This window comes from Nocardioides sp. Leaf374 (assembly GCF_916862475.1).
GTDB classification, from domain to species: domain Bacteria; phylum Actinomycetota; class Actinomycetes; order Propionibacteriales; family Nocardioidaceae; genus Nocardioides; species Nocardioides kribbensis.
On the sequence record NZ_CAKASO010000022.1, the window covers coordinates 1 to 54,917 of the forward strand.

Sequence of the window (54,917 nt, forward strand, 5' to 3'; positions counted from 1 at the left end):
GGCGTCGCGCACCCGCGCCCCGCGGCGCTCGACGTGGCGCAGCTCGCGGGTGGTGCCGCCGGCGGCGACGATGCCCGGCGCCGCGGCGACCGTGTCGGCGACGTGGGCGGCCAGCACCCCGCGGTGACGGCGCAGCTCGGAGGCACGCGCCAGCACCCGTGGAGCGACCACCACGACGCTGAGCGCGAAGCCGACCAGGGGCACGGCCACGGCCAGGCCGAGGAGCGGGTGCACCACGACCAGGGCGGTGAGCACACCGAGCACGACCGGACCGGCGACCGCGAGCGGCGCGACGCCGAGGGCGACCCAGGTGCGCACCGAGGTGAGGTCGTTGGTGGTGCGGGCGACGGTGACGCCCAGGCTCGGCCCCGACCCCGTCAGCGCCGAGGCCACCAGGCCGGTGCGGATCTCCTGCACGTAGTCCTGGCCGAGCCGCTCGGCCAGCACCCGCTCGCGGGCCCGCACGAGGCCGAGCACCGCCGCGCCGGCGACCAGCGCCAGCACCCCGAGCACCCGCACCAGCGTGGTGGGGGCGTCGAGCACCATCGGCACGACCAGCACCGTCTGCACCGCGAGCGCCGCCTGGGCCGCCCCGGTGCCGAGCAGGCGGAGCAGGGTGGTGCGGCGGGGGCCGGCGAGCAGCGGGGGGAGCCGGTCGTCGGCGGGTGGTCCCGGGACGCTCGCCGGCGCTCGCTCCTCGACGACCGGGGCCTCGCCGGGTGCGTGGGGGGCGGGCGTCACGCGAGCAGCTCCCGGGCGACGGCCGGGTCGCAGAGGTCGTAGGTCGCGACGACGGGCAGGTCGAGGGCGCGGGCGGCCTCGCGGTGCGCCAGCGGCGAGGCGGTCAGCACGCCGCTGACCGCGCGCACCCGGGCGCTGGTCGCGGCGAGGGCCTGCCGCCCGGCCACCGCTCCGAGCGCGTCGCCCGCGGCGAAGACGACGTCGTCGACCAGGGTCGCGAAGAGCGGGTCGGCGAGCAGGCGGGCGGTCTCCTCCTGGTAGACGCCGTCGGCGATCTCGACCACCACGACGTCGGGGGAGTCGGCGGCGAGCTCCTCGACCAGGGTGGAGAGCAGGGTGCGCACCCGGGCGTGGGAGAGCAGGTACGTCGACGGGTGGCCCATGTCGGTGAAGTCCAGGACCCGTCGGGCGCCCGCGTCGGCGAAGAGCCGCGGGTCGCCGCCGGCCCCGGTGCCGGTGACCTTGCCCGCGTTGACGTGCAGGCCGTCGGCGCTGAGCCCGCGCACGAGGCAGGCCAGGGCGGTGGACTTGCCGGAGTTCATCGACGTGCCCAGCACGGCCACGACCCGCGGTCCCACGCCGCGCTCGCGCACGGGGCGGGCGGCGACCGGCGCGTGGTCGGCCAGGGTCACCCGCTCGCCGTCGCGGGCGAGCAGGCCGAGGGGGCGCAGTCGCGTGGCGTCGTCGAGCGCGGCGTGCTGGGCCACGACCCGGCCGGCGACACCGCCGGCCGCGACGAGGTCGGTGGGGCCCAGGTCGTCGGGCACGACGGCCTCGAACTGGTCGGGGGCGTAGCGGTTGCCGTAGGCCACCAGCACCTCGTCGCCGACGAAGAGGGTCTGGCGCCGGCTGCCCGGGCCCTCGAGCCTGGTGTGCTTGCCGATCTCCTCGACCCGGGCGAGCACGACGTCGCCGCTGCGCGGGGCGACCTCGGGGCCGTGGAGCAGCTGGTGCCCGGAGCCGTCGGCCTCGAGGGCGTCCGCGAGGAAGCGGGTGGTGTAGGCCTTCTTGGCCCGGGCCAGGCGCTCGGCGGGCAGCGGCTCGAGGGTGCTGGTCGTCGCGGCGGTGCCGGCGGCAGTGCCGGCGGGGGTGAGGTCGGCGGGGGCGGGGAGGACGGGGTTCGTGGTCATGACGAGGACGCTAGGAACGCCGCATGAGGCTTTCTTGTGACGCCGATGAGCGTCCTCTCATGGGGGTCGTGCGGGGTCCCGCGCCGGACGCGGCGAGGGGGCCCGACGCGATGCGTCGGGCCCCCTCGGGAGGCGTCACGGGCGGCTCAGCAGCAGCGCTCAGCAGCAGCGGCCCTGGGTGGAGCTCTCGCGGTGGTCGTCGCGGTGCCGCTCGAAGGCACGGCGGCTCATCGGCTCGGTGCCCTCGCGCTCGCAGCGGGCGAGGTAGGCGTCCCACCGGCCCTCGCCGCTGAGCTCGCGGGCGTACCACCGCACCCCCGCCAGCGCCCGACGTACGGCGCCGGGGCGCTGGTCGGCGGTGGGCCGGCCCGTGGCGCTCACCGCCCGCTCCCGACCGTCTCCGCGCGCCGGGCCTCCCACTCCGCGACGGCCCGCTTCTCCTCGGCGGTGGCGACGAAGTCGGCGGGGGCGACCAGCTGCGAGGGCACGGCCGGCACCTCCGTGGTCGGCAGCGAGCCGGCCCGCAGCGCCCGCACCCAGATCAGGGCGGCGTTGGCCACGATGACGATGACGAGCAGCGCGAAGCTGGCCTGCAGCACGCCGTTGACGGTGGAGTTGAAGACCACGGTGTCCATCTGCGAGGGATCGGCCGCCGGGGCCAGGACCTCGCCGGCGTCGCGCGCGGTGCGGTAGCGGTCGGCCTGGGCGAAGTAGCCGATGGCGGGGTTGTCGGAGAACACCTTCTGGTAGCTCGCCGTCATCGTGGTGACCAGGTCCCAGGCCAGCGGCACGGCCGGCACCCACACCCACCTCGTCCAGCCGTGCTTGAGGAAGAGCGTCACGCACAGCGTGAGCGCGATCGCGGCCAGCAGCTGGTTGGCGATGCCGAAGAGCGGGAAGAGCTGGTTGATGCCGCCCAGGGGGTCGGTCACGCCGACGTAGAGCATGTAGCCCCAGCAGGCCACGACCGCGGCCGAGGAGAGCCAGGCCGCGGGCTTCCACGAGGTGTCGCCGAAGCGCGGCCACACGTTGCCCACGGTGTCCTGGAGCATGAAGCGGCCCACCCGGGTGCCGGCGTCGACGGCGGTGAGGATGAAGAGCGCCTCGAACATGATCGCGAAGTGGTACCAGAAGGCCGCCAGCCCGCCGCCGAAGGCGTCGCTGAAGATCGTCGAGATGCCGAAGGCCAGGGTCGGCGCGCCGCCGGTGCGCGAGACCAGCTCCTCCTCGACCGAGTCGGTCGCGGCCTGGAGCTGGTCGGGGGTGAGGGTCATGCCCAGCCCGTTGACGAACTGCACGGCGCCGTCGATCGTGCCGCCGGTGACGCCCGCGGGGGCGTTGATGGCGAAGTAGAGCCCCTGGTCGATGACCGAGGCGGCGATGAGGGCGGAGATGGCGACGAAGGACTCCATCAGCATGCCGCCGTAGCCGATCATCCTGACCTGGCTCTCCTTGGCGACCATCTTCGGCGTCGTGCCCGAGGCGATGAGCGCGTGGAAGCCCGAGAGGGCGCCGCAGGCGATGGTGATGAAGAGGAACGGGAAGAGCTGGCCCGCGAAGACCGGCCCGTCGCCCTCGGTGGCGAAGGAGGTGACGGCGTCGTTCTGCAGCACCGGGCGGGCCAGCACGAGACCGACCGCCAGCAGCAGGATGACGCCGATCTTCATGAAGGTCGACAGGTAGTCGCGCGGGGTGAGCAGCATCCACACCGGCAGGATCGAGGCGACGAAGCCGTAGCCGACCAGCGCGACGGTCAGCGTCTCCTTCGACAGCGTCAGCGACTCGCCCAGGCCCCAGGTCTCGACGTAGCCGCCGCCCACGATGGCCAGCAGCAGGAGGACGACGCCGATGGCGGTGGTCTCGAGCACGCGGCCCGGGCGCAGGAAGCGCAGGTAGACGCCCATGAAGAGGGCGATCGGGATGGTCAGCCCGATCGAGAACACGCCCCACGGCGACTCGGCCAGCGCGTTGACCACGACCAGCGCGAGCACGGCCAGGATGATGATCATGATCGCGAAGACCGCGATCAGCGCGGCGGTGCCTCCGACGACGCCGATCTCCTCGCGCACCATCTGGCCCAGGCTCTTGCCGTCGCGGCGCATGGACAGGAAGAGCACCACCATGTCCTGCACGGCGCCGGCGAAGATGACGCCGACGATGATCCAGACCGTGCCGGGCAGGTAGCCCATCTGCGCGGCGAGCACGGGGCCGACCAGCGGCCCGGCGCCGGCGATGGCCGCGAAGTGGTGCCCGAACAGCACCCGGCGGTCGGTGACCTCGAAGTCGCTGCCGTTCTCCAGCCGCTCCGCGGGCGTGGCCCTCGTGTCGTCGAGGCGCAGCACGCGGCGGGCGATGAAGCGGGAGTAGAAGCGGTAGGCGATGAGGTAGGACGACAGCGCCGCGAAGAGGATCCACAGGGCCGAGACCGACTCGCCGCGGCTGAGCGCGAGCACGGTCCAGCAGACGGCGCCGACGAGGGCGACCGCCACCCAGACGGCGATCGAGCGTGGCGTCATCCGGCCCGTGTCGCGGCTCGGCTGGGGGGCCGGGCCCGACGGGCGGGACGTGGTGGACGTGGACATGGGGGACCTCCGAGACCGAGGGGGGTGAGCGCCGTCACCGTACTGCGTCCCGGGCCCCTCAGCGTGCGGCGATGCGTGCGGCGGTACGCCACGCGCGGGTCGTGCCCGCCGAGGAGGTCAGCCGCCAGTCGCGCTCCTTGCGCTCGTCGAACCACACCACGGTGGTCAGCGCCGGCATCCCGCGGTGCGCCAGCATGCTGCGCACCCAGGCGGCCTTGCTGTGCTCGGGGTCCACGGGCGCCCCGTCGTCGACGCGCGGCTCCTTGGAGGCCACCTCGCAGATCCACACCGGCAGGCGCGGGGCGAGGGCCACGAGGTGGTCGTACTGCGCGCGGAAGATCCGCCCGAAGGAGCGCCACCGGCCCCAGCCGGCGTCGCGGCCCCAGTTGAAGCCGTCGAGCCCCAGCACGTCGACGTACGCCGCCCCGGGCCAGATCCGCCGCACGGGCGTGGTCTCGGCGTAGGTGTCGGCGGTCGGGTTGAAGACCCAGCGCAGGTTGTCGGCCCCGGCCTCGCGCAGGTGGGTCACGACGTGGCGCCAGGCGAGCCGGAACTCGCGGAAGGTGCCGCCGAAGCGGCGCTCGCCGGCCGCGGTGGGCTGGAAGTCCTGCCAGTCGCCGTTCATCTCCGGCCAGGGCCTCACGTAGACGTCGTGGGGGTAGGCGCGGGCGGCCGCGGCGATCTGGTCGAGGTAGGCGTCGTGCTCGCCCGCGGTCCACTCCGCGAAGCGGGTCGGGCCCATGTCCCACGACAGCAGCAGGTCGCGCGCGCCGTCGTCGGCGAGCCGCTCCTCGGTGGCGGCGGGGAAGACGTCGCCGTAGCCGTAGTAGTAGGAGGCGACCGCGGCGTCGGTGCCGGCGCTGCGCTCCCAGGCGGCGAGCCGCTCGGGGTCGGTGGTCATGCCGGGCACGAAGGCGCCGAAGTCGACCCGCTCGACGAGCGGCGCGGTCCGGGCCGTGCGCGCGGTGCCGGGGGCAGGGCTCGCTGCCGTGCTTGCTGCGGGGCTTGCTGCGGGGTCCGCTGCGGGGGCGGGGGCGGTGGCGCGGGTCGGGGGGAGGGCGGTCGTCCCGGCGGGGTGCTCGACACCCGATGCGACCGCCGGGGTCAGCGCCAGGGGGAGCGCCAGCGACACCAGGGCCAGACCGAGTGAGCGCGACAGCCGGGGGGACCTGTCACGGTCGCTCACACCGCGACCATCGGCCGGACCGCGCCCGACCACACCCCTCGCGGGCCACTTCCACCCCGGTGGGGGCCGGAAATGCCCGACCGGCTGCTCCCGGGGGCCGGGGGTGACCACAGCCGGTCTAGTCACTTCGGGTCATCGTCTGGGGTCGAACGAGGGGCTCGGCTATTTTGGGGATCGCACGGGGCTCGGGCCCGCGCGTGCCGGTCGTCGGGGGGACGGCCGGATGTTCTGGGGGGAACACACGTGACGACCACCGTCGTGGCGCGGCCTGACGCTGCGCCCGCACCACAGGCTCCACCGCTGCACCAGCAGCCCGACCAGCAGCCCGACCAGCAGCCCGAGCGACGATCCGAGCAGCGGTCCGACCAGCAGGCGGAGCGCCGCCGGCGGGGCCGGCACCGTCGCCGCCGTGTCGAGATCCAGCCGCCGCGCCCGGCGCGCCCGCACGCGACCGGGCGGCTCGTGGCGCTGCTGCCGGCCCACGACGAGGAGGTCGGCCTGCCGCCGGCGCTGCGGTCGCTGGCCGGGCAGACCCGCCCGCCCGACCGGGTCGTGGTGATCGCCGACAACTGCACCGACCGCACCGAGGACGTGGCCCGCGAGCTGGGCGCCGAGGTGCTCACCACGGTCGGCAACCGCCACAAGAAGGCCGGCGGGCTCAACCAGGCCCTCGACCTGCTCCTGCCGACCCTCGACGACACCGACCTGGTGCTGGTCATGGACGCCGACTCGCTGCTGGAGAGCCGCTTCCTCGAGGTGGCGCGAGCCACCCTCGACGGCTCGCGCCCCCTGTCGCGCCGGCACCGCAAGGAGCTCGGCGGCGTCGGCGGCACCTTCCAGGGCGGGCCGGGCGGCGGGCTCGTCGGCCTCTTCCAGCGCAACGAGTACGCCCGCTACGCCCGCGACGTGCGCCGCCTCCAGGGCAAGGCGCTCGTGCTCACCGGCACGGCCTCGGTCTTCCCGGTGCGGGTGCTGCGCGAGGTCCGCGCGGCCCGGCTCGCCGGCGTCCTGCCCGACCGCTCGGGGGCGGGCGGCGTCTACGACACCCACGTGCTCACCGAGGACAACGAGCTGTCGCTGGCCCTGATGCACCTGGGCTACGGCATCGCCGCGCCGGCCGGCTGCACGCTGGAGACCGAGGTGATGACGACCTGGCGCGCCCTGGCCCAGCAGCGGGCCCGCTGGAAGCGCGGCGCCCTGGAGAACATCGTCGACTACGGCCTGACCCGCATCACCGCGCCCTACTGGGGCCGGCAGGCGATGAGCGCCCTCGGCGTCCTGGCCACGGTGCTCTACCTCGCCACCCTGGTGTGGGGGGTGGTCGCCGGGATCACGCTCCACCCGTTCTGGCTGGCCGCCTCGCTGGTCTTCGCCCTCGAGCGCGTGGTCACCGTGCGCGCCCGCGGCTGGCGGCAGCAGCTGCTCGCCGCGCCGCTGGTGGTCGAGATGGTCTACGACGTCTTCCTGCAGCTCGTGCAGGCCCAGGCGATGGCCCAGTCGGCCCTGCGTCGCGAGAGGAGGTGGTGAAGGAGATGTACAACAACCCTGCAGTCGTCAGCGGCGGCGGCGTGCTGGCCGCGACCGGCCTCGGCGCCGGCATGCTGTGGATGTTCCTCGCGGCGTTCGCGCTGCTCGCGCTCGGCCTGGCCGTGCTGCGCACCGTCCCGCGGGCCGAGCGGTGACCCCGCGCCGGCCCCGTCGCCCCCACCCCCGGCGTCTCCTCGCGTGGCTGCTGCTGGTCGCGGGCTGTGCCGTGCTGGTGGCCGCGGGCACGACGTACGTCGGGGCGGGGCGGGAGACGGCCGCGGCCCAGCAGCGGCTCGCGGGCCAGCTGCCCGCGGGGCCGCGGGTGGTGGTCGACGGCGACCACGGCCCGGTGCCGGTGGCCCGCCCGGTCGCCACCGGTCGGGCGCTGGCCGAGATCCGCGTGCCCCGGCTCGGGGCCGACTGGTCCTGGGTCGCGGTGGAGGGCACCGACGACGCGCAGCTGGCCACCGGGCCGGGCCACTACATCGGCACCCCGCTGCCCGGTGCGCGCGGCAACAGCGCCTTCGCGGGCCACCGCGCTGGGCACGGCGACCCGTTCCTGGACTTCGACACCCTGCGGAGGGGTGACGAGGTCGTGATCACCCAGGGGAGCGTGCGGTGGACCTACCGGCTCACCCGCGACCCCGAGGTCGTGCCCGTCGACGCCACCTGGGTGCTCGACCCCACCCCCGGGCGGCAGCTGACGCTGACCACCTGCTGGCCCCGCTACGGGTCCAGCAAGCGGATGTGGGTGCGCGGCACGCTCGAGCGCGTCGAGCGGAGCGCCCCCGGTGCGACCCCGGCCGCGGGAGCCTGGCGTGAGGTCGCGGTGGGCTGAGCGCCACCGCGCGCCACCGAGCGCCACCGGACTGTCGCCTTGGCGGTGGCCCGGGTGGTTTGCGTGGTTCGTGCGGGTCCTGGGGTGGCCGGTTTGCGGAAGCGGCGCAATTGCGCTGGCTGGGGTGGGGCGCTCGGGCGGTTTGCGTGGTCCGTGCGGCTCCTGGGGTGGCCCGTCTGCGCGAGGGGCGCAATTGCGTGGGCTCAGGTGGGGCGCTCGGGCGGTTTGCGTGATTGGTGCGGCCCGTGTCGTGGCTGGGCTGCACGAGCGGCGCCACTGCGCTGGCGGGAGCGTGCGACCCGACCCGGGCCACGCGGGCCGGCGCGGACCACCCGGACCACCCGGACCGTGGAGCCCACGTACCTCAGCGGCGCGCGGTGGCCAGCAGGTCCTCGAGGGTGGCCAGCTTGACCCGGGGCCGCCCCTGGGCCTCGCCGCGCTCGCGCTCGCCGCGGTCGATGGCCAGGTGCTCCCGACGTCCGATCGCCTCCGGTCGCCGGGCGCGCACCAGGCGGCGGAAGGAGCGCCGCGAGCCGCGTCCGACCCGGCCCCCGGCGGGGCCGCGGTGGTCGAGCCGCCCCGCGTTGGCGTCCTCGACCAGCGCGGCGACCGTCTCGGCGGCGTCGGCGCGGTTGGTGCCGATGCCGCCACGTGGGCCGCGCTTGATCCACCCGACGACGTAGGTCGCGGGCACCACGTCGCCGGTCACCGGGTCGACGACCCGGCCCCGGTCGTGGGGCACCGTGTGGGCCACCTCGTCGAAGGGCAGGCCCGCGACGGGCTCGCTGCGGTAGCCCACCGAGCGCAGCAGCAGCCCGGTGGGCACCGTGCTCGCGGCCACGCCCGGCTCCTTCGCGTCGGCCGCGGAGCCCGGGTCGGTGCCGGGGAGCGGGGTCGGCGCGAGGCGCACCTGCTCCACGCGGTCGGCGCCCTCGACGCGCTCGACGACGCTGCCGAAGCGCAGCACGAGCCGGCGGCGGGCGCCGGGGCCGGACGCAGGAGCCACGGAGTAGTCGACCGGGCCGACCGGCACGCCCTGGAGGGCGGCGGCGTGGCTGCCGGGGGCGGCCTCGGCGATGGCGGTGGCGATCTCGGGTCCGGCGTCGACGACCACGTCGAGGTCCTCGCGCAGCAGCAGGGGCCGCAGCTCCGAGAGGGAGTACGCCGCCTCCGCGGGGCCGCGCCGGGCCACCAGCACGACCTCGGTGACGTGGCTCCCGCGCAGGGCGGCGAGCGCGTGATCGGCGATGTCGGTGCGGGCGAGGTCGCCGCCGCGGCGGGCGTCGCCGAGCAGCACGCGGGCCATGTCGAGGGCGACGTTGCCGTTGCCGACCACCACGGCGCGGCCGCGGCTGGCGGGACCCAGGTCGACGACGTCGGCGGGCACCTCAGGCTGGGCGTTGTACCAGCCGACGAAGGTGCGGGCGGCGAGGCTGCCGGGCAGGTCCTCGCCCGGCACGCCGAGGGTGCGGTCGGAGGTCGCGCCGACGGCGTAGACGACCGCGTCGTGGTGGGCCATCAGGTCGGCGTGGGAGAGGTGGGTGCCGACCTCCACGTTGAGCACGAGGTCGAGGCGGGGGTTGCGCAGCACGGTCGCGAACCGGTCGGCGATGGCCTTGGTGCTCTGGTGGTCGGGCGCCACGCCGTAGCGGATCAGGCCGCCGGGCGTCGGGAGCCGGTCGAGCATGGTGACCTCGGCGCTGGTGGTGAGCAGCGCCATGGCGGTGTAGCTGGCGGCCGGCCCGGTGCCGACCACGGCCACCCGCAGCCCGGCGGCGTGGGCGGTGAGGCTGGCCGGGAAGTGGGGCTCGGTCCAGCCCGGGTCGGGTCGCTCCGCGGCCGAGGCGACCCGCGCCGCGGCCGGCGCCGGCTCCTCACCCCGCTCCTCGTCAGGCTCCGCCCCGGGCCCGGCCGGGGCGGCGCCCGGGCCGGTGAAGTGGGCCCGGTTGATCTCGGCGTACGCCGCGAGCGGCCCGGTGAGCGACTCGACCGGGAAGATCGCGTCGACGGGGCAGGCGTCGGCGCACGCCCCGCAGTCGATGCAGCTGCGCGGGTCGACGTAGAGCATCTCGGTGGTGCCGAAGTCGGGCTCGTCCGGCGTCGGGTGGATGCAGTTGACCGGGCAGACCGAGACGCACGAGGCGTCGCTGCAGCACGACTGCGTGATCGCGAAGGCCATGGGTCAGACCATGCTCACGCGCTTGTAGAAGGCCAGCGCCGGGCGGGTCAGCAGACCGAGCTCGTCGAGGAACTCCATGAGGTGGGCGCAGCTGGAGCGCATCAGGGTCTTGTGGTGCTCGTTGGCCTTCGCCTCGGCCAGGGCGCGCACGGGGTCGAGCCCGGCGGCGGCGTAGACCTTCTCGTTGACCATGTTGGAGACGATCACGTGGGCGGCCACCGCGATGACCAGCGCGGAGGTCTGGCGGCGGCGGGGGCCGGCGCCCTCGATGCGCTCGCGCATCTCCTGGCGGGCGAACTTCATGTGGCGCGACTCCTCGACCACGTGGATCTTGCTGGTGGTGCGCACGATCGGGAGCACCTGCTCGCCGCGCATCCAGTCGCGCTGCATCACGTCGAGCACCTCCTCGGCGACGAGGATGCCGCCGTAGGCGACCTCGGCGGTGGCCAGCGACTTGAAGCCGCGGCCGAGCTGGATGCTGCTCTGGGTGGGGAAGTAGGCCGAGATGCCCATCTTCTGGCAGGCCCGGGCGAACATGATCGAGTGCCGGCACTCGTCGGCGATCTCGGTCAGGGCGAACTGGAAGTCGGGCCGGGAGTAGTCGGCGCAGTACTGGTCGCGCAGCACCATCTGCTGGAGGATCATCTCGAACCAGATGCCGGTGCTCATGATCGACGCGACCTCGTGGCGGGTCAGCGTGACGCGCTGCTGCTCGGTCATCTCCGACCACAGGCGCGTGCCGTAGAGGGTGCTCCACTCGGGGTTCAGCCCGTAGTGCGACGGGTCGAGGGGGGCGTCCCAGTCGACCTCGGTCATCGGGTCGTAGGACAGCGCCGCCGAGGAGTCGAGCAGACGCTGCGAGGCGTCGTGGGTGGTGCGCCGAGCCGGGTCCAGGGTCGCGCCGAGGGTCGTGTCCATGCCGGGCCTCCGTAGAAGGGTGGGGTGACGCCGCAGCGGGTGGGTTAAGTGATACGCGGTGTCACGGTTAGATAGAAGGTACAGCGTGTACCCCCACGTGCCCAGCCCCCTTCGGGTGTGAGCCCGGTAACCTCGGGACGGTGTCCGACCCCGCCGACGAGCCCGCCGACGCGGAAGGGCGGGCGGACCAGGTCGACGGTCGCGCGACCCGGTGGACCGGCCAGCAGGAGCGGCGCCGCGAGGAGTTCGTGGAGGCCGCGCTGGCTGCCATCGAGGAGCACGGCGCCGACGTGTCCACCGAGCAGATCGCCGCGCGGGCGGGAGTCGCGCGCACGCGTCTCTACCGTCACTTCGCCGGCGCCCAGGACCTCAACCGCTCGATCGCGGCCCGCGCCGAGCAGATGATCCTCGAGGGCCTCGCCCCGGCCTGGGACGCCTCGCACAGCCCCGACCGCATCATCCGCACCGCCGTGACCACCCACCTGCGGTGGCTGACCGACCATCACGAGCTCTACCGCTACCTCGTGCGCCACTCCGTGACGACCGCCGACGGCGAGAACGTCGTCAACGACGTCAAGCGCCTCATCTCCGACCTGCTGATCCGCCTGCTCGACGAGTACGTCGAGCTGCTCGGGCTCGACCCCGGGCTCACCCAGCCGCTCTCCTTCGGCCTGGTCGGCTTCGTCGACGCCGCGGCCGGTCGCTGGGTCGACGACCCCCTCGGGGTGTCGCTGGAGGACATGGTCGACCTGCTGGCCCGGTGGATCTGGGCGGTGCTCGACGGTGTGCTGCGCGACATGGGCCTCGAGGTGGACCCCGCCGAGCCGCTCGTCTCGCTCGGTGGGGCCTGAGGCCCGCCCCTCCCGCCGGGCGGCCCCTGTCCTCAGGCGCTCGTCAGGCGCTGGTCAGGCGGCCGTCACTGGGCGGCGTAGCCGCCGTCCACGAGGTGGAAGCTGCCGGTGACGAAGGTCGCGGCGTCGGAGACCAGGAAGGCGACGAGGGCGGCGACCTCCTCGGAGGTGCCGAGGCGACCGGTCGCGTGCTTGTCGGCGAGCGCCTGCTGGGTCGCGGCGTCGAGGTTGGCCTCGAGCAGCGGGGTGGAGATGAAGCCGGGGCCGACGGCGCTCACGCGCACGCCTTGCGCGCCGTACTCCAGGGCGGCGGTCTTGGTCAGCCCGACCAGCGCGTGCTTGGCGGTGACGTAGGCCGAGGAGTGGGCGATGCCGACCGAGCCGAGCACCGAGGCCATGGTGACGATCGCCCCGCCGCCGTGGGCCGCCATCGCGGGCACCTGGGCGCGCAGGGCGTAGAAGACGGCGTTGAGGTCGACCTCGATGACCCTGCGCCAGGCGTCGAGCGGGTAGTCGCCGACGGGCACGGCGGGGCCGCCGATGCCGGCGTTGTTGACCGCGATGCGCAGCGGGGCGAGCTCCTCCGCGGCGGCGACGAGCCGGTCGACGACCTCGGGGTCGGACACGTCGCCCACGAGGGCGGTGGCGCGTCCGCCGGCGGCGGTGATCTCGGCGGTGACCGCGTCGGCGGCGGTGGCGTCGAGGTCGGAGACGACGACGGCGGCGCCGTTGGCGGCGAGCAGCGTGGCGACGGCGCGGCCGATGCCGGAGCCGGCTCCGGTGACGATGGCGGAGCGGTCGGAGACGTCGTAGGTGGCCATGGGTGGGTCCCTCCAGGGTGCGGGGGCGTCGCTCCTGGCGGCGCCGGATCTATCCGACATATGTCGGTTACCTGGCTAACCTACGATCGTCGGAAATCGTTCCCGCCGCCGCCCCAGGAGGACCCCGTGGACCCCCGCCAGCAGCGCAGCCGCGCCCGGCTCCACGCCGCGGTGCTCGCGCTCGCCGCCGACCGGCACGTCGGCGACCTCACCGCGACCGCGGTGGCCGCGGAGGCCGGGGTGCACCGCTCGACCCTCTACGAGCACGCCTCCTCGCCGGTCGACCTGCTGCAGGCGGCGCTGCTGGCCGAGCTCGACCTGCTGCGCGCCCGGCTGCGCGACGACCTGGCCGACGCCGGCCCGGCGCCCGTCGCGACCGACGTGGTCGCCCGGGTCGTGGGGGAGGTGACCGAGGGGGTGCTCGAGCACGTCGCCCGCCACGCGGCGCTCTACCGCCGCGGACTCGGGCCCGACAGCGGCGCCGCCAGCCTGCACGGCCTGCTCAGCGCCCACTTCCAGGAGTCGAGCCGGCTGCTCCAGCGGCTGGTGGGCGCCGGGGTCGACGTGAGCGTGCCCGGGGTCGCCGACCCGGTGGTGGCTGACGTCGCCACCCGTTTCATCGCCGACGGCACGGTCGGCGCGATCGAGGGGTGGCTGCGCGAGCCGTCGCTCGACGTACGCCGCTTCCTCGAGGTGTACCGGCGGCTGCTGCCGCCGTGGTGGCCGTTGACGGTCAGCACGCCGGACGTGGATGGTCCGGAGGCGGTGGCTGAGGACTGAGTCGGGCAGCCCCAGCACCGGGCCGGGCTAGAGCTCGATGCCGCCCACCCAGCGCTCGCCCTCGTCGCCGCCCCAGGCGTCCCAGGCCACGCGACCGGGGGAGGGGAAGCCGTCGGTGCCGTGCGTGAAGCCGTCGGCATCCTTGTCGACGCTGTGGCGCTTGAAGTAGGCCTGCATCTTCTTGACCTGCTCGTCGGTGAGCTTCTCACCGGCGGCCAGCTGGTGGGCGCGGTGGTCGCCCACGTCGGTGAAATTGCGCCCGGCCTTGCCCTCCTCGATCCAGCGCACCGCGCGCTCGCCGTTCTCCTGCACACCCTTCGGCGGCTGGTGCCTGCCCTCTGCCATGGTCTGCTCCTCCTGTGCGTGGGGGACCGCGACGACGCGGTCTAGGCCTGCCGTCAGGCCTTCGACAGCGACGACTCCTTGTGGGCCGCCGTGGAGCCCGACTTCTCCGACTCCACGATCCAGTAGGGCTCGTCGTCGCTGGCGTCGAACGTCTGCTTGTCGTGCTGGAAGGGCGAGGTCCTCTTCTCCTTCGCCGTGCCCTTCGTCTTTCCCTGGGGGGTGTTCCAGGTGACCGCGTCACCCTTGCTGATAGCCATGGGTCGACGATAGGAAGACGCTCGGACGGCCACCGCACCCGCCGGGGTGGGCTCGCGTCATGGTCTGCCCGGGGGCTCCTGGCCCCGACGGCCTAGGCGTCCTCGGGTCGCGGCGGCGCGATCTCGCCCCGGGCGACCCGGCGGTCGTAGCGCTGCTGCATCCGAGCCGTACGACGACGGGCGCGGGCCTGGCCGCGGCGCCCGGCGCGGGTCTCGGAGTAGCGGCGCCGCCGGTCGGGCCACCACGACTCCTGGGCCCGGATCACCCACCGCATGGTCAGGCGCACCACGGCGCCCGCGACCCGACCGGGCTCACCGGTGCGGTGCACCTCGCGCACGCGCGGCGGCATCAGCAGCAGCGCCTGGGTGCGGGCGAACCACCGCATCGGCGGCGGGAAGAAGCGCTCGGCGTACTGACGCACCATGCCCTCGGCCAGCTCGTGGCCCTCGGGGGTCGAGGGCCAGTCGCGCGCCTCGAAGCGCGCCGCGAAGGCCCGCACCCCGGCCATGTCGTCGGGGAAGCCGGTCACGTCACCGTGCTCGCCGCGGAAGAGCCCGGCCAGGTCGCGCAGGAAGTGGTGCCAGGCGACGTCGAGCGTCGGGCTCTGTGGCGGCAGGCCGAGGGTCTCGCGCATGCGTGGCAGGAAGTCACCGACGGCGCAGAGGGTGTAGACGTACTCGTCGTTGTCGCCGAAGGCGCCGGGGAAGCGCCGGGCCAGCCCCAGGTGGTAGCGGTTGAGCCGCTCCACCGAGGCCCGCGTCGCCTCGCTGCGGGCGCCCTGGGTGAACCACGTCATCAGGTAGCCGCTGCCGTCGTGGAAGCGCTCCTCCCCGCGGTGCAGCATCTTGCCCGTGCCCACCAGCGTGGCCGACGCCGTCGGGGGCAGGGCGGTCTGCGCGGTGGTGACCAGGAGCGTGAGGTTGACGATCGGGTCGTTGAGCTGGTGCTCGGCGACCAGACGCATGATCTCGTCGCTGTCGGTCTCCGGGTCGAGGGACTCGATCCGGTCGGCCAGCCACTTCCACGGGGCGCGGGTCACGCCTGCGAGTCTGCCCGGTGCCCGGAGGGTCCGACCCGCACCGCGTGCCGGCGGGCGCTCGTCACCTCGCGCGGACGACCCGGGTGGAGGCGGCCATGTCGCCGAGGCGCTGGTTCCTCGGGCTGGCCAGCACGGCCACGAAGGCGACGAGGTAGAAGGCGAAGCCGTCGACCACGCGGAGCGCGGTGCGCACGAGCGCCTGCACGGCCGTCACGTCGCCGCCCTTGTCGGAGACGACGCGGATGCCGACGATCTTCTTGCCGAGGGTCTGTCCCGTCGTCAGCTCGAGGACGAGGAAGTACCCGGCCGCCACGAGCAGCGTGAGCAGGAACGGCACACCGGTCAGCGAGACGCTCGCGCCGCCGTCGCCGGCCTGGCTGTCGCCGAAGAGGATCCCCGCGACCACGAAGAGCGGCGCCATGACGAGCAGGGTGTCGAGCAGGAGGGCGCCGACGCGCTGGCCCGCGCTCGCATCGGTGCGAGCGGTCGGGGGCAGGGAGGTCTGGGCGTGGGGGAGGCTCATGGGGGTGGTTCTACCGCGAGCGGCGCCACGGCCGCAGGCGTTCGGGGAGGACGCCCGTGAGGGGCGGGGAACGGCGAAGGCCCCCGTCGGATACCGACGGGGGCCTTCTCGCAGGTCTGAGCCCTGCGGTGCTCGTGGGCAGGGGCGGGGTCGAACCGCCGACCTTCCACTTTTCAGGCGGACGCTCGTACCAACTGAGCTACCTGCCCGAGCGACACGAAGGTTACACGGGAGGGGGCGGCCCCACGAATCGACCCTGCCCGACACCGGACGGGCGCCGGGCGCCGATGGGCCGGGCGCGTGCGGGTTCCCCTAGACTGCTCCGCGCCTGGCCCCCATCGTCTAGCGGCCTAGGACGTCGCCCTTTCACGGCGGTAGCACGGGTTCGAATCCCGTTGGGGGTGCTGCGGTCCCGCTCCGGCGGGGCCCGATCCACTCCGATTCGGTGCTCCCGCGAGGAGTGGGTTATGGTTCCATCGCTCCGGTGACGGAGCACCTGGCCCCGTAGCGCAGTTGGTTAGCGCGCCGCCCTGTCACGGCGGAGGCCGCGGGTTCGAGTCCCGTCGGGGTCGCCATCGCGAACAGCCCCGGACCACCTTGGTCCGGGGCTGTCGTCGTTCTCGGCCCGTGGCGGTAGGCCTGGGCCGACGTCACCGCCGGCCGTGCGCAGGTCAGCCCGCGAGCTCCCCGGCCAGCGCGAGGAGCGCGTTCTCGACGACCTCGGTCAGCGCGGGGTGGATCCAGTACTGGCCCCGGGCGAGGTCGGCCACGGGCTGGTCGAAGCTCATGGCCTGGATGAGCGGCTGCACCAGCACCGAGGCCTGCGGACCGAGCAGGTGGGCTCCCACGAGACGACCGGTCGCGCGGTCGGCGAGCAGCTTGACGACGTAGCCGGCCGCCTCGCCGTGGCGGTCGTCGGCTTCCAGGGCCCAGCCGAACGCCGTGTCGCCGTACTCGTGGCGGGCGATGGCGAGGTCGAGACCCTGCTCGCGGGCCTGGGCCTCGGTGAGGCCGACCGCGGCGACCTGGGGGGAGGCGAAGACGGCGTTGGGCACGAAGCGGTGGTCGGAGACCCGCAGGTCGTCGGGGTGCAGGAGGTTGTGCTTCACCACCCGGGCGTCCTGGTTGGCGACGTGCTTGAGCGGCTCGGGGCTGGAGGCGTCGCCGAGCGCCCACACGCCCTCGGCGCTGGTGCGCTGGTGCTCGTCGACCAGGATCCGGCCCGTGTCGTCGGTCTCGACGCCCGCGCGGTCGAGGTCGAGCAGGTCGCCGTTGGGGCGGCGGCCGATGGCCAGCAGGAGGGCGTCGACCTCCACCTCGCTGCCGTCGTCGAGGTGCATCACCGTGCCCCCGGCGGCGCGAGAGACCCGCTCCAGCGACGTGCCGAGCCGCACGTCCCAGCGCTGCGACACGATCCGGGTGAAGGTCTGGGAGATGTCGTGGTCCTGGTTGGAGATCAGGGCCTCGCCCGACTCGACCTGGGTCACGGTGGCGCCGTAGGCGGCGAAGACGTGGGCCAGCTCGGCGCCGATGTAGCCGCCGCCGACCACGCCGATGCGCCGCGGGAAGGTCTCCAGGCGCATGACGTCGTCGCTGGTGTGGTGCTCGACCTCGTGGAGGCCCTCGATGTCGGGCACGACCGGCCGACTGCCGGTGGCGAGCACCACCTGGTCGGCGGTGAGCTCGACCGTGGCGCCGTCGTCGAGCTCGACGCGGAGGGCGCGCGAGCCGGTGAACCGGGCGGTGCCGGAGAGGAGGTCGACGCCCGGCAGGCCCTCGCGGTAGGCACGGCCGTCGGCGGAGACCTCGTCGAGGCGCCCGAAGACCCGGTCGCGGATCGCGGCCCAGTCGGCGCCGTCGGCGCTGGTGCGCGCGCCCAGGCGGGGGCCGTCGGCGGCGGCGTCGACGACGTCGGCGGGGCGGATGAGCATCTTGGAGGGGATGCAGCCGCGGTTGAGGCAGGTGCCGCCGAAGGGGCCCCGCTCGACGATGGCCACCGAGAGCCCCGCGAAGGACTTGTCGATGACGGTGTTGCCGGAGCCTGCTCCGAGGACGACGACGTCGTAGTGGGTCACACCGGCGAACCTAGGCGCCGCACCCTGGGGCGCGGTCCACCCGCGTGGGTCGGTTGTCGCGCGGTGGCACGATGCGGGTGTGCCCGTCGCGATGGACCCCGACCGCTTCGACGCCCTCGTCGACGCCGCGCTCGACGAGATCCCCGACGAGCTGGCGCAGCTGGTGACCAACGTGGTCGTGCTGGTCGAGGAGGAGCCGCCGGAGGGCGAGCCGCGCGACCTGCTCGGGCTCTACGACGGTGTCGCGTTGACCGAGCGGGACTTCTCCACGATCCTCGAGCTGCCCGACCGGATCTTCGTCTTCCGCGGCCCGCTGCTGCGGATGTGCGCGAGCGAGGAGGAGCTGGTCGAGGAGGTCCGGATCACCGTGGTCCACGAGGTGGCCCACCACTTCGGCATCGACGACGACCGCCTCCACGAGCTGGGCTACGCCTGAGGGCCTCAGGTGGCCAGCAGGAAGCCCACGGCGCACAGGCCCAGGCCGCCGAGCAGCGACACGGCGGCGTAGAGGGCCCCGGTGCGCGGGCCCAGGCCCCGGGTCTGCACGACGAAGGAGGAGTACGTCGTGAAGCCGCCGCAGAAGCCCGTGCCGAGGAGCGCGACCCACTCCTGCGAGAGGTGGCCCGAGAGCGCCAGCGCGCTGACCACGCCGAGCACGAGGGAGCCCAGCAGGTTGACCGCGAGCGTCCCGGTCGGCCAGCGGGCGTCCAGCCGCTGGGCGACGGCGTAGCGCAGCGGCGCGCCGACCCCCGCCCCGAGCGCCACCAGCAGGCCGCGGACCACGGTGTCGACGGTGTCGGTCGTCGTCACGGCCCCTCCCCGCGAGGCGTGCGGTCGTCCCCGCGGTCCGCCGCCCAGGCGTGCACCGCGGTGACGGCGAGCAGCGCGGCGGCCAGGCTGCCCACGACGTAGGCGGCGGCCGGCCCGGGGCGGCCGGCGTCGAGCAGGGCCCGGGTCTGCTCGGAGGCCGCCGACAGCGTCGTGAAGCCGCCCATGACCCCCGGCCCGAGGAACGACGCGAGGCCGCGGCTGCGGCGTACGGCGGCGAGGAGACCCGCGGTCGCGAGCAGCGCCGAGCCGACCACGTTGATGGCCAGGGTGGTCCAGGGGAAGGCGCCGGCCGGGTCGGGGGAGACCTCGAGCAGGGCCCAGCGCACGACGGCGCCGAGGGCTCCGCCGAGCGCCACCAGCGCGAGCAGCCGGGGAGCGGGGCTCACCGCGGCGTGGGGGCGTCGGTCACGAGACGACGGTACGCCGCACCTCGGGCGTCTGCTCGCCGTCGTCGGGCCCGGGGGCCGGGTCGCGCCACGGGAGCGGCTCCTCGCCGGCGACCTGGCGCACGAACTCGCCGAGGTACCACTGCTGGAAGCGGCGCTGCTCCGGGGTGCGGGCCAGCGACAGCAGCCGCTGCTCGCGGCAGAAGACGTCGGCCATGTCGAGCAGGTCGATGAACTGCTGCATGCTGCCCGAGGCCGCGCGGGAGACGAGCAGGTCGAGGTCGAGGTGGGTGCGGCCCTCCGCGACCGCGCGGTCGACGTCGGGGCCGACCGAGCCACCGCGCAGCTGGCGCTCGAGGTCGCCGAAGAGGTCGGAGAGGTCCTTGGCCAGGGGGTACTCCGACTCGTGGGCCAGCGCGAGCAGCCGGACCTCGCGGCGCAGCTCGCGGAAGTGGCGCTGGAAGGCGACGTAGCGGTCCAGCGGCACACCGTGCACCGACACCGCGACCGGGTCGGACGGCACGGCGGGTGGCTGCTCGAGCCCGGTGACGACGCCCTCGGCGCCGTTGTCCTCGGCGAACTCCGCGGCCGGCTCGAACCACACCGTCTTGCCGTCGGCCTCGATCTCGGCTCCCCACGCCCGGGAGCACCGCGCCACGATGCTCAGCCCCCGGCCGAAGGTGAGCAGCAGCGACTCGACGTCGTCGTCGTCGGTCTCGCCGGTCTCGGTCGGGAGCACGGGGCGCTCGGGGGAGCCGTCGCGGACCTCGACGCGGGGGTGCTCCACGGTGCCGCGCACACGCACCTCGATGGGGGGCGAGCCGTGCAGCAGGGCGTTGGTGACCAGCTCGGAGACCGCCAGCTCGGTGCACTCGACGAGCTCGTCGCGGCCGATGTCGCGGCACGTCTCGACCACCCAGCGGCGTGCATTCTGCACGCCCCGGGGACCGGAGCCCAGGGAGAGGGCGGGCCGGTTCAGCGGCACGGACGGCTCCAACGGTGCGAAGAGATCGGGTGGCGGGTCCGGACCACGAGGTCCGGCGGACGACCGGCGGCCGGGGCCCCGCGGCGGCGGGTGCCGCACGAGGACAGCGGCAGGTGGGTGCCAGTCCCGTGCCGACTACCCGCGGGCCTGCGCGGGCAAACCTGCGTCGTTGAAAGTTTTCCCACCCGAGTGCCGCGTCGTCGGGGGCGTGTGGCGAGGGCCACGGGAGCGGCCGCGACGACCACCCGGGAGGGTGCTGTGAGCGACCAGACGGTGGCCCAGATTAGAGATGCGACGCCCTGCGCGGGAGAATGGGGCAGACGCCCCGACCGAGAGACGTCGCCTCCGTCCCGGCAGCCACCAGAGAGGTCCCGACATGGCAGCCAGCCCAGTCCCCGCACCGACCGCGACCAACCCCTCGACGGGCAAGCACCGCGTGGTCGTGATCGGCTCCGGCTTCGGCGGACTCTTCGGCACCAAGGCGCTCCGCCGCTCGGACGTCGAGGTGACGATGATCGCCAAGACGACCCACCACCTCTTCCAGCCGCTGCTCTACCAGGTGGCGACCGGCATCCTCTCCGAGGGCGAGATCGCCCCGCCGACCCGCGAGATCCTGCGCAGCCAGTCCAACGCGCAGGTGCTTCTGGGAGAGGTCACCGACATCGACCTCGAGGCCCGCACGGTCACCTCCCACGTCCTGGGCCGCCCGACGGTGACCGCCTACGACTCGCTGCTGATCGCGGCGGGCGCGGGGCAGTCGTACTTCGGCAACGACCACTTCAGCGAGTTCGCCCCCGGCATGAAGAGCATCGACGACGCCCTCGAGCTGCGCGGTCGCATCTTCGGCGCCTTCGAGATGGCCGAGCTGGGCGCCCAGCGCGGCGAGAACGTCGACCACCTGCTCACCTTCGTGGTCGTCGGCGCCGGACCGACCGGTGTCGAGATGGCCGGCCAGATCGCCGAGCTGGCCCACCGCACCCTGCGCCGCGACTTCCGGGCCATCGAGACCCGCTCGGCCCGCGTGATCCTCGCCGACGCCGCGCCCCAGGTGCTGCCGCCCTTCGGCGCCAAGCTGGGCGAGAAGACCAAGACCGAGCTGGAGAAGCTCGGCGTCGAGGTCATGCTCGGCGCGATGGTCACCGACGTCGACGAGCGCGGCCTCGAGGTGAAGTACAAGGACGGTCGCACCGAGCGGATCCAGTCCGTCACCAAGATCTGGGCCGCCGGCGTGCAGGCCAGCCCGCTGGGCAAGACGCTCTCGGAGCAGACCGGCGCCCCGCTCGACCGCGCCGGGCGCATCGGGGTCAACCCCGACCTCACCCTGCCCGGCCACCCCGAGGTGTTCGTGGTCGGCGACATGATCGCCCTCGACAACCTCCCGGGCGTCGCCCAGGTCGCGATCCAGGGCGCCAAGTACGCCGCCAAGGAGATCGACGGCCGGGTCAAGGGCAAGCCCGCCCAGGAGCCGTTCAAGTACTTCGACAAGGGCTCGATGGCCACCATCAGCCGCTTCCGGGCCGTGGCGATGATCGGCAAGATCCGCCTCACCGGCTTCATCGCCTGGCTGATGTGGCTGGCCGTCCACCTCGTCTACATCACCGGCTTCAAGAACCGCGTCACCGCGGTGCTGCACTGGTTCGTGTCGTTCCTCGGCCGCGGTCGCTCCGAGCGCACCTCCACCGAGCAGCAGATCTTCGGGCGCAACGCGCTCTCGCGACTGCGAGGGGGCGCGACCGACCTGGTGTCCGCGCCGGGCTCCTACGAGGCCTCGCGCGAGCTGCTCGAGACCACGCGGCGCGCCGAGCTCGAGGCCCAGGCCGTCGAGGAGGCCCGCCTCACCGACGCCGGTCAGCGCGGCGTCAAGACCGGCGAGCGGGTCTGAGGCAGACCGCCACCGCGGGGGCGTCACCGGAGCAATCCGGTGGCGCCCCCGTCGGCGTCTGCGGTCCACTGGCCCCGTGACCGAGCTGCGCCGCCCCGACGCCCGCCTCGCGACGAGCTGGGCGCGGGCCCTCGCCGACTTCGGCGACGAGCACCCCGCCGGCAGCGGTGTCTGGCTCCTGCCGCCGGCCCTGCGGCGCCACCTGACCCCGGCCGGCTGCCACGCGTGGGTCGAGGCGCTCACGCCGTACGCCGACCGGTCGGTGGCGCTGGGCGAGGGCCCGCACGGGCCGCTGGTGCACTCCACCTTCTGGTGGATCGTCGACACGGCGGGCGGGGGCGAGGAGGTCGTGGGCTTCCTCGACCTGCGCCACGAGCTGACGCCGTACCTGCTCGAGACCGGGGGGCACGTCGGCTACTCGGTGCGGCCGGCCCGGCGTCGTGAGGGTCACGCCTCGCGTGCGCTCGCGCTCGCGGTGGGTGAGGCGGGGGAGCTGGGGCTCGACCGCGTGCTGGTGACCTGCGACGTCGACAACGTGGCCTCGGCGCGCACGATCGAGCGCTGCGGCGGGGTGTGCGAGGACGTGCGGGGCGACAAGCGCCGCTACTGGGTCGCCGTGCCCGGAGCGCCCGGCGGGCGAGCGCCCGACGCTCGGTCGGACGTCGGACGTCGGACGTCGGACGTCGGACGTCGGACCGGGGGCCGGGTCAGAGGTCGGGTCGGTAGTAGCGCAGCACCTCGGTGAAGCCTCGGGGGTCGACCATGGAGGAGTCGATCTCCACGGGGGACATCCCGCGCCGGTGGATCAGCACCCGCCAGCCGCGGCGTCCGGGGGTACCGAGCAGCTCGATGTCGGTGTAGCGGTTGGCCAGGTCGAAGACCTGACGACCTCCGCCGCGCCGGATCTCGAGCTGGCCGCCGCGCACCGAGAGCCGGGGCGGGCTGGAGCCGGCCCACACCGCCCACACCACCGCGGTGGACAGCAGGGCGATCCCGGCGAGGCCCAGGCGCTCCTCGGTGCGGACCTGCCAGGCCTGCCAGGCGAGGTAGCCGCTCGTCACGACCCCGGCCAGCACCAGCAGGCCCACCAGTCGCCGCAGCGCTGCGCGCGGCGCGAAGTCGACCTGGGGTGGGGGGCCGCTCGGGGCCGGCCGCGGCGGCGTCTCGCCGCGGGTCTGGTGGGCGAAGTCGCTGAACACCGACCGGGCCGCCGCAGGCGTACGCCGGGGTGCCGCGCCTGCCTCCGGGGTGGCGGCGGGTGCGTGCGTGGGGGCGGGACCGGAGGGGACGGGTGCGGGCCCGGTGGGCGCCGCCGCCGGTGCCGGCGCGGCCGGCTGCCGGAGCCGGGCGAGCCTCGGAGGCTTCTCCTGCTTGGCGGGTCTGGCGGGTTTGGCGGGCTTGGCCGGCTTGGCGGGGCGGGGGGCCGCCGAGGCACTGGTGGCAGGCGCCGTCCGACGTCGGTCGGAGGCCGGGTCGGTCTCGCGCTCGGTCGGCGAACTCGGCGAACTCGGTGAACTCGGCGAGACCGGCGAGACCGGCGAGACCGGCGAGACCGGCGAGACCGGCGAGACGGGCGGGGTCGGCGTGGCGGCGCGTGGCGGGGTGGTGGGTGGAGCGGCCGTCGCGGCGAGGAAGTCGAAGACGGCGCGGCCGGCGCTCACCGCGTCGGCGCGCGTCGTCGTGGGCGGGGGGTCGGTCGGGACGGCGGTGGTGACGGCGGTGGTGACGGCGGCGGGAGTGGGGTGGTTTCGAGACGCTCGCTGCGCTCGCTCCTCGACCACCGCGGTGGGGGCTGGTGCCCGTTCCTCGGGCCTCGGGGTGGGGGCTGGTGCTCGTTCCTCGACCGTCGGGGTGGGGGCTGGTGCCCGTTCCTCGGGCCTCGGGGTGGGGGCCGGTGCTCGCTCCTCGGCCGCCGGGAGCGGGGCGGGGCGGTCGAGGAGGTCGACGATGGCGCGACCCGCGGCCACGGCGTCACCGGGCTCCGCGGGGGGGCTCGGCTCCGGCTCCGGCTCCGGTGCAGCGTCGACGACGGGGGCGGGCTCGGGGAGAGCGTCAGCGGGGGCGCCCGCCGTCGAGTCGGCCATGGTGTCGGGGACCGTGTCGGGGGCCGTGTCGCCCGTGTCGCCCGTGTCGCCCGGGTCGCCCGGGTCGCCCGGGTCGACCGCGACGGCGTCGCTGGCCTCGGTGGCGCGGCGGCGGGCGAGGAGGCCGCGGCGGGGCTCGGGCTTCGGTCGGCGCGCCGAGGGGATGATGACCGGCTCGAAGTCGGCGAGTCCGAGACCGGGGCGGATGCCACCCGAGGGGGGCAGCGGGCGGGCGGGGGCGGCGTCGTACGCGTCGAGCTCGCGGCTGGCGGCCGGGACCGGGGCCGGGGGCAAGGTGGTGCTGTCGCACCGCTCGGAGGCCGGGGCGTCGGCGCCCTCGGGCGGTGCCGGCCGACCCGTGCGCTCCCGCAGCGCCGCGCCTTGGCGGCGCAGCTCCGCAGCGCGCGCGTCGGCGCCGCCGTCGCGGTGCGTGAGCCACCGGTCGACGAGGTCGGCGCCGGCCTCGTCGGGTGTCGCGTCTGCCATGGACGGCAAAATACGCGGATCCGGGCCGCGGCGAGGCTGAACGCAGCAGACCGCGCCGCCACGGCGCACCCGCCGACGGGCACGTGCCGCCACGGTGCGGCGCACCTCCGTAGAGTGCGAGCCGACGCCGGGGCCGCCCGGCAGGAGAGGCCCCGGTGACCGCGACCGACCAGGACACCCCCGGCGACGCCGGGCTCAGCGCCGACGAGCTCGTGGCCGTCGCCGCGGTCATGACCGAGGCCGGCGAGCCGCCGGCGGCGCCCCTGCGGGCGCGCCTCGTCTCCGGCGGCCGCTCCAACCTCACCGTCCGCCTCGACGACGGCGAGGCCGCGTGGGTGCTCCGTACGCCGCCGCGGGCGGGCCGGACGCCGTCGGCGCACGACGTGGCCCGCGAGTTCCGGGTGACCAGGGCCCTGGGCCGCGCGGGGGTCCCCGTGCCGCCGGCGGTGGCGCTGAGCGAGGACGAGTCGCTCATCGGCGGTCCCTTCGCCGTGGCCCGCTTCGTCGAGGGCCGCTCACTGCAGTCGGCCGACGACCTCGCCGGTCTGCCCGACGACCGGGTCGAGGCGGCTGTGGCGGCCCTGGCCGACGCCCTCGCCCGGCTGCACGAGGTCGACCACGTCGCCGTCGGCCTCGAGCGCTTCGGACGCCCCGACGGCTATGCCGCCCGCCAGCTCAAGCGGTGGTCGGGCCAGTGGGAGATCGTGGGCGAGGCCCAGCCCGAGCCCGTGCGCCGCGCGGCCGCGGCGCTCGCCGCCCGCCTGGGGGAGCGCCTGCCCGAGCAGCGCTCCACCGGCATCGTGCACGGCGACTACCGCATCGACAACACGCTGCTGCGCGTGCCCGCCACCGGCCCGGTCGAGGTCGCGGCGATCGTCGACTGGGAGCTGTCGACGATCGGCGACCCGGTCGCCGACGTGGCGATGATGTGCGTCTACCGCCACCCGGCCTTCGACCAGGTGCTCGGCTTCCCGTCGGCCTGGACCGAGCCGCGCGTGCCCGACGTGGCCGGCTTGGCCGCGGCCTACGAGCGCGCCGGGGGCGTGCCGCTGGTCGACCTCGAGCGCCACCTCGCCCTCGGCTACTACAAGCTCGCCGTCATCGCCGCCGGCATCGACCACCGCCACCGCGCCGCCGGGGGCGAGGGGCTCTCCTCGGCCGGCGAGTCCGTCGGCCCCCTGCTGGACGCCGGACTGGCCGTCGACCCCGACCCGGCCTGACCCGGCCGGCCTGACCCGGCCCCGGGGCCCGGCCGATGTTCTGCGGAGGCCGCGCGGTGACGTCGTGTGCGCACTCTGCGCGGCTGCGGCAGCCGGACAGCATTCAGAGCCACGTGGATCGCGCAATGCCCGGCCCGGGGCGTGCGTGGATCACGCAATTGCGCGATCCGCGAGGCCCCAGGCCCCGGGCCCCGGGCCCCGGGCCCCGGCGCGTGATGATTACGTTGCGCGGCGCCGAACCGGCGGAGGAGCCCGGCCGATGCTCTGCCGAGGAGCCCGGCCGACGCTCTGCGGAGGCCGGGCGATGACGTCGTGGCCGGACTTTGCGCGGCTGCGGCAGCCGGTCAGCGTCCAGAGCCGCCTGGATCGCGCAATGCCCGGCCCGGGGCGTGCGTGGATCACGGGACGGCGTGATCCACGCGGCCATCCGACGTCGGCCGTGGACGTCGGGCCCCGACACCGGCCCCGACACCGGCCCCCGACACCGGCCCGCGACACCGGCCCGCGACACCGGCCCCCGACACCGGCCCGCGACCCCGGCCCCCGACACCGGCACCCGACCTCGGCACCCGGACCTCGGCCCCCGGACCTCGGCCCCCGGACCTCGGCACCTGGACGCCGGGCGAGGGCGGCCGGGGCCGGTGGCAGAGTGACGGCCATGGCGCCCCACGACACCTCAGCCGCCGTCGACCCCTCCCACGACACCGACCCCGGCGCGTCCCACGTCGGCTACGCGTTCGCCGACGGCGTCGCCCGGATCACCCTGGTCGACGCCGACCGCGGCAACCCGGTGCACCTCGACTCCGTCGACCAGCTCTTCACCGCCGTACGCCGCGCCGCGGCCGACGACGCCCGGGTGGTCGTGCTCGCCAGCACGGGGCGCTTCTTCTGCGTCGGCGGCGACGTCGCGGCCTTCGCGGGGGCCGAGGACCTGCCGGGCTACGTCGACGAGCTCGCCGACCGCCTGCACCGCGTGGTCTCCGAGCTGGTGCGCAGCGAGGCCGTCGTGGTCTCGGTGGTGCAGGGCGCGGCGGCCGGGGCCGGCTTCCCGCTCGCGGCCGCCGCCGACCTCGTGCTGGCGGCCGACACCGCGACCTTCAGCCTCGGCTACACCCGCCTCGGACTGTCGGTCGACGGCGGCACGAGCATGCTCACCCACACCCTCGGCCTGCACCGGGTGCTGCGCCTGGCGCTGCTCAACGACCGGCTCACCGCGGCCGAGCTGCTCGACGCCGGTCTCGTGGCCCGCGTCGTGCCGGCGGCGGAGCTCGACGCGTGCGCCGAGGGGGTCGTGGCCACGCTGGTGGCGGGCTCGGCCCCGGCGTACGCCGCGAGCAAGCGGCTCCTGCGCGGCGCGGTCGAGGAGCACCCCGAGGCCCGGCTGCGCGCGGAGGCGCTGGCCATCCGGGAGCTGGCCGGCGGCGCCGACGGCCGCGAGGGCGTCGCGGCCTTCGTGGCCAAGCGCACCCCCACCTTCGGGGCCTGAGCCCGGCCCGCTGCCGGGTCAGCCCCGGTGGGCCTCCGCGGCCAGGGCGAGCGCCTCGTCGAGGTGGTCGACCAGGTCGCGCGGGTCGTCGTAGACCGCGACGGCCCCCGCCTCGAGCAGCTCGGCGGTGCCGATCCCGCCGCAGCGCAGCCCCAGGCAGGGCACCCCGGCGGCGCGGGAGGCCTCGACGTCCCAGACGGCGTCGCCGACCGTGACCGCGCGGGTGGCCTCGACGCTCTCCAGGGCGATCTCGAGCAGGTCGGGGGCGGGCTTGCTGGCCTCGGCGTCGGCGCCGGCGACCTTCTCGTGCAGCAGGTGGTGTGAGCCCTCGACCAGGTCGAGCAGCTGCTCGGTGTGCTCCTTGGCCCCCGAGCTGGCGAGCACGACCTGCAGGCCGCGCCCGCGCAGCGCCTCGAGCAGGGCGGCGGCGCCGTCGGTGGCGCCGATCTCGCCCGTGCGGCGCTCGACGTCCTCGTCGTGCAGCGCGCGCACCCGGTCGCCGACGGCCCGCTCGGCGGCGTCGCCGGCGACGTGGGCTACCAGCCGGTCGCCGCCCAGTCCGATCGCGCGGTGGAGGCGGTGCGAGGCGACGTCGAGCCCGACGGCGGCGAAGGCGGCGCGCCAGGCGAGCACGTGCACGTAGACGGAGTCGACGAGGGTGCCGTCGAGGTCGAGCACCACCGTGTCGACGGTGGTGGCGGGGGCGTCGGGCCAGGCGGGTGTCGTGGGGGTCATCCCACCCACCGTGGCACGGGTGCGCGGGGTCGCCGTTCACCCCGAGGGGCGTGGGTCGTGGTCGGTGCCGCTCCTACCGTCGGAGGGGAGCCGGGAGGACCCGGTGGCCGACCAGGAGGAGACGACCATGCCCGCCGCGAAGAAGCCCGGCCCCAGCGTCAAGGACGACGAGCTCTACGAGAAGCTGCGCGAGGAGGGCAACAGCAAGGAGAAGTCGGCGCGCATCGCCAACGCCGCCGCCGCGAGGGGCCGCTCCGCCGTCGGGCGCAAGGGTGGCTCCTCGCCGGCCTACGAGGAGTGGACGGTCGAGGAGCTGCGCGAGCGCGCGGCCGAGCTCGACGTCGAGGGCCGCTCGTCGATGAGGAAGGACGAGCTGGTCGAGGCGCTGCGCGAGCACTGACCGGCCGGCGGAGGGACCCCACGGCCGCGTCGTGCGGGCCCGCGCGGGACGGCGCCGTCGCCGGGCAGGTCTAACCTGGGTCCAGGCCCCCTCGACGGCGTGACGCCAGGTCGCGCTCGGCGGAGGGCCGGGAGGGCTCCCGCGCCCATGAGCACGACCAGATCCACGGGCCACGGTCCGGCCTCCGGCCCCGGCGGCGACCCGCGCCGGCGCATCCCCGCCCTGCTCACCGCGATCGACACGGCTCGCGAGCGGCTCCAGGTCGAGCTCGAGCAGCGCGCGGCCGGGTCCCGCGAGGCCGAGCAGGCCCGCCACGCCCTCGTCTCGGCGCTCGAGGCGTACGCCGCGGCGCTGGCGGCCGCCCACCTGCCGATGCCCTACCGCCTCCACGCCGAGCTGCGGCTCCAGCGGGGTCTGGGCGGCAACTGACCGACCGGGACGCCCGGCCCGGCGCGCGGGGGCGCGCCGGGGTCGTCCCGGGCGGCTCAGGGGGCCGCGGCGCGCAGCTTCTCCAGCAGGGGCTCGGCCGCCTCGGCCAGGAAACGGTCCTGGTGCACGTCGCCGACCTGCACGAGGGCGACGTCGGTGAAGCCGGCCTCCCAGAAGGCGCCCACGGCCTCGACGATCTTGTCGAGGTCGGGCCCGCAGGGGATCGAGTCGGCGACGTCGTCGGGCGTGACGAACTGCGTGGCCCCGGCGAAGCCGGCCGTGGTCGGCAGGTCGCTGTTGACCTTCCAGCCGCCGGCGAACCAGCGGAACTGCTCGTGGGCCCGGGCCACCGCCTGCTTCTCGTCGGGGTCCCAGCAGATCGGGATCTGGCCGATGGCGCGGGCGCCGTCACCGATCCGGGTGGCGCCCTCGACACCGTTCCAGGTCTGGACGAGGTCGCCGAGCGGCTCGGTGGCGACCAGGTCGTCGGCGATCGGCGCGAAGTGCTCGATGCCCTTGTCGCCGGCCACCGCCAGCGCCAGGCGCACCCGCTCGTCGTCGCCGGGCAGGTCCCACAGGCGCGAGCCGTCGACGGAGAAGTGCTCGCCGTGGAAGGTGAGCAGCTCCCCGGCCAGCAGGCGGCGGATGATCTCCACCGCCTCCACCAGCATCTCCTGGCGTCGCGCCACGGGCGGCCAGCCGCGTCCGACGGTGTGCTCGTTGAGGTTCTCCCCGCTGCCCAGGCCGAGGGTGAAGCGGCCCTGCGACAGCAGCGCCATGGTCGCGGCCTTCTGGGCCACGACGGCGGGGTGGTAGCGCATGGTCGGGCACGTCACGTAGGTCATCAGCTCCACGCGCGAGGTGACCTGGCTGATCGCGCCGAGCACGCTCCACGCGTAGGGGGCGTGGCCCTGCTCGGTCAGCCACGGGGAGAAGTGGTCGCTGGAGACCTCGAAGTCGAAGCCGGCCCGCTCCGCGGCCGCGGCGTACTCGACCAGCTGGCGCGGGCCGCTCTGCTCGGTCATGAGGGTGTAGCCGATGCGGGACACGTGTCCTCCTGGCCCGTCGGGTGTGCCGGGGGCGTCGTCGTGGTCGGGCCCTGCCACGCTAGGTCGGCGCGCCACCGGTGACGTCCACCCGCGGGGGTGACCGCGGCGGCCGGCCCCCTCGCGTCCACCGCCCGCCCGCCCGCCCGCCCGGCCGCCCGCCTGCCGCCCACCTCTGAGGGTGATCGGGGGGCCCGGCCGCCGCCGTACGGTCGAAGGACGGGCCCGCGCGACCGCGCCGACCCGCCTGCTCGCATCGGAGGATCATGGATCTCGGAATCACCGGACGCACCGCCCTCGTCACCGGGGGCGACTCCGGCATCGGCTGGGAGACCGCGCGCATCCTGCTCGACGAGGGCGCCACGGTCGTGCTCACCGACCAGGACGCCGACTCCCTCGCCGAGGCCGCGGCCCGGCTCGACGCCCCCGAGGGGCGCCTGCACCACGTGGCCGCCGACCTGTCCACCGACGAGGCCGTCAAGGAGCTCGCCGGGTCGGTCACCGACCTGGTCGGCGACCTCGACATCCTCGTGCAGTCGGCCGGCATCACCGGGGCCCAGGGCCTCTTCCACGAGATCGACGACGAGGGCTGGACCACCACGCTCACCGTCGACCTGCTCGCGCCGATCCGTCTCACCCGCGCCTTCCTGCCCGGCCTGCGCCGCGGCGGCTGGGGCCGCATCGTCTACCTCGCCTCCGAGGACGCCGTGCAGCCCTACGACGACGAGCTGCCCTACTGCGCCGCGAAGGCCGGCGTGCTGGCCTTCGCCAAGGGTCTCTCGCGCAGCTACGCCGAGGAGGGGCTGCTGGTCAACTGCGTCTCGCCCGCCTTCATCAAGACGCCGATGACCGACGCCATGATGGAGAAGCGCTCGAAGGAGATCGGCTCCAGCGTCGACGAGGCCATCGAGAGCTTCCTCGACGAGGAGCGGCCCTACATGGAGCTGGGCCGGCGCGGCCTGCCCGAGGAGGTCGCCTCCGTGGTGGCGTTCCTGTGCTCCGACCGCGCCAGCTTCGTCAACGGCTCCAACTACCGGGTCGACTCCGGCTCGGTCGCCACCATCTGACGACCCACCGACCGACCCACCCCAGGAGGGCACCGACGTGCACCACGACTACGACTTCCTCATCGTCGGCGGCGGCATGGTCGCCGACGCTGCGGCCAAGGGCATCCGCGAGCAGGGGAGCGAGGGCACCATCGGCATCCTCGGCGAGGAGCCCACACCCCCCTTCCCGCGCCCGGCGCTGTCGAAGAAGCTCTGGACCGATCCCGACTTCACCTTCGACGACGCCGCCATGCACACCTCGGAGGAGACCGGCGCGACCTTCCACCTGGGCAGCCCGGTGACCGGCGTCGACACCGAGGCCCGTACGGCGACCACCGCGGCCGGCGACACCTTCGGCTACGGCACCCTGCTGGTGGCCACGGGCGGGCGCCCCCGCCGCATCGAGGGGCTGGAGCCCGGCGACCGGGTGCTCTACTTCCGCGACCTCGCCGACTACAACCGCCTGCGCGAGCTGGCCCAGGGCCGCCCGCGGGTCGTGGTCGTCGGCGGCGGCTACATCGGCAGCGAGATCGCGGCCGCGCTGTCGCAGCACGACTGCGAGGTCACCGTCGTGCACCCCGGCGAGGTGCTGGGCGACCACGTCTTCCCCGACGCGCTGGCGCGGCGCTTCGAGTCGCTCTTCACCGACGCCGGGGTGCGCGTCCACGGCGGTCTGAAGGCCGTCGGCGGGCGCGAGGACGGCGACACGGTCGTGGTCGAGCTCTCCGACGGGTCCTCGCTGGAGGCCGACGTCGTGGTGGTCGGCCTGGGCATCAGCCCCGACACCGACTTCCTGCCCGCCGACGTGGCCCGTGCCGACGACGGCGGCGTACGCGTCGACGAGCGGCTCACCACCTCCGTGCCGGGCGTGCTCGCCGCCGGCGACGTCGCCGAGTACCCCGACCGGATCCTGGGGCGCCGTCGCGTCGAGCACGTCGACAACGCCGGTGAGATGGGCTCCGCGGTGGGGCGGATCATGGCCGGCTCCACCGAGACCTACGACCACACGCCGATGTTCTACTCCGACGTGCTCGGTGTGGGCTACGAGGCGGTCGGCACCCTCGACGCCTCGCTGGAGACCGTCGTCGACGAGCGCGACGGGGGAGCGGTCGTCTACTACCTCGACGACGAGGAGGTGCGCGGCGTCCTGCTGTGGGACGTCGAGGTCGACGGCGGACTCGACCAGGCCCGCGCCCTCCTCGCCGAGCACGCCCGCCCCACCGACGCCGAGGCGCTCGTGGGCCGGATCGGCTGACGCCCGGGGGTCTCACCCGGGCCCCCTGACGACGACACCGCCCCGACACCCGGATCTCCAGGTGTCGGGGCGGTGCTGTGCGGGTAGGCTGCACAGCGAGGCCCGCCCGGGTCCGGTCGTCCCCCCCACGTCCGGCCCGGGCGGGCCTCTCTGCACGCAGGACAGCGGGCGTCCCGGTCGTGGCCGGGACGCCCGCTGCCGCTCGCTGCTCGGCCGCTGCTGCTCAGTCCTCGCTGACCTGGGTGCGGAAGCCCGAGCGCTCGGCGTGCATCGTCCAGAGCTTCTCGGCCAGCACGTCGGGGTCCTTCTCGGGGTCGCCCTCGACGATCGCGCCGCCGATGATGAGCTGGGCCACGTGGATGCCCTCCTCGGCGAGCACCTCGTGCAGCAGCTCGGCGTAGGCGGCCTGACCGGCGAAGGCGATCGAGGTGCCGGTGACGTTGCGTCCGGGCTTGACGGCGGAGCCGCCGTTGACGAAGAGGATCGTGCCGCGGCCCTCACCGTCCTCCTTGGGCAGGAACCGCATGCCGGGCACGACCTGGTGCACGGCGGCGACGGGGCCGTAGATGGAGAACTCGACCGGTCCGACGAGGTCGGCGGGAGTGGTCTCCAGCACCGGTCGCATGAAGTCCTTCTGCGGCAACGGGCTGTACTGGAGCACCTCGATGGGCCCGAGGGTCTCGGTCACCTGCTCGAGGGCGGCGGCGATCGAGGCGGGGTCGCGCACGTCGGCGGCGAAGCCCTGGGCCTGCACGCCGTCACCGGCGAGGTCCTCGGCCAGCAGGTCGAGACGGGCCTGGTTGCGCGAGATCAGACCGACGCTGAAGCCCTCGCGCCCGAAGCGCCGGGCGACGGCGGCGCCGAGGCCGCGCCCGGCCCCGATGATGGCGATCGTGGTCATGCGGTGGCCTCCTGCGGGTGGATGTCATGGGTCATGACATCCACGGTGCCCCGGGGCCGGGGGGTGCAGGAGACCCAAGCGGGTGACCGGGCCCGGCGGGCCCGGCGGTCCGGTCAGGAGGCGGAGACGTCCACCAGACCGCCGCGGGCCGGCTCCATGCCCAGGCCGTGGCGCAGGCCCCAGGCCACGGCCTGGGTGCGGCGCTCGACACCGATCTTGCGGTAGGCGCCACGGATGTAGGTCTTCACCGAGTTGATCGAGAGGTAGAGCTGCTTGCCGATCTCGACGTTGGTGTGACCCTGGGTCACCAGCGAGAGGATCTCGGCCTCGCGGGGGGTGAGCCCGGCGCGGGCGCCGTTGGCGGTGGCGCCGACCACGGCGTGCGGGGTGCGGTCGAGCGGGCGGCTGGGGCGGGCCGCCGTCGGGGTCGTGCGCAGCGCACGCTCGATGGCGTCGACGAGCTCGTCGGCACCGAGCGTCTTCGACAGGCGCACCTGGGCGCGGCTGCTGCCGGGCGCCTGCGGGTCGCGCCAGGTGTAGACCACGGGGCGGGCCTGGCCGGAGGTGGCGAGGCGACGCACGAGGTTCTGCCCGGTCTGCGAGAGCTTGACGGGCTCGTAGAGCACCACGTCGACCGCGGTCGGGTCGTCGAGGGCGGTCTCGGTGTCGACGAGCTGGACCCGGTCGGCGTGGGGGGCGAGCAGGGAGGCCACGCCGGCGGCGACGAAGGGGTGGTCGTCGACCAGCGCCACGACGAGCGGCCGCTTCTGCGGGACGGCGTGGATGCCGCTCGTGCGGGGCTTGTGCGAGGTGGTGGTGAGGTTCATGGTTCTGCCGCTCCTGGGTTCTCGGGCCGACACCCGGGCTGAAACTTAGACAAGGTGTTGGGACTTATATTCCAAACTTAGACAGACTGTGTCAAGATCATCCACAGTTCGACACGAAAGTTCGACAGCGAGTCGAAGCCCCCGCTCGACGAGAGGCCCCAGATGACCGAGCAGCGACACGACCACGGTGCGTGCTCCACCTCCATCGACTCCCTGCTGCGCGCCACGGCCCGTGGCGACGAGGCCGCCTTCGGCCGGCTCTACGACCGCAGCGTGCGACTCGTGCTCGGCGAGACCGTCCGACGCTGCTCGGCCCGCGGCGTCACCATCGACGACTGCGCCGGTCGCGCGCTGGCCGAGGACCTCGTCGTCTCGGTCTACCTCGACGTGTGGGCCCGCGCCGGCCAGTACGCCGGCGGCGACCACGGCTGGCGCGGCGGACTGCGCAGCGCCGAGCGGCCGGTGGCCCCGGCGCGTCCCGACCCCTGGCGCTGGCTCTTCGACCTGGTCGCGGCGCGGGTCGAGGCCGACCTGGCCTCGGGCTCCACCGTCGGTGCGCGGCTGCGGGACGCGTCGTGAGCGGCCAGGCCGGTGGCGCCCCTGCGTCGTCGCTGCCCCCGGGGAGCGCCCACGGCGCCGGACTGAGCGTCAGTGACCTGGCCGAGCGCACGGGCGTGGCCGCCGCCACCCTGCGCGCCTGGGAGAGCCGGTACGGCTTCCCGGTGCCCGAGCGGCGCCCCAGTGGCCACCGTCGCTACGCCGAGGCCGACGTGCGCGCGGTCGAGGGGGTCCTGGCCCGGCGCGAGTCGGGGCTGACCCTGTCGGCAGCGATCGAGGAGGTCCGCCGCGAGCGGGAGGCCGAGGAGGAGCCGCGCGGCACGTCGGCGCGGCCGCAGTCGGTCTTCGCGACCGTGCGTGCGGGACACCCCCACATCCCGGTGCAGCGGCTGGGCAAGTCCACGCTGCTCGCCCTGTCCTGGGCCATCGAGGACGAGTTCTGCGCCGTCGCCGACCGCCCGCACCTCTTCGCCGCCTTCCAGCAGGCCCAGCACTACCGCGCGGCCGAGCGTCGCTGGGGCGAGCTGGCCCGGCTCTCGCGCTCGGCGTGGGTCTACGCCGACTTCCCCGACCACGGCGAGGAGCCGGACGGTCCCGACGTACGCCTGCTCGACGGGCCGACGCGGGTCACGCTCGACCAGCGCTCGCCGCTGCTGCGGGAGTGGGCGCTGGTGTGCGACTCCCAGGAGCTGCCCGCGCTGCTCAGCGCCTGGGAGCTGCCCGGCCAGGACCGTGTGCCCGACCGGCAGCGGATGTTCGAGTGCGTGCTGTCCTTCGAGCCCTCCGCGGTGCGCGCGGCGTCGCGCTGCTTCCTCGACGCCGCCGGCGAGGCCGGTGTCGGGTCGGCCGCCCCCGTGCTCCGCGAGCTCGACTCGACGGCGCTGGCCGACCCGACCGACCTGGCCTCGGTCAGCACCCTGGTGGCCCGGCTCCTCGGCTACGTCGACCGTCTCTCCTCCCGCTGATAGCCGCCTGACCCGCCCGGTCTCGTCGCGCCCCGTTCACGACGGGGTCGCGGCGGGGTCGGCGCCACGTCCTCGGGCGCTCCTAGCGTCGCGGGATGACCCGCCTGGAGCCCACCCCCGCCACCCGGGACCACCTGCTCACGCCCGGGGTCGTGCTCGCCGCCACCGGCGGCCTGGTGCTGGTGGTCGTCTCGGCAGCGCTCCTGCAGGTGCACCGGGGCTTCCTCGACCTCGAGGTCTACGCCTTCGGCGCGCGGACCCTGCTCGACGGGGGCCACCTCTACGACGGGGACGACCCGGCCACCGGTCTGCCGTTCACCTACCCGCCCTTCGCGGCGTTGCTGATGGCCGGGCTCGCGCTCCTGCCCCTGCCGGTCTCGGCCGCGCTGTGGGCGGCGACCGGCGTGCTCGCGCTGGCCCTGGTGGTGCACGTCGTGCGACCCGCTCTCGAGCCGTGGGCCGTCCTCGGCGTGTGCGTCGCGGCGCTGGCCCTCGAGCCGGTGCGCGAGACGCTGACCTTCGGGCAGGTCAACCTCCTCCTCATGGCGCTGGTCGTCGTCGACCTGCTCGGTCCGCGCCACCGGTGGAGCGGCGCACTCGTTGGGCTGGCCGCCGCGGTCAAGCTGACCCCGCTCGTCTTCGTGGTCCTGCTGCTCGGCACCGGGAGGCGGGGAGACGCCGCCCGCGCCGTGGCGGCGGTGGTGGGAGCGGGGGTGGTCGGGGCGCTCGTGGCCCCGCGGTCCTCGTGGGACTACTGGACTTCGGTGCTCGCCGATCCCGAGCGGCCGGGCAGCCCGGCCTTCGCCACCAACCAGTCGGTGAGCGGTGTGCTGGCCCGCGCGCTCGGCGGGCCGGCGCCGACCCTGCTGTGGCTGGTCGTCGCCGGCGCGGTCTCCCTCGGCGTGCTCGCGCTCGGCTGCGTCTGGTGGCGTCGTGGCGACCCCGCGCTCGGGGTCGGCCTGGCCGCCGTGGCCATGCTGCTCGCCTCACCGATCTCGTGGTCGCACCACTGGGTGTGGGCGCTGCCGGTGGCGCTGGTGCTGCTGGAGCGCGGGCCGCGGTGGGCCGCCGCGGGCTGGGCGGCGGTGTTCGTGCTCGCCCCCTTCTGGCTGCTGCCCCACCGCGACGACGCGGAGTACGCCTGGGGCCCGGCCCAGCAGGTGGTCGGCAGCGCCTACGTCGTGGCCGGTCTGCTGCTCGCGGCGGGGGCGGCGCTCGCGCTGGGCCTCGCGCGTCCCGCGCGCCCACCCTCTCCGTCCGACGACGACTGAGGCGGCACGGTCGCGGTAGGCCCCGTGGGACTCGAACCCACAACCAAGAGATTAAAAGTCTCCTGCTCTGCCCATTGAGCTAGGGGCCCGCCGTCGCCGAGCGACGGAGCGGCCAGTATCACCCATGCGCTCCCAGACCCCGCTGGTGCGGTGCGGTGCACCCGTCCGTCACGCTCCTGACGCCGAACCTTCACGGGGTCGATCCACAAAGTCTCGTCCGGATCGTTCGGTTCCGGCTCCGGCGGGGTAGGGTCGGTGCTAGCAACAGATGCAAGTTCCAGCTGGTCTGACGCCTGCGGAGTTTGTGATCCAACGGCGTTTCTGCTTTGTGGTGTTCCACTAGGTCGGAGCGACGTGTCACCGCATCAGTTGTGGGGTCGTCGAAGTGACGGCCTCTCGTTCCGATAACAGGAGTAACGAGCACATGGCTCAAGGCACCGTGAAGTGGTTCAACGCTGAGAAGGGCTTCGGCTTCATTGCGCAGGAGGACGGCGGCGACGACGTCTTCGTGCACTACTCGGCGATCCAGACCCAGGGCTACAAGTCCCTCGACGAGAACCAGAAGGTCGAGTTCGACGTCACCCAGGGCCCCAAGGGCCCCCAGGCGGAGAACGTTCGCCCCGTCTGATCCAGACGTGCACCGGTCGGCCCGCTGACCGGTGAAGCACCACCCGAGGCCCCACCCCCGTTCCCGGGGGTGGGGCCTCGTGCGTGCGTCGGGTCCCGTCCGCGGGGCCCTGCGGCGCACGTGTGGGCCATGTCGCACCACCCGATATGACCAGATCGGCCCCCGCCGGGTTTGATCCTGGGGGTCGTCGGGCACGCTTGGTCCTGATGAACAGGTACGAGGTGAGCGGGGGAGCGGTGCACGATCAGTTCGATGTGTCGCTCGAGGACGCCGACCTGCTCGGCGAGGTCGAGCTGACCACCAACCTCATCATCGCTGCGAGCGAGTCCGACGAGCACCTGTCGCAGACGACGATCGACGAGATCCTCGGGATCGACGCCGCCGACGCCGAGCCCGGCACCCAGGCCGGCTGACCCGTCCCCCTGCGTCTCCCGCACCCGCGCTCGTGCGGGTGCTCCGGTGCGCCCGCGCGCCCCGAGACGCCGACGCCTTGAGGTCGATACCCTAGGGGGGTATCGTCGAGGGTATGGACGAGGCGACCGGCCACCAGCACGGCTACATCCAGCGCAAGGACGACTACCTCAAGCGGCTGCGCCGCATCGAGGGCCAGGCCCGCGGCCTGCAGCGGATGGTCGAGGAGGAGAAGTACTGCATCGACATCCTCACGCAGGTCTCCGCGATGACCAAGGCGCTGCACGCCGTCTCGATCGGGCTGCTGGAGGAGCACATGAACCACTGCGTCGTCGACGCCGCGCGCGCCGGCGACGACGAGGCCCGCGAGAAGGTCGCCGAGGCCGTCGAGGCGATCGCCCGACTGGTCCGCTCGTGACCGCCCACCACCGGCAGCAGCACCACGACAGCGAGGAGCACGAGATGAGCACCACCAGCACCTGGACCGTGACCGGCATGACCTGCGGCCACTGCGTCGCCTCGGTCACCGAGGAGCTCGAGGAGATCGACGGGGTCGAGCAGGTCGAGGTGACCCTCGAGGGCGGCCGCGTGGAGGTCACCAGTGGGCGCGAGCTGACCCGTGACGAGGTCGAGGCCGCCGTCGCCGAGGCGGGCTACGCCCTGGCCTGAGCCGCACCCCCACCCACTGCAGCACCCACCCCGGCCCCACCTCCGACCCACCTCACCCCACCCACCACGTCGCCCCACGCAGGGAGGAGCCCGCGATGAGCACGCCCGACCTGGAGCACCCGGCCAGCCGCCCGGCCGACCACGAGGTCGACCTGGAGATCTCCGGGATGACCTGCGCGTCGTGCGCGAACCGGATCGAGCGCAAGCTCAACAAGCTCGAGGGCGTGAGTGCGAGCGTCAACTACGCCACCGAGAAGGCCCACGTCGTCGCGCCCCCCGAGGTCAGCGTCGAGGACCTGCTGGCCACCGTCGCCGCCGCGGGCTACGCCGCCACCCCTCCACCGTCACCTGCTGACCGCAGGACCGACGGGGGCGAGGGTGCCGACGGCCCCGGCAGCCACGAGGAGCGTGCCGACGCCGAGCTCGGGGCGCTGCGCCTGCGGCTGCTGGTCTCCGTGGCGCTGAGCCTGCCGGTGGTGGCGATGGCGATGGTGCCGCCGCTGCAGGTCGACGGCTGGCAGTGGGTCTCGCTGGTCCTGGCCACGCCGGTCGTGCTGTGGGGTGCCTGGCCCTTCCACCGTGCCGCGCTCGTCAACCTGCGCCACGGCGCCACGACCATGGACACCCTGGTCTCGGTCGGGGTCACCGCGGCCTACGCCTGGTCGGTGGTGGCGCTGGTCTTCGGCAGTGCCGGGGAGAGGGGCATGACCCACGGCTTCGAGCTCGGGGTCGGGCGCAGCGACGGTCTGGGCAACATCTACCTCGAGGCCGCCACCGGGGTCACGACCTTCCTGCTGGCCGGGCGCTGGTTCGAGAAGCGCTCCAAGCGGCGCGCCGGCGACGCCCTGCGGGCCCTGCTTGAGCTCGGGGCCAAGGACGTCACCGTGCTGCGCGGCGACGTCGAGACCACCGTGCCGGCGGCGAGCCTCGCGGTCGGGGACGTCTTCGTCGTCCGCCCGGGTGAGAAGGTCGCCACCGACGGCGTCGTCGAGCGCGGCACCTCCGCCGTCGACGCCTCGCTGCTCACCGGCGAGCCGGTGCCGGTGGAGGTCGGTCCGGGCGACGAGGTCACCGGGGCCACGGTCAACGCCGGCGGCCGCCTGGTCGTGCGGGCCACGCGGGTCGGCGCCGACACCCAGCTGGCCCAGATGGCGCGTCTGGTGGAGGAGGCGCAGAGCGGCAAGGCCGAGGTGCAGCGCCTGGCCGACCGGGTCTCGGCGGTCTTCGTGCCGCTGGTGATCGCGCTCAGCCTCGCCACGCTCGCCGCCTGGCTGCTGCTCGGCTTCCCGGCCGCGTCGGCGTTCACGGCGGCGGTCGCGGTGCTGATCATCGCCTGTCCGTGCGCGCTGGGCCTGGCCACGCCGACCGCGCTGCTGGTCGGCACCGGCCGCGGCGCCCAGCTGGGCATCGTCATCCGCGGCCCCGAGATGCTCGAGTCGACGCGCCGGGTGCAGACGGTGCTGCTCGACAAGACCGGCACGGTGACGACCGGCCGCATGACCCTGGTCGACGTCGTCGCCGCCCCCGGCACCCCCGAGCACCTCGTACGACGCACCGCCGCGGCCCTCGAGGCCGGCTCCGAGCACCCGATCGCCCGCGCGGTCGTGGCCGGTGCGCAGCAGGGTCACGCCGCGGAGGGGCCGCTCCCGCGGGTCGAGGGCTTCGCCAACCGCGAGGGTCTCGGAGTCGTCGGCACGGTCGTCGAGGCCGGCGCCCCCGCGGCCCCCGCGGTCATCGGGCGCCTCACGCTGCTGGAGCAGGAGGGTCTCGGCGTGCCCGGGGCCGTCCGCGCCGCGGTCGAGACGGCGGAGGCCTCCGGGCGCACCCCGGTGGTCGTCGGGTGGGACGGCGAGGCGCGCGGCGTCCTGGTCGTCTCCGACACCGTCAAGCCGGGGGCGGCCCAGGCCGTGGCCGAGCTGCGGGCGCTGGGCCTGGATCCCGTGCTGCTCACCGGCGACCACGAGCGGGCGGCGCGCGCCGTGGCCGCCGAGGTCGGCATCGAGCGCGTGGTGGCCGGGGTCCTGCCCGCGGGCAAGGTGGAGGAGGTGCGGCGGCTGCAGGAGCAGGGGGTGGTCGTCGCCATGGTCGGCGACGGCGTCAACGACGCCGCCGCGCTGGCCCGGGCCGACCTCGGCATCGCGCTCGGCACCGGCACCGACGTGGCCATGCAGGCCGCCGACCTGACGCTGGTCAGCGGCGACCTGCGGACCGCGGCGACCGCCGTACGGCTGGCGCGGCGGACCCTGGGCACCATCCGGGTCAACCTCTTCTGGGCCTTCGCCTACAACGTCGCGGCGCTCCCGCTGGCCGCCCTGGGCCTGCTGACCCCGATGATCGCGGGGGCCGCGATGGCGCTGTCGTCGGTCGTGGTGGTCTCCAACAGCCTGCGGCTGCGCGCCTTCCGCTGAGCGACCGGACCCGACCGGCCCGGACCTGGCGGGCGCGGACCCGGCGGGCGGGTCAGCAGGTGGCGAAGAGGACCGGGCCGGTCGAGAGGTCCGACAGCACGAAGGAGCCCTCGGCGGGCGTGAGGTCGGCGACGACCAGCGGGCCGTCGGCGGTGACGGAGTCGACGGCGAAGCGGTCGGTGAAGTCGCCGCCCTGGCCCGGCGCCGGCCCCTCCAGGAGGGTGGCGCGCGCGTCGGCGTTGCGGCGGGCGCGGTCGTCGTCGGAGAAGCCCAGCACGAGGCGGGCGCCGAGGCCGGGCTCGAGGGCGAGCGCGAAGACCTCCAGCGGGTCGACCTCCCCGGCGGCCCCGACCAGACGCTCACCCTCGGCCTGCTCGGCGGGGTCGGCCTGACCCATCGCCAGCGACGCGCACGCGAACTCCCCGGGGTAGACGGCGGCGGCCAGGGGGTCGCCCCCGGAGGAGCCGTCGACGAGCGCGTCGACGGCGCGGGACACGTCGTCGTCGGTGCCGTCGTCGTCGAGGCCGTCGACGACCGAGGCGAGGTAGGCGGCGTCGTCGCCGGTCACGACGAGGTCGCGCTCGGCGACGAGGGCGACGTACTGCAGGGTGGGCGAGGCGTTGTAGCCGGTCTCGAGCGAGGCCCGGGCGAGGGCGTCGGCGCCCTCCCACACCCCGTCGTCGGACTCCGGGCGGGTGTAGCCGAGGCCCTCGAGCCGCTCGCCGAGCGCCTCGACGTCGGTGCCCTCGGCCAGCCCGACGAGGTCGGCGCCCCCGGTGGTGGACTGGGTGAAGAGCTCCCACTCCACGCTGGCCGGCGACCAGCCGAGCTCCTGCTGGAGCAGCGAGGCCGACTCGGCCTGTGCCGTGGTCGAGGCCAGGTCGAGGTCGTAGGCCTCGGAGAGGAAGTCCTCGACCTGCTCGGGGCTGGAGGAGGCGTCGACGTCGGAGCCGACCTCGGCGCGCACCCCGGCCCAGTCGGTCCAGGAGTAGCGCTGCACGTCGTCGGGCGCCAGCGCGACGGCACGCCGTAGGTCGCTGTCGCCGCCGCCCCACACGCGCAGCGCCACCGCGACGCCGCCGCCGACCAGCACCAGCACGACCGCCACCGCCACGAGGAGCCGCACCGGCACACGACGGGTGGCACGGGGCACGGCGGTCCTCCTCGGGGGCGGGCGGTGGTGTGAGACTACGGGCATGGCCTCCTCCCCGCCCCAGGGCGTCCGGGCTCCGTCCGGCTCCTCCGCGAGCTCCCTGGCGCGCTCGCTCGCGCGGCGCGCGGAGGTGCCGGCCGGCGACGTCAGGGCCGCAGGGGCGGTGGTCTTCCGCCCGGGGCGGCAGGTCCTGCTGGTGCACCGCGGGCGCTACGACGACTGGTCCTTCCCCAAGGGCAAGCTCGACCGCGGCGAGCACGAGACGACCGCCGCGGTGCGCGAGGTGGCCGAGGAGACCGGGCTGCACGTGCGGCTGGGCCCGCCCCTGCGCGACCAGCGCTACACCGTCGCGCGCGGCACCAAGACCGTCCACTACTGGGCCGGGCGCGTCGTGGGCGACGACGACGTCAGCGGCTACGCCGTCAACGACGAGATCGACGCCGTCGAGTGGGTCGACCGCGACGAGGCCGTCATCCGGCTGACCTACGACCGCGACCGCGCGACGCTGCGGGAGGCCCTCGGCGTACGTCGCCGCGCGCAGGCGCTGGTCGTGCTGCGCCACGCCTCGGCCCGCTCGCGCAAGGCCTGGCGCGGCGACGACCGCGACCGTCCGCTCCTGCAGGCCGGTCGCGCCCACGCCCTGCGGCTGGTGCCGGCGCTGGCGGCGTACGACGTGGACCGGGTGGTGAGCTCGCCGGCGCTGCGCTGCCTGGAGACGGTGGCGCCCTTCGCCGAGACCGTCGGGGTCGGGCCCGAGCGCGACGACCGGCTCTCCGAGGAGGACGCGCGCGGCGCCGGGGTGCGCGCGCTCGTGGAGCAGCTCGTCGCCGACGGGGGCCGGACCCGGCGCGGGGCCCTGCTGTGCACCCACCGGCCGGTGCTGCCGAAGGTCTTCGCGGCCCTGGGCCTGCCCGACCCGGCGCTCGACCCCGGCGAGCTGGTCGTGGTGCACCTGCGCAAGGGCCGGGTGCTGGCCGGCGAGCGCCACCGGGTGCGCTAGACCGCTGAGTTGACAGACCCCCTTAGTTCACCGCGACGGTCGGGATCAAGGGCGGACGGCCGGGTTCACGTGATGTACGCCGCAGTGCCCGCCAGGTGTCACGGAACGGGCGGGACGCGTTCACGCCGCGTTCACCGACGGCCACGGATCCGTCCACCTGCGCTGCCTACCTTCCTGGCGTCCCCACATCTGAGACTTCAGGAGCAACGAAGTGAAGCGCACTTCCATCCGCCGCGTGATCGTGCCCGGCATCGCAGCGATGACCCTCGCTCTGGCCGGCTGCGCCGCCGGCAACGAGACCGACTCCGGCTCCACCGGCTCCGACGGCGACAGCGCGTCGAGCGACGTGAGCGTCGAGGGCCAGTACACGATCGGCGGTGCGTCCTCCCAGGAGGCCGCCCAGCTCGCGTGGACCACCGGCTTCAGCGACGTGCAGCCCGGCGCGACCGTGACCTACGAGCCGGTCGGCTCGGGCGGCGGCCGGGAGAACTTCATCTCCGGCGCCTACCTCACCGCGGGCTCCGACGCCTACCTCGTCGACGAGGCCCCCGACAACGAGCTGACCGCCGCCACCGAGCGCTGCGAGGGCGAGGCCCCCATCGAGGTGCCGAACTACGTCAGCCCGATCGCGATCATCTTCAACGTCGACGGCGTCGACGAGCTCAACCTCTCCCCGGAGACCCTCGCCGGCATCTTCGCCGGCGAGATCACCGAGTGGAACGACCCGGCCATCGAGGCCGACAACCCCGACGCCGACCTGCCCTCGGCGACGATCAACCCCGTGCACCGCTCCGACGAGTCGGGCACCACGGAGAACTTCACCAACTACCTCAGCGTCGCCGCCGGCGACACCTGGACCGAGGGTGCGGTCGAGACCTGGCCGCAGGCCTTCGGCGGCGAGGGCGCCCAGGGCACCTCGGGCGTGGTGAGCGCCGTGACCGACGGCCAGAACGCGATCGGCTACGCCGACGCCAGCCAGGCCGGCGACCTGCCCGCCGCCAACATCGGGGTCGGCTCCGACTTCGTCGAGCCCTCCGCCGAGGCGGCCGCCAACATCCTCGCGGTCTCGCCGGCCGCCGAGGACGCCGGTGAGAACCAGCTGATCTTCGACCTCGACTACACCACCGACGAGGCCGACACCTACCCGATCGTGCTGACCTCCTACATGATCGCGTGCCCGACCTACCCCGAGCAGGCCGACGCCGACTTCGTGAAGGCCTACCTGTCCTACGTCCTCAGCGAGGAGGGCCAGCAGTTCGGTGCCGACGAGGCCGGCGTGGCCCCGCTCGCCCCGGAGCTCGAGGAGCAGGCCCTCGCGATCGTCGACACGATCACGGCCGGCTGACACCGTCGTGACCCTCGGGGGTCCGGGCCCTCACGGGCCCGGACCCCCGACCCACGCAGGCGGCACCGACGCTCGCGATCCGGCACAATCGACCCGCAGACCAGCACCACACGGCAGCACGAGCGGCCCCGACGGGGCCACCGAACCAGGGGGACCCAGGTGACCAGCACCAGCACCGAGCCACGTGGGGGGCCGACCGAGCCCCTCGAGGACCAGGTGGTGAGCCGACGCGGTGACGTCGTCTTCGCCGGCCTCGCCCGCGGGGCGGGCCTGCTGATCATGCTGGCCCTCGCCGGCGTGGCGCTCTTCCTGCTCCTGCAGAGCATCCCCGCCTTCTCGGCGAGCGGCGACCAGGCCTACGGCAAGGACAACATCGTCCTTTACGTCTGGCCGCTGCTCTACGGCACCGTGATCGCCGCGGTCATCGCGCTGATCATCGCCACCCCGCTGGCCATCGGCGTCGCGCTGGTCATCTCGCACTACGCGCCGCGGCGCCTGGCCCGCTACATCGGCTACGCCATCGACCTGCTCGCCGCCGTGCCCAGCGTCGTCTACGGCCTGTGGGGCCGCGAGACGCTGCAGTCGTGGGTCTTCCCCGTCTACCAGTGGCTGGCCGACAACCTCGGCTTCATCCCGCTCTTCGCCGGCCCGGTGACCACCGGCCGCACGATCCTCACCGCCGGCGTCGTGCTCGCGGTGATGGCGCTGCCGATCATCACCGCGCTGTGCCGCGAGGTCTTCGCCCAGACCCCGCGCATGCACGAGGAGGCCGCCCTGGCCCTCGGCGCCACGCGCTGGGAGATGATCCGGATGACGGTCTTCCCCTACTCGCGCTCGGGGGTCACCTCGGCGGTCATGCTCGGCCTGGGTCGTGCGCTCGGCGAGACCATGGCCGTGGCGATGGTGCTGGCGGCCTCGGGCGTCATCACGATCAACCTGATCTCCTCGCAGAACCCCTCCACGATCGCCGCGAGCATCGCGCTGAACTACTCCAACGCCTCCGGCATCAAGACCAACGTGCTGATCTTCGGCGGGCTCGTGCTCTTCGTAGTGACCTTCGCCGTCAACTTCCTCGGCCGCTGGCTCGCCGCCCGCGGCCAGGCCAAGGGGTGACCCCGTGACCGATCTCCAGACCCGTCCCTCGCCGGCCCCCGGCGAGAGCATCACCCTGACCCGCCCGCAGCTGCCCGGCTGGGCCCCGGCCGTCGCCGCCCTGGTCGCCTTCGGCCTGGCCGCGCTCGTCGGCCTGCTGCTGGGCTGGGGCCCCGTGCCGGTCGTCGTGGTCGGCTGGATCCTGCTCGTCGTGGCCCTCCCGGCCTGGTCGACCGCCGTCGAGGGCTCGCGCAAGGGCACCGACCGCCTGGTCACCACCGTCGTGTGGACCACCTTCGCCGTGGCGATGATGCCGCTCGTGGCCGTGATCTGGGAGGTGATCAGCCGCGGCGCCCCGGCGCTGTCGGTGGAGTTCCTGACCTTCTCCCAGGACGGCGTCCTCGGCGAGGGCGGCGGCATCTACCACGCCATCATGGGCACGCTGATCATCACCGCGATCGCCACGGTGATCTCGGTGCCGATCGGCGTGCTGGCCGCGATCTACCTCATCGAGTACGGCAAGGGCAGCCGGCTGGCCCGCGTGCTGACCTTCCTGGTCGACGTCATGACCGGCATCCCCTCCATCGTGGCGGGGCTCTTCGCGCTGGCCCTCTTCACGCTGATCTTCGGCCCCGGCACCCGCATGGCCATCGGCGGCTCGATCGCGCTGTCGGTGCTGATGATCCCCATCGTGGTGCGCGCCACCGAGGAGATGCTCAAGCTCGTGCCCGACGAGCTGCGCGAGGCCTCCTACGCGCTGGGCGTGCCGAAGTGGCGCACGATCACCAAGGTCGTGCTGCCCACCGCCATCGGCGGCATCATCACCGGCGTCACGCTCGCCGTCGCCCGGGTGGCGGGGGAGACCGCGCCGCTGCTGCTCATCGTCGGCACGCTGCGCTCCACCAACTTCAACCCCTTCGAGGGCAGCATGGCCACCCTTCCCGTGCTGATCTTCTCCGAGGCGACCCGCGGCGGACTCGCGGAGTACGTCCCCTTCCAGGTCGAGCGCGCCTGGGGCGCGGCGCTCGTGCTGATCACCATCGTGATGCTGCTCAACGTCATCGCCCGCGTGCTCGGCAGCTTCTTCGCCCCCAAGACCGGCCGCTGACCGCGGCACCCTGAGAGGACCCACCCGTCATGGCCAAGAGCATCGACGTCTCCGACCTGGACATCTACTACGGCGACTTCCTCGCCGTGCAAGGCGTGACCATGTCCATCAAGGCGCGGGCGGTGACCGCGCTGATCGGCCCCTCGGGCTGCGGCAAGTCGACCTTCCTGCGCTCGCTGAACCGCATGCACGAGGTCATCCCCGGCGCCCGCGCCGAGGGCAAGGTCGTCGTCGACGGCCAGTCGCTCTACGACCCGTCGGTCGACCCGGTGGCCGTGCGCCGCCAGATCGGCATGGTCTTCCAGCGGCCCAACCCGTTCCCCACGATGTCGATCTACGACAACGTGCTGGCGGGCAACCGGCTCAACGCCAAGCGGATGAAGAAGGCCGAGGCCGACACCATCGTCGAGCGCTCCCTCAAGGGCGCCAACCTGTGGAACGAGGTCAAGGACCGTCTCGGCAAGCCCGGCATGGGCCTCTCGGGCGGCCAGCAGCAGCGGCTGTGCATCGCCCGCGCGATCGCCGTCGAGCCGCAGGTGCTGCTCATGGACGAGCCGTGCTCGGCGCTCGACCCGATCTCGACCTCGGCCGTGGAGGACCTCATCCACGAGCTCAAGGCCGACTACACGATCGTCATCGTCACCCACAACATGCAGCAGGCGGCGCGCGTCTCCGACGACACCGGCTTCTTCAACCTCAAGGCGACCGGGGAGCCGGGCCACCTGGTGGAGTTCAACCCCACCAAGAAGATGTTCACCAACCCCGACATGGAGTCGACGGAGGCCTACATCTCCGGTCGCTTCGGCTGACCGGGGCCGGGGCGGGGGCGGGACCTCCCGGCCGGTGGCGGAAGGCATCGACGTGTGTCAATATTGACGCATGTCGATGCTTGCGGGCTCCGTGCCCGATCCTGACGACCCGCTGGCCTGCTGCACCCCGCTGGCGCGCGAGCCGATCTCCGACGAGCAGGCCGGGCAGCTGGCGCCGCTGCTGAAGGCGATCGCCGACCCCGTGCGGCTGCGGCTGCTGTCGCTGGTGCTGTCCCACGAGGGGGCCGAGGCGTGCGTGTGCGACCTGCTGCCCGCCTTCGACCTCTCCCAGCCCACCATCAGCCACCACCTGAAGGTGCTGCACGACGCCGGCCTCCTCGACCGCGAGAAGCGCGGCGTGTGGGTCTACTACCAGGCGCGGCCCGCGGCGATGGCCGCCCTCGGCTCGCTCTTCGACGCGGCGGGGGTGCCCGCGTGAGCGCCTTCTCGACCCCGCCGTCCACCCCGCCGGGCACCGCGTCGCAGGGCGACCCCCGCGACGGCGCGGTCATGGCCAAGCTGTCGACCCTCGACCGGTTCCTGCCCGTGTGGATCGGGGTCGCGATGGTGGTCGGGCTCGTGCTCGGCCGCTCCGTCGAGGGTCTCGACGACGCCCTCTCGGCGGTCGAGGTCGACTCGGTCTCGCTGCCGATCGCGGTCGGGCTGCTGGTGATGATGTACCCCGTCCTGGCCAAGGTCCGCTACGACCGGCTCGGCACCGTGACCGCCGACCGGCGGCTGCTCGCGGCCTCCATCGGGCTGAACTGGGTGGTCGGCCCCGCGCTGATGTTCGCGCTGGCGTGGCTGATGCTGCCCGACCTGCCGGAGTACCGCACCGGCCTGATCATCGTCGGCCTGGCCCGCTGCATCGCCATGGTCCTCATCTGGAACGACCTGGCCTGCGGCGACCGCGAGGCCGCCGCCGTCCTGGTCGCGATCAACTCGGTCTTCCAGATCGTGGCCTTCGCCGCGCTGGGCTGGTTCTACCTCGACCTGCTGCCCGGCTGGCTCGGCCTCGAGCAGAGCGGCCTGGACGTCTCGGCCTGGGAGATCGCGAAGTACGTCGCGATCTTCCTCGGCGTGCCGCTGGTGGCCGGCTGGCTCAGCCGGGTGCTGGGGGAGCGCGCCCGCGGCCGGGAGTGGTACGAGTCGACGTTCCTGCCCCGGGTGGGCCCGCTGGCGCTCTACGGCCTGCTCTTCACCATCGTGGTGCTCTTCGCCCTCCAGGGCGACACGATCAGCAGCCGCCCGGGTGACGTCGCCCGGATCGCGCTGCCCCTGCTGGCCTACTTCTTCCTCATGTTCGGCGTCTCCTTCGCCCTGGGCCACCGCCTGGGCCTGGGCTACGAGCGCACGGCCACGCTGTCGTTCACCGCGGCCGGCAACAACTTCGAGCTGGCCATCGCCGTGGCCATCGGCGTCTTCGGCGTCACCAGCGGCCAGGCGCTGGCCGGCGTCGTCGGCCCGCTCATCGAGGTGCCGGTGCTCGTCGCCCTCGTCTACGTCGCCCTGTGGGCGCGCCGTCGCTTCTACCCCACCGTCCAGCCCGCCACGGAGGCGCCATGAGCACCACCCCGTCCCACCGCATCGACGCCGAGCTGCTGCAGCACATCGCTGCCGACCTGACCCCGGCCTTCGCCGGCGTCTTCGGGCCCGAGACCGTCGCCCAGCACGTCGTCGACGCCTACGACCGGATCGCGGGCGAGGCTCGCCTGAGCGGTTACCTGTCCATCCTCACCGAACGCATCGCCCGCGACTCGCTCGTCGAGCTCGCCTCCACCCAGAAGGACGTCCACATGACCACCACGCCCGAGGTCCTCTTCGTCTGCGTGCACAACGCGGGCCGCTCGCAGATGGCCGCCGCCCTGCTCCAGCACCACGCCCAGGGGCGGGTCAAGGTCCGCTCGGCCGGCTCGGCGCCGGCCGACACGATCAACCCCGCGGTCGTCACGGTGATGGACGAGCTCGGCATCGACGTCTCCGCCGAGGTGCCCACCAAGCTGCTCACCGAGGACGTCGCGGCCTCGGACGTCGTGATCACCATGGGCTGCGGCGACGCCTGCCCGATCTTCCCCGGCAAGCGCTACGAGGACTGGGCGCTCACCGACCCGGCCGGCAAGGGCCCCGACGAGGTGCGCGCGGTGCGCGACGAGATCGACCAGCGCGTGCAGAAGCTCCTCGCGGAGCTGACGGCCTGACCACGCCGCCGCGCGGAGGGCTGCCCGGCGCCGTCGACGTGGTCGTCGTCGGCGGCGGGCAGTCGGCGCTGGCTGCGGCCTACCACCTCGTGCGCGCCAACCGCCGCCGCGAGCGCCCGCTGACCTTCGTGGTGCTCGACGACCGTGCGGCGCCCGGGGGCGCGTGGACCGAGGGCTGGTCGAGCCTGCGGCTCTTCTCCCCGGCTGCCTACTCCTCGCTGCCCGGCTGGCCGATGCCCCCCTGGACCGGCCCGGGCACCCCGCCGGCCGCCCACGTCCGCGACTACCTCGCCGCCTTCGAGGCCCGCTACGCCCTGCCCGTGCTGCGGCCCGTGCGGGTGCGGGAGATCGACGCGAGCGACCCCCGCGCGGTGCTCGTGCGCACCGACGCCGGCGACGTGCGCGCCCGGGCCGCGCTCAGCGCCACGGGCACTTGGAGCCGCCCCTTCCGCCCCGCCTTCCCGGGCGCCGAGGACTTCGGCGGGCGGCAGCTGCACACCGTCGACTACCACGGCCCCGCCGAGTACGCCGGGCACCGCGTGCTCGTCGTCGGCGGCGGCAACTCCGCGGCCCAGGTGGCCGCCGACCTGCTGCTGGCCGACCCTCCGCCCGCGCGGGTCGTCTGGGCCGCCCGCGAGCAGCCCCGCCTGCTGCCCGACGACGTCGACGGCCGGGCCCTCTTCGAGGCGGCCACCCGCGCGGTCGCGGGCGAGGGCCCCGGTGTCGGCGGCCTCGGCGACGTGGTCGCCGTCCCCAGCGTCCAGCACGCCCGCGACCGGCGCGGCCTGCGCGCCGTACCGCTGCCGGAGCGGCTGACGCCCGCCGGCGCCCGCTGGGCCGACGACGGCGTGGGCGGGGGAGCCCGGGAGGAGGCCGTCGACGACGTCGTGTGGTGCACCGGCTTCCGGCCCGCGCTCGTGCGGGTCACCGGGGTCGGGCTGCGACGCGTCGACGGCCACCCGCTGACCCGGGCCGACCACCCGACGGTCTCCGCCGACGACCCCCGGCTGCTCTTCGTGGGCTACGGCGACTGGACCGGCGCCACCAGCGCCACGCTCATCGGCGCCAACCGCTCTGCCCGCGACGCCGTCGGGCACCTGACCGAGCTGCTGGACCGGCCGGAGGAGCAGGCACCCGGCCCCGGCCGGGACGCCTGAGCAGCCGGGCGCGAGGTCAGGCGGTCGCCACGCCGCGCCGCTCGGCGAGCCACCGCACCATGGGGTAGCCGGTGACCAGACCCAGCACCACCCCGAGCTGCATGAGGAACCAGAAGGCGCCCTCGGTCGCCGGCGGCATCAGCTCGGCGAGGTGGAGCAGCACCATCCAGCCGCCCATGCCCACGTCGAAGGCCAGCACGGTCAGCACCGCCGTCGCCGCCGCCGTGCCGACGGGGGTGCGGAGGGTGGCCCGCTCGTGGACGAAGAGCAGCGCGACGGCCAGCGCGCCGATGACCAGGATCATCACCCACAGGTCGATCCCGGCGATGGTGAGCCCGGAGGCGACGACCAGCGGCACCCCGACCAGGTGGGCGAGCGCGGAGGCCGACCCGCCGGGCAGCCCCTCGACCGCGGTCGGCAGAGCACCGTCGGTCCGGTCGGCCGGGTCGCGGTGACGGCGCCACAGCAGCAGCGCGAAGGGTCCGAGGTAGAGCCCGGAGCAGATCCACACCACGTCGAGGGTGCGGGTGCGCTGGCGGTGGCCGCGCAGCAGGACGTCGACGGCGATCACCGCGGCCGTCGCCAGCGAGAGGGCCAGGAACACCCAGGCGAGGGGGGTGACCCAGTCGGGGACGCGGTCGTTCATCGGCATGTCCATCAGGGCGCCCACGGTAGCCGCGTGCCCCCAGGACGCCACCGGCGCGGCACCGTCCTCCTCGGACGGTGCCGCGCCGGTGGTCGTGCTCCTGGCCGGTCGCTCAGGCGTCGATGACCAGCGGGATGATGAGCGGGCTGCGGCGGAAGGTCTTGTGCGACCAGCGGCCGATGTCGCGGCCCAGCATCTGCTCGAGCTGCTGGGAGTCGCCGATGCCCTCGGCGGCGGCGCGGGCCAGGGTGCGCTCGATGACCTTGATCGCGCCGTCGAAGGCGTCGGGGGCGTGCTCGAAGCCGCGCACCAGGAAGTCCGGCGGGTCGGCCAGCTCGCCGGTGTCGGCGTCGACGATGGCGAGCACCGTGACGACGCCCTCCTCGGCGAGGGTGCGCCGGTCCTTGAGCGTGGCCTCGGTGACGCCGCCGACGGTCTGGGCGTCGACGTAGACGTTGCCGCAGCGCACCTTGCCGACCACGGAGGCCTTGCCGTCGACGAGGTCGACGACGACGCCGTCCTCGGCGAGCACGACGTTGGCGGGGTCCATGCCGGTGCTGATGGCCAGGTCGGCGTTGGCCCGCAGGTGGCGGTACTCGCCGTGCACGGGCATCACGTTGCGCGGCTGCACGACGTTGTAGCAGTAGACGAGCTCGCCGGCGCTGGCGTGACCCGAGACGTGCACCTTGGCGTTGCCCTTGTGCACGACGTTGGCGCCCCAGCGGGTCAGGCCGTTGATGACGTTGGAGATGGCGTTCTCGTTGCCCGGGATCACCGAGCTGGCCATGAGGATGGTGTCGCCCTCGCCGACGCGGATCTTGTGCTCACGGCTGGCCATGCGCGACAGCGCGGCCAGCGGCTCGCCCTGCGAGCCGGTGCAGACCAGGGCGGCCTTGTGGGGCGGGAGCTTCTCGAGCTGGTCGAGCGGCACGATCAGGCCGGGCGGCACGGTGAGGTAGCCCAGGTCCTGGGCCACGCCCATGTTGCGCACCATCGAGCGCCCGACGAAGGCGACCTTGCGCCCGTGGGCGTGGGCGGCGTCGAGCACCTGCTGGATGCGGTGCACGTGGCTGGCGAAGCTGGAGACGATGACGCGGCGCGGGGCCGTGCGGAAGACCTGCTCGATGGCCGGCAGCAGCTCGCGCTCGGAGGTGGTGAAGCCGGGCACCTCGGCGTTGGTGGAGTCGGTGAGGAAGAGGTCGACGCCCTCCTCGCCGAGGCGGGCGAAGGCGCGCAGGTCGGTGATGCGCCGGTCGAGGGGGAACTGGTCCATCTTGAAGTCGCCGGTGTGCAGCACCATGCCCGCGAAGGTGCGGATGGCGACGGCCAGGGCGTCGGGGATGGAGTGGTTGACCGCGACGAACTCGAGGTCGAAGGGCGCGTAGGAGCGGGTCTCGCCCTCCTTGACCTCCACCAGCACCGGCTGGATCCGGTGCTCCTTCAGCTTCTCCTTGATGAGGGCGAGCGTGAGCCGCGAGCCGACCAGGGGGATGTCGGCGCGCTCGCGCAGCAGGTACGGCACGCCGCCGATGTGGTCCTCGTGGCCGTGGGTCAGCACGACGGCGACGACGTCGTCGAGACGGTCGCGGATCCACTCGAAGTCGGGCAGGATCACGTCGACGCCGGGCTGGTGCTCCTCGGGGAAGAGGACGCCGCAGTCGACGATGAGCAGCTTGCCGTCGTGCTCGAAGACGGTCATGTTGCGACCGACCTCGCCGAGGCCGCCGAGGGCGACGACGCGCAGGCCCTTGCGGGGCAGGCGCGGCGGGCGCTTCAGCTCGGGATGGGGGTGACTCATGGGTGCTCCTTCGGGGTGGTGCTGGCGATCGCGGGAGTCCGGCGCGCGTGCTCACCGACGCGGGTGCGTCGGTCAGGTGCTGGCCGGGAGCTCCTCGATCAGGATGTCGGGGTGGTCGCGGGCCACGGTGTGGGCCCGCCACTTGTCGGGGAAGAGGACGATGTGGGCGCCGTCGGCGCGCTCGAGGACCTCGATCTGCCGCACGCCGCGCAGCACGTCGGCGTCCTCGGCGCGGGTGCGCCGCGCGATCGTGTAGCTCAACGAGTCCATGGTGACGGGTGCGTTGAACTCCGTCTCCATCCGCGCCGCCACGACCTCGAACTGCATCGGGCCGACCGCGGCGAGCACGGGGTTCTGGTCGCCGCGCACCGTCGAGCGCAGCACCTGGACCACGCCCTCCTGGTCGAGCTGCTCGATGCCGCGGCGGAACTGCTTGTAGCGCCCCGACTCCTTGGCGCGCACGCTCATGAAGTGCTCGGGGGCGAAGGTCGGGATGGCCGGGAACCGCACGGCGGGGCCGTCGTGGATGGTGTCGCCCACCCGCAGGGCGTTGGCGTTGACCAGGCCGATGATGTCGCCGGGCAGGGCGGTCTCGACCGAGGAGCGCTCACGGCCGAAGACGGCCTGGGCGTACTTGGTGGCGAAGGGTCGACCGGTGGAGGCGTGCTTGACCACCATGCCGCGCTCGAAGACGCCCGAGCAGACCCGGGCGTAGGCGAGCCGGTCGCGGTGGGCGGAGTCCATGCCGGACTGGACCTTGAAGACGAAGGCGCTGAAGGGCTCGTCGACCTCGCGCACGCCGCCCGCCTCGGTGGGCGTGGCGTGCGGGGGAGGGGCGAGCTCGAGCAGCCGCTCGAGGATCTGGGCGACGCCGAAGTTGAGCAGGGCCGAGGCGAAGAGCACCGGGGTGGTGGCGCCGTCGAGGAAGCGCTGCTGGTCGTGGTCGGCGCCGTCGGCCGAGAGCAGCTCGTGCTCCTCCTGGGCGGTGGTCCAGGCCTCGCCCTCCTCGGCGGCGGCCTGCTCGGCCGGCAGGTGCTGCTCGGGGGCGCGGGTGGAGCCGCCGGCGGTGCGCAGGTAGCGGATGAACTCCCCGCTGCGCCGGTCGAGCACCCCGCGGAAGTCGCCGGCGATGCCGACCGGCCAGGTCAGCGGGGTGGGCCGCAGACCGATCTGCTTCTCGATGCCGTCCATCAGCTCCAGCGGGTCGAGGCCGGGGCGGTCCCACTTGTTGATGACGGTGATGACCGGGATGCCGCGCAGGGCGCAGACCCGGAAGAGCTTGAGGGTCTGCGGCTCGAGGCCCTTGGCGGCGTCGACCAGCATGACGGCCGAGTCGACGGCCGAGAGCACGCGGTAGGTGTCCTCGGAGAAGTCGGCGTGGCCGGGGGTGTCGACCATGTTGACGACGTGGTCGGCGTACTCGAACTGCAGCGCGGCGGAGGTGATGGAGATGCCGCGGTCGCGCTCCATCTGCATCCAGTCCGAGACGGTGCCGCTGCGCCCGGCCTTGCCGTGCACGGCGCCGGCCTCGGTGATCACCTGGGCGTGCAGCACCAGCGCCTCGGTCAGCGTCGACTTGCCCGCGTCGGGGTGGCTGATGATGGCGAAGGTCCGGCGGGGCCGGTGGTCGTCGGAGAGAGGTCGGCTCATGGCAGCTGGAAGACGTACTTGCACAGGAAGTAGAGACCCGCGGCGACGGCGCCGGCCGCGGGGAAGGTCAGCACCCAGGCGGTGACGATGGAGCGGGCCACGCCCCAGCGCACGGCCGAGAAGCGCTTGGTGGCGCCGGCGCCCATCACCGCGGAGGTGATGGTGTGCGTGGTGGAGATCGGCGCCTCGAAGACGAAGGCGGTGGTGTAGAGCACGCCGGCGGCCACGGTCTCGGAGGCGAAGCCGCGGGCGGGGTCGA

At 74.3% G+C, this 54,917-nt stretch carries 57 protein-coding genes and 4 tRNA genes (1 of these 61 running past the window's edge); 33 read left to right on the forward strand and 28 right to left on the reverse strand.

The features are described from left to right. From LPA27_RS11240 to LPA27_RS11260, 5 genes are all read right to left on the reverse strand, one after another. The coding region (locus LPA27_RS11240) for a hypothetical protein (RefSeq protein ID WP_228942478.1) at positions 1 to 741 on the reverse strand (741 nt) is incomplete at its 3' end. Then, on the reverse strand, positions 738 to 1,871 hold the full coding sequence (locus LPA27_RS11245) for a hypothetical protein (RefSeq protein ID WP_228942479.1): 1,134 nt from the start codon (positions 1,869 to 1,871) through the stop codon (positions 738 to 740). The genes LPA27_RS11245 and LPA27_RS11240, both read right to left, overlap by 4 nt. A 159-nt stretch (positions 1,872 to 2,030) precedes the next feature. Continuing rightward, entirely contained in the window at positions 2,031 to 2,252 is a 222-nt protein-coding gene (locus LPA27_RS11250; protein WP_228942480.1) for a YbdD/YjiX family protein, read from the reverse strand. Next, positions 2,249 to 4,387 (reverse strand): carbon starvation CstA family protein, encoded by a 2,139-nt coding sequence (locus tag LPA27_RS11255; RefSeq protein ID WP_228942481.1) that lies wholly within the window; start codon positions 4,385 to 4,387, stop codon positions 2,249 to 2,251. The genes LPA27_RS11250 and LPA27_RS11255 overlap by 4 nt, the downstream gene beginning before the upstream one ends. Before the next feature lie 124 nt (positions 4,388 to 4,511). Further along, the gene (locus LPA27_RS11260) at positions 4,512 to 5,639 is read right to left on the reverse strand and encodes a glycoside hydrolase family 26 protein (protein WP_228942482.1); all 1,128 of its coding nucleotides are present in this window, start codon (positions 5,637 to 5,639) and stop codon (positions 4,512 to 4,514) included. A 243-nt stretch (positions 5,640 to 5,882) separates the two neighbouring features. Here LPA27_RS11260 and LPA27_RS11265 point away from each other — a divergent pair, with 243 nt between their 5' ends. Genes LPA27_RS11265 through LPA27_RS11275 form a run of 3 tightly spaced genes read left to right on the forward strand, consistent with a single transcriptional unit; the run spans position 5,883 to position 8,004 of the window. Continuing rightward, on the forward strand, positions 5,883 to 7,166 hold the full coding sequence (locus tag LPA27_RS11265; RefSeq protein WP_228942483.1) for a glycosyltransferase: 1,284 nt from the start codon (positions 5,883 to 5,885) through the stop codon (positions 7,164 to 7,166). Next, a complete protein-coding gene (locus LPA27_RS11270) occupies positions 7,163 to 7,321 on the forward strand; it encodes a hypothetical protein (RefSeq protein WP_156718038.1) in 159 nt (52 codons plus the stop codon). Before LPA27_RS11265 ends, LPA27_RS11270 begins: the two co-directional genes overlap by 4 nt. Then, on the forward strand, positions 7,318 to 8,004 hold the full coding sequence (locus tag LPA27_RS11275) for a sortase (RefSeq protein ID WP_228942484.1): 687 nt from the start codon (positions 7,318 to 7,320) through the stop codon (positions 8,002 to 8,004). The genes LPA27_RS11270 and LPA27_RS11275 overlap by 4 nt, the downstream gene beginning before the upstream one ends. Before the next feature lie 364 nt (positions 8,005 to 8,368). Here LPA27_RS11275 and LPA27_RS11280 read toward each other — a convergent pair whose 3' ends face one another. Both LPA27_RS11280 and LPA27_RS11285 read right to left on the reverse strand, forming a co-directional pair. Further along, positions 8,369 to 10,183 carry a 4Fe-4S binding protein gene (locus LPA27_RS11280; RefSeq protein ID WP_228942485.1) on the reverse strand — a complete coding sequence of 605 codons (1,815 nt, stop codon included), beginning with the start codon at positions 10,181 to 10,183 and terminating at the stop codon, positions 8,369 to 8,371. Positions 10,184 to 10,186: 3 nt separating this feature from the next. Beyond that, positions 10,187 to 11,101: an AurF N-oxygenase family protein gene (locus LPA27_RS11285; protein WP_056903359.1), complete on the reverse strand. Its 915-nt coding sequence runs from the start codon at positions 11,099 to 11,101 to the stop codon at positions 10,187 to 10,189. Positions 11,102 to 11,241: 140 nt separating this feature from the next. Here LPA27_RS11285 and LPA27_RS11290 point away from each other — a divergent pair, with 140 nt between their 5' ends. After that, a complete protein-coding gene (locus LPA27_RS11290; RefSeq protein ID WP_228942486.1) occupies positions 11,242 to 11,952 on the forward strand; it encodes a TetR/AcrR family transcriptional regulator in 711 nt (236 codons plus the stop codon). Positions 11,953 to 12,017: 65 nt separating this feature from the next. Here the strand turns inward: LPA27_RS11290 and LPA27_RS11295 are convergent, their stop codons facing one another. Beyond that, positions 12,018 to 12,773, reverse strand: a complete 756-nt coding sequence (locus LPA27_RS11295) for an SDR family NAD(P)-dependent oxidoreductase (protein ID WP_056863376.1) — start codon at positions 12,771 to 12,773, stop codon at positions 12,018 to 12,020. Between the two features lie 126 nt (positions 12,774 to 12,899). Between LPA27_RS11295 and LPA27_RS11300 the strand changes: the two genes are divergently transcribed. Next, a complete protein-coding gene (locus LPA27_RS11300) occupies positions 12,900 to 13,553 on the forward strand; it encodes a hypothetical protein (protein WP_228942487.1) in 654 nt (217 codons plus the stop codon). A gap of 27 nt (positions 13,554 to 13,580) precedes the next feature. Here the strand turns inward: LPA27_RS11300 and LPA27_RS11305 are convergent, their stop codons facing one another. The 5 genes from LPA27_RS11305 to LPA27_RS11325 form a co-directional block, all read right to left on the reverse strand. Continuing rightward, positions 13,581 to 13,898: a hypothetical protein gene (locus LPA27_RS11305; protein ID WP_056863378.1), complete on the reverse strand. Its 318-nt coding sequence runs from the start codon at positions 13,896 to 13,898 to the stop codon at positions 13,581 to 13,583. 53 nt (positions 13,899 to 13,951) lie between these two features. Then, the gene (locus tag LPA27_RS11310; RefSeq protein ID WP_056863379.1) at positions 13,952 to 14,155 is read right to left on the reverse strand and encodes a DUF2945 domain-containing protein; all 204 of its coding nucleotides are present in this window, start codon (positions 14,153 to 14,155) and stop codon (positions 13,952 to 13,954) included. Positions 14,156 to 14,247: 92 nt separating this feature from the next. Beyond that, entirely contained in the window at positions 14,248 to 15,195 is a 948-nt protein-coding gene (locus tag LPA27_RS11315) for a hypothetical protein (RefSeq protein ID WP_228942488.1), read from the reverse strand. Positions 15,196 to 15,256: 61 nt separating this feature from the next. Further along, positions 15,257 to 15,718 (reverse strand): RDD family protein, encoded by a 462-nt coding sequence (locus tag LPA27_RS11320; RefSeq protein WP_056863381.1) that lies wholly within the window; start codon positions 15,716 to 15,718, stop codon positions 15,257 to 15,259. A gap of 135 nt (positions 15,719 to 15,853) precedes the next feature. Further along, positions 15,854 to 15,927, reverse strand: a tRNA-Phe gene (locus tag LPA27_RS11325). A 122-nt stretch (positions 15,928 to 16,049) separates the two neighbouring features. Here LPA27_RS11325 and LPA27_RS11330 point away from each other — a divergent pair. After that, positions 16,050 to 16,122, forward strand: a tRNA-Glu gene (locus LPA27_RS11330). Positions 16,123 to 16,216: 94 nt separating this feature from the next. Then, positions 16,217 to 16,293, forward strand: a tRNA-Asp gene (locus LPA27_RS11335). Between the two features lie 96 nt (positions 16,294 to 16,389). Here the strand turns inward: LPA27_RS11335 and LPA27_RS11340 are convergent. Beyond that, entirely contained in the window at positions 16,390 to 17,793 is a 1,404-nt protein-coding gene (locus LPA27_RS11340; protein WP_228942489.1) for a mycothione reductase, read from the reverse strand. A gap of 79 nt (positions 17,794 to 17,872) precedes the next feature. Here LPA27_RS11340 and LPA27_RS11345 point away from each other — a divergent pair, with 79 nt between their 5' ends. Beyond that, on the forward strand, positions 17,873 to 18,229 hold the full coding sequence (locus LPA27_RS11345) for a metallopeptidase family protein (protein WP_056863383.1): 357 nt from the start codon (positions 17,873 to 17,875) through the stop codon (positions 18,227 to 18,229). 5 nt (positions 18,230 to 18,234) lie between these two features. Here LPA27_RS11345 and LPA27_RS11350 read toward each other — a convergent pair whose 3' ends face one another. Genes LPA27_RS11350 through LPA27_RS11360 form a run of 3 tightly spaced genes read right to left on the reverse strand, consistent with a single transcriptional unit; the run spans position 18,235 to position 19,995 of the window. Then, the gene (locus LPA27_RS11350; RefSeq protein WP_228942490.1) at positions 18,235 to 18,603 is read right to left on the reverse strand and encodes a fluoride efflux transporter FluC; all 369 of its coding nucleotides are present in this window, start codon (positions 18,601 to 18,603) and stop codon (positions 18,235 to 18,237) included. Then, positions 18,600 to 19,010 carry a fluoride efflux transporter FluC gene (locus LPA27_RS11355; protein WP_228942491.1) on the reverse strand — a complete coding sequence of 137 codons (411 nt, stop codon included), beginning with the start codon at positions 19,008 to 19,010 and terminating at the stop codon, positions 18,600 to 18,602. The genes LPA27_RS11350 and LPA27_RS11355 overlap by 4 nt, the downstream gene beginning before the upstream one ends. Before the next feature lie 19 nt (positions 19,011 to 19,029). After that, positions 19,030 to 19,995 carry an ATP-binding protein gene (locus tag LPA27_RS11360; protein WP_228942492.1) on the reverse strand — a complete coding sequence of 322 codons (966 nt, stop codon included), beginning with the start codon at positions 19,993 to 19,995 and terminating at the stop codon, positions 19,030 to 19,032. A 376-nt stretch (positions 19,996 to 20,371) separates the two neighbouring features. Here LPA27_RS11360 and LPA27_RS11365 point away from each other — a divergent pair, with 376 nt between their 5' ends. After that, positions 20,372 to 21,877 (forward strand): NAD(P)/FAD-dependent oxidoreductase, encoded by a 1,506-nt coding sequence (locus LPA27_RS11365; RefSeq protein WP_056863386.1) that lies wholly within the window; start codon positions 20,372 to 20,374, stop codon positions 21,875 to 21,877. 76 nt (positions 21,878 to 21,953) lie between these two features. Then, on the forward strand, positions 21,954 to 22,622 hold the full coding sequence (locus LPA27_RS11370) for a GNAT family N-acetyltransferase (RefSeq protein WP_228942493.1): 669 nt from the start codon (positions 21,954 to 21,956) through the stop codon (positions 22,620 to 22,622). Here LPA27_RS11370 and LPA27_RS11375 read toward each other — a convergent pair. Next, complete coding sequence (locus tag LPA27_RS11375; RefSeq protein WP_228942494.1) at positions 22,585 to 24,447, reverse strand: hypothetical protein; 1,863 nt, start codon at positions 24,445 to 24,447, stop codon at positions 22,585 to 22,587. The two genes, LPA27_RS11370 and LPA27_RS11375, sit on opposite strands and share 38 nt — an antisense overlap. Before the next feature lie 155 nt (positions 24,448 to 24,602). Between LPA27_RS11375 and LPA27_RS11380 the strand changes: the two genes are divergently transcribed. Further along, positions 24,603 to 25,667 (forward strand): phosphotransferase family protein, encoded by a 1,065-nt coding sequence (locus LPA27_RS11380; protein ID WP_228942495.1) that lies wholly within the window; start codon positions 24,603 to 24,605, stop codon positions 25,665 to 25,667. A 658-nt stretch (positions 25,668 to 26,325) separates the two neighbouring features. Then, the gene (locus tag LPA27_RS11385; RefSeq protein ID WP_228942496.1) at positions 26,326 to 27,153 is read left to right on the forward strand and encodes an enoyl-CoA hydratase/isomerase family protein; all 828 of its coding nucleotides are present in this window, start codon (positions 26,326 to 26,328) and stop codon (positions 27,151 to 27,153) included. 18 nt (positions 27,154 to 27,171) lie between these two features. Here LPA27_RS11385 and LPA27_RS11390 read toward each other — a convergent pair whose 3' ends face one another. After that, positions 27,172 to 27,888 (reverse strand): HAD family hydrolase, encoded by a 717-nt coding sequence (locus LPA27_RS11390; protein WP_228942497.1) that lies wholly within the window; start codon positions 27,886 to 27,888, stop codon positions 27,172 to 27,174. A 127-nt stretch (positions 27,889 to 28,015) separates the two neighbouring features. Here LPA27_RS11390 and LPA27_RS11395 point away from each other — a divergent pair, with 127 nt between their 5' ends. After that, positions 28,016 to 28,288 (forward strand): DUF7218 family protein, encoded by a 273-nt coding sequence (locus tag LPA27_RS11395; protein WP_228942498.1) that lies wholly within the window; start codon positions 28,016 to 28,018, stop codon positions 28,286 to 28,288. Between the two features lie 147 nt (positions 28,289 to 28,435). Next, positions 28,436 to 28,717 carry a hypothetical protein gene (locus LPA27_RS11400; protein ID WP_056863391.1) on the forward strand — a complete coding sequence of 94 codons (282 nt, stop codon included), beginning with the start codon at positions 28,436 to 28,438 and terminating at the stop codon, positions 28,715 to 28,717. A 56-nt stretch (positions 28,718 to 28,773) separates the two neighbouring features. On the opposite strand, the gene LPA27_RS11405 is transcribed toward LPA27_RS11400, so the two are convergent. Then, positions 28,774 to 29,766: a TIGR03557 family F420-dependent LLM class oxidoreductase gene (locus LPA27_RS11405; protein ID WP_228942499.1), complete on the reverse strand. Its 993-nt coding sequence runs from the start codon at positions 29,764 to 29,766 to the stop codon at positions 28,774 to 28,776. A 263-nt stretch (positions 29,767 to 30,029) separates the two neighbouring features. Here LPA27_RS11405 and LPA27_RS11410 point away from each other — a divergent pair, with 263 nt between their 5' ends. Both LPA27_RS11410 and LPA27_RS11415 read left to right on the forward strand, forming a co-directional pair. Continuing rightward, complete coding sequence (locus LPA27_RS11410) at positions 30,030 to 30,830, forward strand: SDR family NAD(P)-dependent oxidoreductase (RefSeq protein WP_228942500.1); 801 nt, start codon at positions 30,030 to 30,032, stop codon at positions 30,828 to 30,830. A 37-nt stretch (positions 30,831 to 30,867) separates the two neighbouring features. Further along, positions 30,868 to 32,064 (forward strand): NAD(P)/FAD-dependent oxidoreductase, encoded by a 1,197-nt coding sequence (locus LPA27_RS11415; RefSeq protein ID WP_267477207.1) that lies wholly within the window; start codon positions 30,868 to 30,870, stop codon positions 32,062 to 32,064. Positions 32,065 to 32,287: 223 nt separating this feature from the next. Here LPA27_RS11415 and LPA27_RS11420 read toward each other — a convergent pair whose 3' ends face one another. After that, complete coding sequence (locus tag LPA27_RS11420) at positions 32,288 to 32,965, reverse strand: SDR family NAD(P)-dependent oxidoreductase (protein ID WP_228942501.1); 678 nt, start codon at positions 32,963 to 32,965, stop codon at positions 32,288 to 32,290. Between the two features lie 113 nt (positions 32,966 to 33,078). Continuing rightward, positions 33,079 to 33,792, reverse strand: a complete 714-nt coding sequence (locus LPA27_RS11425; protein WP_228942502.1) for a helix-turn-helix transcriptional regulator — start codon at positions 33,790 to 33,792, stop codon at positions 33,079 to 33,081. Between the two features lie 162 nt (positions 33,793 to 33,954). Here LPA27_RS11425 and LPA27_RS11430 point away from each other — a divergent pair, with 162 nt between their 5' ends. The 3 genes from LPA27_RS11430 to LPA27_RS11440 all read left to right on the forward strand — a co-directional run bounded on the left by LPA27_RS11430 (position 33,955) and on the right by LPA27_RS11440 (position 36,586). Continuing rightward, entirely contained in the window at positions 33,955 to 34,371 is a 417-nt protein-coding gene (locus LPA27_RS11430; RefSeq protein WP_228942503.1) for a hypothetical protein, read from the forward strand. Beyond that, positions 34,368 to 35,315, forward strand: coding sequence for a DICT sensory domain-containing protein (locus LPA27_RS11435; RefSeq protein WP_056903374.1), 948 nt, complete (start codon positions 34,368 to 34,370; stop codon positions 35,313 to 35,315). The genes LPA27_RS11430 and LPA27_RS11435 overlap by 4 nt, the downstream gene beginning before the upstream one ends. A gap of 95 nt (positions 35,316 to 35,410) precedes the next feature. Further along, positions 35,411 to 36,586, forward strand: coding sequence for a glycosyltransferase 87 family protein (locus LPA27_RS11440; RefSeq protein ID WP_056863398.1), 1,176 nt, complete (start codon positions 35,411 to 35,413; stop codon positions 36,584 to 36,586). A 16-nt stretch (positions 36,587 to 36,602) separates the two neighbouring features. Here the strand turns inward: LPA27_RS11440 and LPA27_RS11445 are convergent. Continuing rightward, positions 36,603 to 36,675: transfer RNA gene (locus LPA27_RS11445), tRNA-Lys, on the reverse strand. 335 nt (positions 36,676 to 37,010) lie between these two features. Between LPA27_RS11445 and LPA27_RS11450 the strand changes: the two genes are divergently transcribed. The 5 genes from LPA27_RS11450 (at position 37,011) to LPA27_RS11470 (ending at position 40,702) form a co-directional block, all read left to right on the forward strand. Further along, entirely contained in the window at positions 37,011 to 37,214 is a 204-nt protein-coding gene (locus LPA27_RS11450; RefSeq protein WP_056863399.1) for a cold-shock protein, read from the forward strand. A 206-nt stretch (positions 37,215 to 37,420) separates the two neighbouring features. Beyond that, positions 37,421 to 37,627, forward strand: a complete 207-nt coding sequence (locus LPA27_RS11455; protein WP_228942504.1) for a hypothetical protein — start codon at positions 37,421 to 37,423, stop codon at positions 37,625 to 37,627. A gap of 113 nt (positions 37,628 to 37,740) precedes the next feature. Continuing rightward, positions 37,741 to 38,043, forward strand: a complete 303-nt coding sequence (locus LPA27_RS11460; protein ID WP_056863400.1) for a metal-sensitive transcriptional regulator — start codon at positions 37,741 to 37,743, stop codon at positions 38,041 to 38,043. 44 nt (positions 38,044 to 38,087) lie between these two features. Continuing rightward, the gene (locus LPA27_RS11465; protein WP_056863582.1) at positions 38,088 to 38,294 is read left to right on the forward strand and encodes a heavy-metal-associated domain-containing protein; all 207 of its coding nucleotides are present in this window, start codon (positions 38,088 to 38,090) and stop codon (positions 38,292 to 38,294) included. 95 nt (positions 38,295 to 38,389) lie between these two features. Next, complete coding sequence (locus tag LPA27_RS11470; protein ID WP_056863401.1) at positions 38,390 to 40,702, forward strand: heavy metal translocating P-type ATPase; 2,313 nt, start codon at positions 38,390 to 38,392, stop codon at positions 40,700 to 40,702. A gap of 52 nt (positions 40,703 to 40,754) precedes the next feature. On the opposite strand, the gene LPA27_RS11475 is transcribed toward LPA27_RS11470, so the two are convergent. Further along, positions 40,755 to 41,855 (reverse strand): hypothetical protein, encoded by a 1,101-nt coding sequence (locus LPA27_RS11475; RefSeq protein WP_228942505.1) that lies wholly within the window; start codon positions 41,853 to 41,855, stop codon positions 40,755 to 40,757. Between the two features lie 43 nt (positions 41,856 to 41,898). Here LPA27_RS11475 and LPA27_RS11480 point away from each other — a divergent pair, with 43 nt between their 5' ends. The 9 genes from LPA27_RS11480 (at position 41,899) to LPA27_RS11520 (ending at position 50,564) form a co-directional block, all read left to right on the forward strand. Next, positions 41,899 to 42,855, forward strand: coding sequence for an NUDIX hydrolase (locus LPA27_RS11480; protein WP_228942506.1), 957 nt, complete (start codon positions 41,899 to 41,901; stop codon positions 42,853 to 42,855). A 211-nt stretch (positions 42,856 to 43,066) separates the two neighbouring features. Then, positions 43,067 to 44,200 carry a phosphate ABC transporter substrate-binding protein PstS gene (gene pstS, locus LPA27_RS11485; protein ID WP_056863403.1) on the forward strand — a complete coding sequence of 378 codons (1,134 nt, stop codon included), beginning with the start codon at positions 43,067 to 43,069 and terminating at the stop codon, positions 44,198 to 44,200. A gap of 219 nt (positions 44,201 to 44,419) precedes the next feature. Beyond that, positions 44,420 to 45,313 carry a phosphate ABC transporter permease subunit PstC gene (gene pstC / locus LPA27_RS11490; RefSeq protein WP_228942507.1) on the forward strand — a complete coding sequence of 298 codons (894 nt, stop codon included), beginning with the start codon at positions 44,420 to 44,422 and terminating at the stop codon, positions 45,311 to 45,313. 4 nt (positions 45,314 to 45,317) lie between these two features. Continuing rightward, complete coding sequence (pstA, locus tag LPA27_RS11495) at positions 45,318 to 46,400, forward strand: phosphate ABC transporter permease PstA (RefSeq protein WP_056863404.1); 1,083 nt, start codon at positions 45,318 to 45,320, stop codon at positions 46,398 to 46,400. Between the two features lie 29 nt (positions 46,401 to 46,429). Then, a complete protein-coding gene (pstB, locus tag LPA27_RS11500) occupies positions 46,430 to 47,209 on the forward strand; it encodes a phosphate ABC transporter ATP-binding protein PstB (RefSeq protein WP_056863405.1) in 780 nt (259 codons plus the stop codon). 70 nt (positions 47,210 to 47,279) lie between these two features. Continuing rightward, positions 47,280 to 47,648, forward strand: coding sequence for a metalloregulator ArsR/SmtB family transcription factor (locus tag LPA27_RS11505; protein WP_324251257.1), 369 nt, complete (start codon positions 47,280 to 47,282; stop codon positions 47,646 to 47,648). Positions 47,649 to 47,719: 71 nt separating this feature from the next. Continuing rightward, positions 47,720 to 48,775 (forward strand): ACR3 family arsenite efflux transporter, encoded by a 1,056-nt coding sequence (gene arsB, locus LPA27_RS11510; protein WP_228942518.1) that lies wholly within the window; start codon positions 47,720 to 47,722, stop codon positions 48,773 to 48,775. After that, positions 48,772 to 49,407 (forward strand): arsenate reductase ArsC, encoded by a 636-nt coding sequence (locus LPA27_RS19355; RefSeq protein WP_324251258.1) that lies wholly within the window; start codon positions 48,772 to 48,774, stop codon positions 49,405 to 49,407. The genes arsB and LPA27_RS19355 overlap by 4 nt, the downstream gene beginning before the upstream one ends. A 38-nt stretch (positions 49,408 to 49,445) precedes the next feature. Continuing rightward, complete coding sequence (locus tag LPA27_RS11520; RefSeq protein WP_228942508.1) at positions 49,446 to 50,564, forward strand: NAD(P)-binding domain-containing protein; 1,119 nt, start codon at positions 49,446 to 49,448, stop codon at positions 50,562 to 50,564. Between the two features lie 16 nt (positions 50,565 to 50,580). Here the strand turns inward: LPA27_RS11520 and LPA27_RS11525 are convergent, their stop codons facing one another. The 4 genes from LPA27_RS11525 to LPA27_RS11540 form a co-directional block, all read right to left on the reverse strand. Beyond that, positions 50,581 to 51,222: a DUF4396 domain-containing protein gene (locus LPA27_RS11525; RefSeq protein WP_228942509.1), complete on the reverse strand. Its 642-nt coding sequence runs from the start codon at positions 51,220 to 51,222 to the stop codon at positions 50,581 to 50,583. Positions 51,223 to 51,322: 100 nt separating this feature from the next. Continuing rightward, the gene (locus LPA27_RS11530) at positions 51,323 to 53,008 is read right to left on the reverse strand and encodes a ribonuclease J (protein ID WP_056863410.1); all 1,686 of its coding nucleotides are present in this window, start codon (positions 53,006 to 53,008) and stop codon (positions 51,323 to 51,325) included. Between the two features lie 72 nt (positions 53,009 to 53,080). Next, the gene (locus tag LPA27_RS11535; protein ID WP_056863411.1) at positions 53,081 to 54,658 is read right to left on the reverse strand and encodes a peptide chain release factor 3; all 1,578 of its coding nucleotides are present in this window, start codon (positions 54,656 to 54,658) and stop codon (positions 53,081 to 53,083) included. Continuing rightward, positions 54,655 to 54,917, reverse strand: the 3' end of a protein-coding gene (locus LPA27_RS11540) for an inorganic phosphate transporter (protein ID WP_056863412.1). Its footprint extends 742 nt past the window's final position; only the last 263 of its 1,005 coding nucleotides appear in the window; its start codon lies beyond the right edge, outside the window; its stop codon occupies positions 54,655 to 54,657. The genes LPA27_RS11535 and LPA27_RS11540 overlap by 4 nt, the downstream gene beginning before the upstream one ends.

Coding starts and splice junctions, on each gene's coding strand:
- LPA27_RS11420 (WP_228942501.1), bottom strand. CDS start 32,965: ATGACCACGATCGCCATCATCGGGGCCGGGCGCGGCCTCGGCGCCGCC.
- LPA27_RS11530 (WP_056863410.1), bottom strand. CDS start 53,008: ATGAGTCACCCCCATCCCGAGCTGAAGCGCCCGCCGCGCCTGCCCCGC.
- pstB (WP_056863405.1), top strand. CDS start 46,430: ATGGCCAAGAGCATCGACGTCTCCGACCTGGACATCTACTACGGCGAC.
- LPA27_RS11320 (WP_056863381.1), bottom strand. CDS start 15,718: ATGAGCCTCCCCCACGCCCAGACCTCCCTGCCCCCGACCGCTCGCACC.
- LPA27_RS11305 (WP_056863378.1), bottom strand. CDS start 13,898: ATGGCAGAGGGCAGGCACCAGCCGCCGAAGGGTGTGCAGGAGAACGGC.
- LPA27_RS11425 (WP_228942502.1), bottom strand. CDS start 33,792: ATGAACCTCACCACCACCTCGCACAAGCCCCGCACGAGCGGCATCCAC.
- LPA27_RS11390 (WP_228942497.1), bottom strand. CDS start 27,888: ATGACCCCCACGACACCCGCCTGGCCCGACGCCCCCGCCACCACCGTC.
- LPA27_RS11535 (WP_056863411.1), bottom strand. CDS start 54,658: ATGAGCCGACCTCTCTCCGACGACCACCGGCCCCGCCGGACCTTCGCC.
- LPA27_RS11450 (WP_056863399.1), top strand. CDS start 37,011: ATGGCTCAAGGCACCGTGAAGTGGTTCAACGCTGAGAAGGGCTTCGGC.
- LPA27_RS11400 (WP_056863391.1), top strand. CDS start 28,436: ATGAGCACGACCAGATCCACGGGCCACGGTCCGGCCTCCGGCCCCGGC.
- LPA27_RS19355 (WP_324251258.1), top strand. CDS start 48,772: ATGAGCACCACCCCGTCCCACCGCATCGACGCCGAGCTGCTGCAGCAC.
- LPA27_RS11410 (WP_228942500.1), top strand. CDS start 30,030: ATGGATCTCGGAATCACCGGACGCACCGCCCTCGTCACCGGGGGCGAC.
- LPA27_RS11460 (WP_056863400.1), top strand. CDS start 37,741: ATGGACGAGGCGACCGGCCACCAGCACGGCTACATCCAGCGCAAGGAC.
- LPA27_RS11295 (WP_056863376.1), bottom strand. CDS start 12,773: ATGGCCACCTACGACGTCTCCGACCGCTCCGCCATCGTCACCGGAGCC.
- LPA27_RS11465 (WP_056863582.1), top strand. CDS start 38,088: ATGAGCACCACCAGCACCTGGACCGTGACCGGCATGACCTGCGGCCAC.
- LPA27_RS11255 (WP_228942481.1), bottom strand. CDS start 4,387: ATGACGCCACGCTCGATCGCCGTCTGGGTGGCGGTCGCCCTCGTCGGC.
- LPA27_RS11365 (WP_056863386.1), top strand. CDS start 20,372: ATGGCAGCCAGCCCAGTCCCCGCACCGACCGCGACCAACCCCTCGACG.
- LPA27_RS11245 (WP_228942479.1), bottom strand. CDS start 1,871: ATGACCACGAACCCCGTCCTCCCCGCCCCCGCCGACCTCACCCCCGCC.
- LPA27_RS11280 (WP_228942485.1), bottom strand. CDS start 10,183: ATGGCCTTCGCGATCACGCAGTCGTGCTGCAGCGACGCCTCGTGCGTC.
- LPA27_RS11385 (WP_228942496.1), top strand. CDS start 26,326: ATGGCGCCCCACGACACCTCAGCCGCCGTCGACCCCTCCCACGACACC.
- LPA27_RS11480 (WP_228942506.1), top strand. CDS start 41,899: ATGGCCTCCTCCCCGCCCCAGGGCGTCCGGGCTCCGTCCGGCTCCTCC.
- arsB (WP_228942518.1), top strand. CDS start 47,720: ATGGCCAAGCTGTCGACCCTCGACCGGTTCCTGCCCGTGTGGATCGGG.
- LPA27_RS11470 (WP_056863401.1), top strand. CDS start 38,390: ATGAGCACGCCCGACCTGGAGCACCCGGCCAGCCGCCCGGCCGACCAC.
- LPA27_RS11505 (WP_324251257.1), top strand. CDS start 47,280: ATGTCGATGCTTGCGGGCTCCGTGCCCGATCCTGACGACCCGCTGGCC.
- LPA27_RS11310 (WP_056863379.1), bottom strand. CDS start 14,155: ATGGCTATCAGCAAGGGTGACGCGGTCACCTGGAACACCCCCCAGGGA.
- LPA27_RS11525 (WP_228942509.1), bottom strand. CDS start 51,222: ATGGACATGCCGATGAACGACCGCGTCCCCGACTGGGTCACCCCCCTC.
- LPA27_RS11455 (WP_228942504.1), top strand. CDS start 37,421: ATGAACAGGTACGAGGTGAGCGGGGGAGCGGTGCACGATCAGTTCGAT.
- LPA27_RS11430 (WP_228942503.1), top strand. CDS start 33,955: ATGACCGAGCAGCGACACGACCACGGTGCGTGCTCCACCTCCATCGAC.
- LPA27_RS11375 (WP_228942494.1), bottom strand. CDS start 24,447: ATGGCAGACGCGACACCCGACGAGGCCGGCGCCGACCTCGTCGACCGG.
- LPA27_RS11440 (WP_056863398.1), top strand. CDS start 35,411: ATGACCCGCCTGGAGCCCACCCCCGCCACCCGGGACCACCTGCTCACG.
- LPA27_RS11285 (WP_056903359.1), bottom strand. CDS start 11,101: ATGGACACGACCCTCGGCGCGACCCTGGACCCGGCTCGGCGCACCACC.
- LPA27_RS11395 (WP_228942498.1), top strand. CDS start 28,016: ATGCCCGCCGCGAAGAAGCCCGGCCCCAGCGTCAAGGACGACGAGCTC.